The organism is Rhodococcus sp. YL-1 (assembly GCF_001942025.1).
Taxonomy (GTDB): Bacteria; Actinomycetota; Actinomycetes; order Mycobacteriales; family Mycobacteriaceae; genus Rhodococcus_F; species Rhodococcus_F qingshengii.
The window spans coordinates 880,858-937,992 of the sequence record NZ_CP017299.1 but is presented as its reverse complement, the minus strand read 5'-3'; the positions used below and the strand labels follow the sequence as shown (position 1 = coordinate 937,992).

The 57,135-nt window shown below is 61.3% G+C and carries 56 protein-coding genes and 1 pseudogene (2 of these 57 cut by a window edge); 37 read left to right on the top strand and 20 right to left on the bottom strand.

The features are described from left to right. Nucleotides 1-704, top strand: partial view of an SDR family NAD(P)-dependent oxidoreductase gene (locus tag BH682_RS04420; RefSeq protein ID WP_075832218.1) — the 3' portion only. The gene continues 61 nt to the left of window position 1, outside the view; the window shows 704 of its 765 coding nt (coding positions 62-765); its start codon lies off the left edge, out of view; the stop codon is at nt 702-704. 83 nt (nt 705-787) lie between these two features. Next, nucleotides 788-1,942, top strand: coding sequence for a Rieske 2Fe-2S domain-containing protein (locus BH682_RS04415; RefSeq protein WP_075832216.1), 1,155 nt, complete (start codon nt 788-790; stop codon nt 1,940-1,942). A 245-nt stretch (nt 1,943-2,187) separates the two neighbouring features. On the opposite strand, the gene BH682_RS04405 is transcribed toward BH682_RS04415, so the two are convergent. Both BH682_RS04405 and BH682_RS04400 read right to left on the bottom strand, forming a co-directional pair. Beyond that, entirely contained in the window at nt 2,188-3,393 is a 1,206-nt protein-coding gene (locus BH682_RS04405) for a winged helix-turn-helix domain-containing protein (protein WP_050655742.1), read from the bottom strand. Nucleotides 3,394-3,427: 34 nt separating this feature from the next. Further along, entirely contained in the window at nt 3,428-4,687 is a 1,260-nt protein-coding gene (locus tag BH682_RS04400) for a TetR/AcrR family transcriptional regulator (RefSeq protein WP_223304659.1), read from the bottom strand. A gap of 541 nt (nt 4,688-5,228) precedes the next feature. Here BH682_RS04400 and BH682_RS04395 point away from each other — a divergent pair. From BH682_RS04395 to BH682_RS04345, 11 genes and pseudogenes are all read left to right on the top strand, one after another. Further along, on the top strand, nt 5,229-6,038 hold the full coding sequence (locus BH682_RS04395) for an MlaE family ABC transporter permease (protein ID WP_003945485.1): 810 nt from the start codon (nt 5,229-5,231) through the stop codon (nt 6,036-6,038). Next, nucleotides 6,038-6,895: an ABC transporter permease gene (locus BH682_RS04390; RefSeq protein ID WP_075832212.1), complete on the top strand. Its 858-nt coding sequence runs from the start codon at nt 6,038-6,040 to the stop codon at nt 6,893-6,895. Before BH682_RS04395 ends, BH682_RS04390 begins: the two co-directional genes overlap by 1 nt. 3 nt (nt 6,896-6,898) lie before the next feature. Next, on the top strand, nt 6,899-8,122 hold the full coding sequence (locus BH682_RS04385) for an MCE family protein (protein ID WP_007734237.1): 1,224 nt from the start codon (nt 6,899-6,901) through the stop codon (nt 8,120-8,122). Then, nucleotides 8,119-9,150, top strand: coding sequence for an MCE family protein (locus BH682_RS04380; protein ID WP_042449469.1), 1,032 nt, complete (start codon nt 8,119-8,121; stop codon nt 9,148-9,150). The genes BH682_RS04385 and BH682_RS04380 overlap by 4 nt, the downstream gene beginning before the upstream one ends. Continuing rightward, entirely contained in the window at nt 9,150-10,205 is a 1,056-nt protein-coding gene (locus tag BH682_RS04375; RefSeq protein WP_075835148.1) for an MCE family protein, read from the top strand. The genes BH682_RS04380 and BH682_RS04375 overlap by 1 nt, the downstream gene beginning before the upstream one ends. Then, entirely contained in the window at nt 10,202-11,299 is a 1,098-nt protein-coding gene (locus BH682_RS04370; protein ID WP_003945762.1) for an MCE family protein, read from the top strand. The genes BH682_RS04375 and BH682_RS04370 overlap by 4 nt, the downstream gene beginning before the upstream one ends. After that, on the top strand, nt 11,296-12,360 hold the full coding sequence (locus BH682_RS04365) for an MCE family protein (protein ID WP_075832210.1): 1,065 nt from the start codon (nt 11,296-11,298) through the stop codon (nt 12,358-12,360). The genes BH682_RS04370 and BH682_RS04365 overlap by 4 nt, the downstream gene beginning before the upstream one ends. Beyond that, complete coding sequence (locus tag BH682_RS04360) at nt 12,357-13,577, top strand: MlaD family protein (RefSeq protein ID WP_075832208.1); 1,221 nt, start codon at nt 12,357-12,359, stop codon at nt 13,575-13,577. Before BH682_RS04365 ends, BH682_RS04360 begins: the two co-directional genes overlap by 4 nt. Further along, complete coding sequence (locus BH682_RS04355; protein WP_075832206.1) at nt 13,564-14,121, top strand: mce associated protein mas1a; 558 nt, start codon at nt 13,564-13,566, stop codon at nt 14,119-14,121. Before BH682_RS04360 ends, BH682_RS04355 begins: the two co-directional genes overlap by 14 nt. Before the next feature lie 24 nt (nt 14,122-14,145). After that, nucleotides 14,146-15,051, top strand: coding sequence for an oxygenase MpaB family protein (locus BH682_RS04350; protein WP_003945519.1), 906 nt, complete (start codon nt 14,146-14,148; stop codon nt 15,049-15,051). 484 nt (nt 15,052-15,535) lie between these two features. After that, nucleotides 15,536-15,862 (top strand): annotated as a pseudogene (locus BH682_RS04345) (transglycosylase family protein); the annotation flags it as partial. 384 nt (nt 15,863-16,246) lie between these two features. Here BH682_RS04345 and BH682_RS04340 read toward each other — a convergent pair. From BH682_RS04340 to BH682_RS04330, 3 genes are read right to left on the bottom strand one after another with little or no spacing between them, the layout of a single operon-like run. Further along, on the bottom strand, nt 16,247-16,738 hold the full coding sequence (locus BH682_RS04340; RefSeq protein ID WP_075835146.1) for an NUDIX domain-containing protein: 492 nt from the start codon (nt 16,736-16,738) through the stop codon (nt 16,247-16,249). Nucleotides 16,739-16,761: 23 nt separating this feature from the next. Further along, complete coding sequence (locus tag BH682_RS04335; RefSeq protein WP_042449462.1) at nt 16,762-18,183, bottom strand: alpha/beta hydrolase; 1,422 nt, start codon at nt 18,181-18,183, stop codon at nt 16,762-16,764. A gap of 5 nt (nt 18,184-18,188) precedes the next feature. After that, nucleotides 18,189-18,461 carry a DUF2277 domain-containing protein gene (locus BH682_RS04330; protein WP_075832204.1) on the bottom strand — a complete coding sequence of 91 codons (273 nt, stop codon included), beginning with the start codon at nt 18,459-18,461 and terminating at the stop codon, nt 18,189-18,191. A 132-nt stretch (nt 18,462-18,593) separates the two neighbouring features. Here BH682_RS04330 and BH682_RS04325 point away from each other — a divergent pair, with 132 nt between their 5' ends. Next, nucleotides 18,594-19,472: a bile acid:sodium symporter family protein gene (locus BH682_RS04325; RefSeq protein ID WP_003945620.1), complete on the top strand. Its 879-nt coding sequence runs from the start codon at nt 18,594-18,596 to the stop codon at nt 19,470-19,472. 82 nt (nt 19,473-19,554) lie between these two features. Further along, nucleotides 19,555-20,565 carry an ABC transporter substrate-binding protein gene (locus tag BH682_RS04320; protein WP_075835144.1) on the top strand — a complete coding sequence of 337 codons (1,011 nt, stop codon included), beginning with the start codon at nt 19,555-19,557 and terminating at the stop codon, nt 20,563-20,565. A gap of 47 nt (nt 20,566-20,612) precedes the next feature. Here BH682_RS04320 and BH682_RS04315 read toward each other — a convergent pair whose 3' ends face one another. Further along, on the bottom strand, nt 20,613-21,200 hold the full coding sequence (locus BH682_RS04315; RefSeq protein WP_042449458.1) for a TetR/AcrR family transcriptional regulator: 588 nt from the start codon (nt 21,198-21,200) through the stop codon (nt 20,613-20,615). Nucleotides 21,201-21,296: 96 nt separating this feature from the next. On the opposite strand from BH682_RS04315, the gene BH682_RS04310 reads away from it, so the two are divergent. Both BH682_RS04310 and BH682_RS04305 read left to right on the top strand, forming a co-directional pair. Continuing rightward, nucleotides 21,297-22,697, top strand: a complete 1,401-nt coding sequence (locus tag BH682_RS04310) for a cytochrome P450 (protein WP_050655739.1) — start codon at nt 21,297-21,299, stop codon at nt 22,695-22,697. Between the two features lie 97 nt (nt 22,698-22,794). Further along, the gene (locus BH682_RS04305; protein WP_020906277.1) at nt 22,795-23,112 is read left to right on the top strand and encodes a DUF4333 domain-containing protein; all 318 of its coding nucleotides are present in this window, start codon (nt 22,795-22,797) and stop codon (nt 23,110-23,112) included. Between the two features lie 54 nt (nt 23,113-23,166). Here BH682_RS04305 and BH682_RS04300 read toward each other — a convergent pair whose 3' ends face one another. The 4 genes from BH682_RS04300 to BH682_RS04285 all read right to left on the bottom strand — a co-directional run bounded on the left by BH682_RS04300 (nt 23,167) and on the right by BH682_RS04285 (nt 27,116). Then, nucleotides 23,167-24,315 (bottom strand): acetyl-CoA C-acetyltransferase, encoded by a 1,149-nt coding sequence (locus BH682_RS04300; RefSeq protein ID WP_075832202.1) that lies wholly within the window; start codon nt 24,313-24,315, stop codon nt 23,167-23,169. Nucleotides 24,316-24,326: 11 nt separating this feature from the next. Further along, nucleotides 24,327-24,998, bottom strand: a complete 672-nt coding sequence (locus BH682_RS04295; protein WP_003945807.1) for a TetR/AcrR family transcriptional regulator — start codon at nt 24,996-24,998, stop codon at nt 24,327-24,329. Between the two features lie 76 nt (nt 24,999-25,074). Next, on the bottom strand, nt 25,075-25,887 hold the full coding sequence (locus BH682_RS04290; RefSeq protein ID WP_003945582.1) for an SDR family oxidoreductase: 813 nt from the start codon (nt 25,885-25,887) through the stop codon (nt 25,075-25,077). Beyond that, entirely contained in the window at nt 25,887-27,116 is a 1,230-nt protein-coding gene (locus BH682_RS04285) for an acyl-CoA dehydrogenase family protein (RefSeq protein WP_007734188.1), read from the bottom strand. The genes BH682_RS04290 and BH682_RS04285 overlap by 1 nt, the downstream gene beginning before the upstream one ends. Nucleotides 27,117-27,171: 55 nt before the next feature. Here BH682_RS04285 and BH682_RS04280 point away from each other — a divergent pair, with 55 nt between their 5' ends. The 8 genes from BH682_RS04280 to BH682_RS04245 all read left to right on the top strand — a co-directional run bounded on the left by BH682_RS04280 (nt 27,172) and on the right by BH682_RS04245 (nt 35,565). Next, on the top strand, nt 27,172-28,713 hold the full coding sequence (locus tag BH682_RS04280; protein WP_075832200.1) for a FadD3 family acyl-CoA ligase: 1,542 nt from the start codon (nt 27,172-27,174) through the stop codon (nt 28,711-28,713). Next, nucleotides 28,710-29,582, top strand: coding sequence for an enoyl-CoA hydratase (locus BH682_RS04275; RefSeq protein ID WP_054188068.1), 873 nt, complete (start codon nt 28,710-28,712; stop codon nt 29,580-29,582). Before BH682_RS04280 ends, BH682_RS04275 begins: the two co-directional genes overlap by 4 nt. Beyond that, nucleotides 29,582-30,742, top strand: a complete 1,161-nt coding sequence (locus BH682_RS04270; protein ID WP_007734181.1) for an acyl-CoA dehydrogenase family protein — start codon at nt 29,582-29,584, stop codon at nt 30,740-30,742. Before BH682_RS04275 ends, BH682_RS04270 begins: the two co-directional genes overlap by 1 nt. Then, nucleotides 30,739-31,704: an acyl-CoA dehydrogenase family protein gene (locus BH682_RS04265; RefSeq protein ID WP_075832198.1), complete on the top strand. Its 966-nt coding sequence runs from the start codon at nt 30,739-30,741 to the stop codon at nt 31,702-31,704. Before BH682_RS04270 ends, BH682_RS04265 begins: the two co-directional genes overlap by 4 nt. Further along, a complete protein-coding gene (locus tag BH682_RS04260) occupies nt 31,701-32,753 on the top strand; it encodes an acyl-CoA dehydrogenase family protein (RefSeq protein WP_075832196.1) in 1,053 nt (350 codons plus the stop codon). The genes BH682_RS04265 and BH682_RS04260 overlap by 4 nt, the downstream gene beginning before the upstream one ends. Before the next feature lie 146 nt (nt 32,754-32,899). Continuing rightward, on the top strand, nt 32,900-33,664 hold the full coding sequence (locus BH682_RS04255) for an SDR family NAD(P)-dependent oxidoreductase (protein WP_075832194.1): 765 nt from the start codon (nt 32,900-32,902) through the stop codon (nt 33,662-33,664). 122 nt (nt 33,665-33,786) lie between these two features. Continuing rightward, a complete protein-coding gene (locus BH682_RS04250) occupies nt 33,787-34,452 on the top strand; it encodes a hypothetical protein (RefSeq protein WP_075832192.1) in 666 nt (221 codons plus the stop codon). Between the two features lie 225 nt (nt 34,453-34,677). Then, nucleotides 34,678-35,565: an alpha/beta fold hydrolase gene (locus BH682_RS04245; RefSeq protein ID WP_003945464.1), complete on the top strand. Its 888-nt coding sequence runs from the start codon at nt 34,678-34,680 to the stop codon at nt 35,563-35,565. Nucleotide 35,566: 1 nt separating this feature from the next. On the opposite strand, the gene BH682_RS04240 is transcribed toward BH682_RS04245, so the two are convergent. Both BH682_RS04240 and BH682_RS04235 read right to left on the bottom strand, forming a co-directional pair. Further along, nucleotides 35,567-36,385: a Cof-type HAD-IIB family hydrolase gene (locus tag BH682_RS04240; protein ID WP_075832190.1), complete on the bottom strand. Its 819-nt coding sequence runs from the start codon at nt 36,383-36,385 to the stop codon at nt 35,567-35,569. Between the two features lie 62 nt (nt 36,386-36,447). Then, complete coding sequence (locus BH682_RS04235; RefSeq protein WP_003945828.1) at nt 36,448-36,918, bottom strand: MarR family winged helix-turn-helix transcriptional regulator; 471 nt, start codon at nt 36,916-36,918, stop codon at nt 36,448-36,450. 111 nt (nt 36,919-37,029) lie between these two features. Here BH682_RS04235 and BH682_RS04230 point away from each other — a divergent pair, with 111 nt between their 5' ends. Genes BH682_RS04230 through BH682_RS04220 form a run of 3 tightly spaced genes read left to right on the top strand, consistent with a single transcriptional unit; the run spans nt 37,030 to nt 39,419 of the window. Then, entirely contained in the window at nt 37,030-37,527 is a 498-nt protein-coding gene (locus BH682_RS04230) for a VOC family protein (RefSeq protein ID WP_007734170.1), read from the top strand. A gap of 37 nt (nt 37,528-37,564) precedes the next feature. Next, nucleotides 37,565-38,353, top strand: a complete 789-nt coding sequence (locus BH682_RS04225; protein WP_075832188.1) for a pirin family protein — start codon at nt 37,565-37,567, stop codon at nt 38,351-38,353. A 1-nt stretch (nt 38,354) separates the two neighbouring features. Next, entirely contained in the window at nt 38,355-39,419 is a 1,065-nt protein-coding gene (locus BH682_RS04220) for a maleylacetate reductase (protein WP_075832186.1), read from the top strand. A 7-nt stretch (nt 39,420-39,426) separates the two neighbouring features. Here BH682_RS04220 and BH682_RS04215 read toward each other — a convergent pair whose 3' ends face one another. After that, the gene (locus BH682_RS04215; RefSeq protein WP_075835142.1) at nt 39,427-39,948 is read right to left on the bottom strand and encodes an Lrp/AsnC family transcriptional regulator; all 522 of its coding nucleotides are present in this window, start codon (nt 39,946-39,948) and stop codon (nt 39,427-39,429) included. 109 nt (nt 39,949-40,057) lie between these two features. Here BH682_RS04215 and ald point away from each other — a divergent pair, with 109 nt between their 5' ends. Then, the gene (gene ald / locus BH682_RS04210) at nt 40,058-41,158 is read left to right on the top strand and encodes an alanine dehydrogenase (RefSeq protein WP_075832184.1); all 1,101 of its coding nucleotides are present in this window, start codon (nt 40,058-40,060) and stop codon (nt 41,156-41,158) included. A 68-nt stretch (nt 41,159-41,226) separates the two neighbouring features. Next, nucleotides 41,227-42,102, top strand: coding sequence for an aldo/keto reductase (locus BH682_RS04205; RefSeq protein ID WP_075832182.1), 876 nt, complete (start codon nt 41,227-41,229; stop codon nt 42,100-42,102). On the opposite strand, the gene BH682_RS04200 is transcribed toward BH682_RS04205, so the two are convergent. From BH682_RS04200 to BH682_RS04190, 3 genes are all read right to left on the bottom strand, one after another. Further along, the gene (locus BH682_RS04200) at nt 42,103-43,353 is read right to left on the bottom strand and encodes an NADH:flavin oxidoreductase/NADH oxidase family protein (protein WP_075832180.1); all 1,251 of its coding nucleotides are present in this window, start codon (nt 43,351-43,353) and stop codon (nt 42,103-42,105) included. Nucleotides 43,354-43,381: 28 nt separating this feature from the next. Further along, nucleotides 43,382-43,885 (bottom strand): SRPBCC family protein, encoded by a 504-nt coding sequence (locus BH682_RS04195; protein WP_019746932.1) that lies wholly within the window; start codon nt 43,883-43,885, stop codon nt 43,382-43,384. Between the two features lie 72 nt (nt 43,886-43,957). Further along, on the bottom strand, nt 43,958-44,533 hold the full coding sequence (locus tag BH682_RS04190; protein WP_007734151.1) for a TetR/AcrR family transcriptional regulator: 576 nt from the start codon (nt 44,531-44,533) through the stop codon (nt 43,958-43,960). 85 nt (nt 44,534-44,618) lie between these two features. Here BH682_RS04190 and BH682_RS04185 point away from each other — a divergent pair, with 85 nt between their 5' ends. From BH682_RS04185 to BH682_RS04175, 3 genes are all read left to right on the top strand, one after another. Then, nucleotides 44,619-45,077 carry a PaaI family thioesterase gene (locus BH682_RS04185; protein ID WP_003945940.1) on the top strand — a complete coding sequence of 153 codons (459 nt, stop codon included), beginning with the start codon at nt 44,619-44,621 and terminating at the stop codon, nt 45,075-45,077. A gap of 258 nt (nt 45,078-45,335) precedes the next feature. After that, nucleotides 45,336-46,637 carry a TrpB-like pyridoxal phosphate-dependent enzyme gene (locus BH682_RS04180; protein WP_003945451.1) on the top strand — a complete coding sequence of 434 codons (1,302 nt, stop codon included), beginning with the start codon at nt 45,336-45,338 and terminating at the stop codon, nt 46,635-46,637. Between the two features lie 142 nt (nt 46,638-46,779). Continuing rightward, nucleotides 46,780-48,204, top strand: a complete 1,425-nt coding sequence (locus tag BH682_RS04175) for an outer membrane protein assembly factor BamB family protein (protein WP_075832178.1) — start codon at nt 46,780-46,782, stop codon at nt 48,202-48,204. Nucleotides 48,205-48,845: 641 nt separating this feature from the next. On the opposite strand, the gene BH682_RS04170 is transcribed toward BH682_RS04175, so the two are convergent. Then, nucleotides 48,846-50,063 (bottom strand): PucR family transcriptional regulator, encoded by a 1,218-nt coding sequence (locus BH682_RS04170; protein WP_075832176.1) that lies wholly within the window; start codon nt 50,061-50,063, stop codon nt 48,846-48,848. A gap of 401 nt (nt 50,064-50,464) precedes the next feature. Between BH682_RS04170 and BH682_RS04165 the strand changes: the two genes are divergently transcribed. Next, on the top strand, nt 50,465-51,805 hold the full coding sequence (locus BH682_RS04165) for an MFS transporter (RefSeq protein WP_058039219.1): 1,341 nt from the start codon (nt 50,465-50,467) through the stop codon (nt 51,803-51,805). Nucleotides 51,806-52,062: 257 nt separating this feature from the next. After that, nucleotides 52,063-53,373 carry an NAD(P)/FAD-dependent oxidoreductase gene (locus BH682_RS04160; protein ID WP_075832174.1) on the top strand — a complete coding sequence of 437 codons (1,311 nt, stop codon included), beginning with the start codon at nt 52,063-52,065 and terminating at the stop codon, nt 53,371-53,373. Nucleotides 53,374-53,538: 165 nt separating this feature from the next. Here BH682_RS04160 and BH682_RS04155 read toward each other — a convergent pair whose 3' ends face one another. Beyond that, nucleotides 53,539-54,411, bottom strand: a complete 873-nt coding sequence (locus BH682_RS04155; protein ID WP_075832172.1) for an alpha/beta hydrolase — start codon at nt 54,409-54,411, stop codon at nt 53,539-53,541. Next, the gene (locus BH682_RS04150; RefSeq protein WP_223304658.1) at nt 54,408-55,634 is read right to left on the bottom strand and encodes a metal-dependent hydrolase family protein; all 1,227 of its coding nucleotides are present in this window, start codon (nt 55,632-55,634) and stop codon (nt 54,408-54,410) included. The genes BH682_RS04155 and BH682_RS04150 overlap by 4 nt, the downstream gene beginning before the upstream one ends. 98 nt (nt 55,635-55,732) lie before the next feature. On the opposite strand from BH682_RS04150, the gene BH682_RS04145 reads away from it, so the two are divergent. Together BH682_RS04145 and BH682_RS04140 are read left to right on the top strand one after the other, a co-directional pair. After that, entirely contained in the window at nt 55,733-56,296 is a 564-nt protein-coding gene (locus BH682_RS04145) for a TetR/AcrR family transcriptional regulator (RefSeq protein WP_007734140.1), read from the top strand. Between the two features lie 250 nt (nt 56,297-56,546). Beyond that, nucleotides 56,547-56,915: a cupin domain-containing protein gene (locus tag BH682_RS04140; RefSeq protein ID WP_075832168.1), complete on the top strand. Its 369-nt coding sequence runs from the start codon at nt 56,547-56,549 to the stop codon at nt 56,913-56,915. A 26-nt stretch (nt 56,916-56,941) separates the two neighbouring features. On the opposite strand, the gene recD is transcribed toward BH682_RS04140, so the two are convergent. Continuing rightward, on the bottom strand, nt 56,942-57,135 hold the end of the coding sequence (gene recD, locus BH682_RS04135; protein WP_075832166.1) for an exodeoxyribonuclease V subunit alpha. 1,675 nt of this gene lie beyond the right edge of the window; 194 of the gene's 1,869 nt are visible here — the last part of the coding sequence; its start codon lies off the right edge, out of view — the gene reads right to left on this strand; it ends in the stop codon at nt 56,942-56,944.

Genomic DNA, 57,135 nt, shown 5'->3' with positions numbered 1-57,135 from the left:
TGGCCTCCGCCCGCGCGCTCGCGGCGATCCGACGACCAGTCGCTCTCTGGGATATCGACGAGGCAAAAGCGGTCGATCAGGCAGCACTGGTTTCCTCCGAATTCGGCATCGACGCCATCGGAGTGGGAATCGATCTCACGAAAGCGGACGACTACGCGGCCGCATTGGCCACAACCCGTTCCTCACTTCCCTCCATCGGCGGACTTGTTCATTCCGCCGGGGTCGTCGATACCGGATCCCTCGAAGGAGTGACGCTCGACGTGTGGGAGACGGGTATCAACACCCATCTACGTCCGCTCATCCTGTTGGTTCAACAGTTGATGCCTGATTTCACGGCCAATCCCGGTTCGGCAATAGTCGGAATCGCTTCGATCAACGCAACTTTGGGCAATGCAATCAACCCTGTCTACTCCGCTGCAAAGGGTGGGATGTTGTCGATGGTCCGATCGCTGGCGGACCGACTGGGCCCGGACGGCATTCGGATCAACTGCGTCTCTCCCGGACAGATTCTGACCCCTATGCTTCAGCCGACCGTAGACGCATTGGGCGACGGGGCATTCGAACGACGCATCCTCCTCGGCAGGCTCGGCCGCCCGGAGGAAATCGCACACGCTGTCCGCTTCCTGCTGTCCGACGAAGCAAGTTACATCACCTCAACGGAATTGGTTGTCGACGGCGGCAATATCTCGTCGCAACGTATGTGAATGGTCCAAAGATTTTCACCCCTTCGACTGTCCTACAACATCACTCGGTCCAGCCCACCGGGTGTACTCACGAAAGGAAGAACATGACAATTGCGGATGTCAACGAATCGGAAGAGGTTCGCATCATCGACCAGGGAGAACCTCCCACTCGATTTGCCCGCGGATGGCACTGCCTCGGCCTCGCCAAGGACTACAGCGACGGGAACCCCCATCCCATCGAAGCTTTCGGTACCAAACTGGTCGTCTTCTCCGACTCGCATGGCGAACTGAAGATCCTCGACGCGTACTGCCGTCACATGGGCGGTGACCTGAGTCAGGGCACGGTAAAGGGCGATTCGATCGCGTGCCCTTTCCACGACTGGAGATGGGGAGGCAACGGTAAATGCACCGCAATTCCCTATGCTCGACGTGTCCCCCCGCTTGCCAAGACCCGCGCTTGGACTGCGCTCGAACAAGACGGCCTGCTCTTCGTCTGGCACGACCCCGAAGGCAATCCGCCTCCTGCCGAAGTCGCCATACCGATCATCAAGTCTGCGCAGCACGACTGGACCGATTGGGTGTGGAAGTCGATAGTCATCGATACGAACTGCCGAGAAATCGTCGACAACGTCGTTGACATGGCGCACTTCTTCTACGTGCACTTCTCGTTCCCCACCTATTTCAAGAACGTCTTCGAAGGACACGTCGCCATCCAAGAGCAGAGCGGCATCAACCGCGACGACATCGTGACCTGGACCGACCCCGACGTACCGAAGTTGGTGTCGAATCTTTCGACAGCGGCCTACCACGGACCGTCGTTCATGATCGACGACTTGCGCTACGTCTACGAGAACTTCACGACCGATTCGGTGCTGATCAACTGCCACTACCCGGTGAGCCCGAACAAATTCGTACTCATGTACGGCATTACCGTCCAGAAGTCCGCAGAGATGCCCGCCGAGTTCGCCGATCAACTTGTCGATGCGATGATCGGATACATCGGTGTCGGGTTCGAGCAGGACATCGAGATCTGGAAGAACAAGACCCGCATCGACAATCCGCTGCTCTGCACCGAGGACGGTCCGGTATACCAACTGAGGCGGTGGTATGAACAGTTCTACGTGGACGTCGCCGACGTCACGCCCGAGATGGTCGACCGTTTCGAATTCGAGATGGACACAAGCAAACCCATCGAAGTGTGGAAGCAGGAAGTCGCTGACAACATCGCACGCAGGGCCGCCGCAGGAGTAGGGCAATGACCATGGAACCGCTGGACTGCGAGCGGTGCGGAACATACGTCCTCGTGGAGAAGAACAGCTGGCATCACACGTCGACCCAGTGGCGATCAGATTCGCGCACGGCATGTTTGGAGTACCGCGACGATGCTGAACCGCCGAGAATTCGATCCGGAAGTTGTTCCGCATTGAGAAATTCCATCAATCAGGCAGCTACCGACGGACGCATAACAGTTCCCGAATGACAATCGTCCTCGCGACCTTAAGGCTCACGTCATAGCGGCGGCCAACTGCTGAGACAACGTACCTTTGTTCTCCACCTCGACGGTGTCGCAGCCCTGCCAACGCGCAGTTCTCCGAAGGAGTTCCGCCAACCGCGGCGCAGTGTCGGCGTCCGCGGTGGGTTCGGCCCACGCCGCGCGGACAAGCAGTCGACGGTTCTGACGGTCGTTCTTCAGATCGACTCGGGCGCAGATCTTGTCGTCGATCAACACCGGGAGCACGTAGTATCCGTGAACTCGCTTATGCGCCGGAGTGTAGATCTCGATCCGGTAGTGAAAGTCGAAGAGCCGCAACGCTCGATCGCGTGCCCACACTACCGGGTCGAAGGGTGACAACAGCGCATCCGCACGGATGGACCTGGGACGCTTCGCTCGCGGATCGATCCACACCTCCCTTGCCTTGCCTCGACGCTCCCAGCCGTCGACGGACACCCGGCGCACGCTGCCGGCGTCTTCGAGTTCCTGCAAGGCCGTTCGTGCTTCTGCGCTGGGCAGACGAAAGTAGTCGGCGATGTCGTCGAGGGTGCCGAGACCGTGTGCCTTCACACCCCGCAGCACCAGTTCGCGTATCGCCTCCGACCGCTCGACGTGTGCGTCGAGTATCTCGGGTGCAAGCATCTGCTCGGCCAGGCCGTAACGACGCTCGAAACCGGCGCGCCCCGCCGAGACCACCTCGCCCCAACGGAACAGCGTCTCGAGCCCGACCTTCACGTCGGACCACCCCCACCACGGACCGCGCCGCGTGTTCGCCTCGTGTTCGATCTCGCTCGCCGCCATCGGACCGTTGTCGCGCAACTCCTGCCGCAACCAATCGAGGAAGACACTCCGATCGGAAGCCCACCCGTCCTTGTCACTCAACGCTTTGGCGCGAAACTGGTCCATCCGCCAACGGAACAACGGCCACATGTCCACCGGCAAGAACGTTGCTTCGTGGCCCCAGTATTCGAGGTATCCCGAACCGGGGGCGAAGGCAAGCTGATCGAGTCTGGATTTGTCGTATGCGCCCAATCGCGCATAAACGGGTAGGTAGTGACTGCGTTCGAAGACATTGACCGAGTCGATCTGCAGCACCTGCAGCCGGTCCATCACGCCGACCAGATTGCGACGCGTCACCGTCGTGGGATGCGATTTGCCGAATCCCTGAGCGGCAAGCGCTATGCGACGGGCAGCTGCCAGTGACACGACTTCGCTCATAGTGGGCCAGACTACGCACACTCACCGACACGCTTCAGGCGGCCGAAGCCCGACGGCCGAACAGTACTGCCGACATGAACACCTGCAACATGGCCGCGTTCTCTGCGGCAGCGTCGAACTTCATCATACGGCCGACATCCGGGACCAGGTTGAGCGCAGCATGAACTACGAACTTCGCCTCTACTGCCGACAGCTCAGGACGAATCTCGCCGAGCACTCGCGCCCATTCGACCACGTAAAGCTTCTGGCGATTCTTCAGATCGCTTCGATGACTCGGCAGAAGGTTGTTCATCTCGGAGAAGTAGACCGACATCAATTCGTGCTGTGCAAACGACAACTCCACGTACATCGCCGACAGTGACCGGAGCACTTGTTCGTGCGAAGTCGCGGAGTCGAAGACCGCTGCCGTCGCCAAGTCCAAGCGATCTGCAGCTCGATAGAACACGGCGCCGAGAAGCTCTGCCTTGCTGGGAAAGTAGCGGTACATACCGGATGCGTTCAAGCCGGCGGCCGCGGCGATCTCTTCGATGCTGACGTCGTGATACCCGCGAGAGTCGAAGAGGCGCACGGCTTCCTGCAAGAGACGTTCACGTTTGTTCGTGGTCACGGTTCGTGGTAACGAGGACTGCTCCAAGCGGCTAGCGGTGATTGCACCCTCACCTTGATCTATCGCCAGACACGCGTCGAGCAGAACCTTCTCCATCGATCGCTGGGGCAGCAACAGGTTATGGACGGTGATGCTGCCGATGACGCTGAACATCGCTGCCACGACAAGGGTCTCGTCCCTCGCCGTCATCGCGGGTTCGGAACGCGAAAGATACCGGGCTACTCGGCGATTGACCGCACTGGCTTGCGCTCGAACGGATTTCCGATCATCGGCGTCGAGAAACCGGCTCTCCCAACGATAGATTCCGGCCGTACGCCGATTGCGGATCGTCGTTCGTATCACTGCAATCAGATCTTCGCGCAACCGCTGCGCATCGGTTGCCGCAGGCGCAACCGAAACGGCATCGAGGGCACTGGCGAGCGCTCCGGTCAACTCCAGTGCCGCGTGGCGGAACATCGCGTACTTGTTCGGAAAGTGCCGATAGAGCGCCGAACCCGAAATACCGACCGCCGACGCGATGTCGTCGACACTGACAGCAGGATATCCGCGCTCACTGAACGCGATTGCCGCTGCTGCCGCGATCTGCGCCTTGCGGTCCTTCGGTCGCCTCTTGACGGAGTCGGACCTCGGCTGCCGAACAATCCCATTCGACGTCTGCGCGTCGACGAACTGATCGTTCAGGCTCACCGTGTACCCCACTCTCCAGCCCTCACGCACGAAGCACTTCGATCCGCCTGCTCATCAGACGAGAATCAGCATAAGCATGATTCTGAAAACTCGTACACCGATTTCAGCACATCGCGCGTCTAGAGTTTCAGACATGCAGGTAACGCTGCCTTTGATCAGAACACACCACTCGCCCTTCGCCACCTCCCCCGTTGCTTCCACCGAGAATCTTCGTTAACAAAACGTTGCCTGTGGCCACCAGCAGTGGGTAGGGTCACCGCTCGAAGCATCCAGCCCGCATCCACGAAGCAATCCGACTGACAGATTCGGAATATTCGTAAACATACACAGGATGTCGATATGAACAGTTCCGATATCTCCACGTCAATGAAGGAAACTCGGTCAACAGGGCTGACAGTTCGACGAGAATTTCGGTTCACATAATGCTTGCTTGGACACATATATGTGTGAGATGCTTCACAGGCAGTTCGCTCGACCGCCAGCGCTCGAACAGTTCGAACTCCGTGCCGAACACTGTTGATCTGCAAAGGAATTCAATTAGATGACGTACGAGCTGCCAGCCGCGAAGGGCCCGGTGCGAGACGTAGCGTTACAGGGGGGCTATCTGATCGGATTCTCGGTTCAGGCACTCTTCGGCCTGTTCACGGCAATCCTGCGCAGACGACTCTCATTGCACGAGACGGTTACTCAGACCCTGTTCATCGGTCGCGTCAGCACCGGCCCGTCGCTGCTTCTCATGATTCCGATCGGTGTATTCATCGCCGTCTCGGTCGGTGAACTGGCCGGCCGGATCGGAGCCGGTGGATATTCCGGAGCTGTCGTAGCTTTCATCATCGTCGGTCAGGCCGCGGCGCTGGTGTGCGCGTTGATGATGGCCGGTGTCGCAGGATCGGCGATCTGCACGGATTTGGGTTCACGAAAGATCCGGGAAGAGATCGACGCGATGGAAGTGATGGGCATCGACGTGATCGAGCGCCTCGTCGCACCGAGATTGGTTGCGGCAGTGATCGTCTCCCTTGCACTGTGTTCGATGGTCACCTTCGGCGGTGTGATCGCGTGCTACCTGTACCACATCTACGTCCAGCATCTTCCGGCCGGAACGTTCATGGCAACGTTCAGTCAGTACGGGCGATCTTCCGACTTCGTCATGGCTTTGGTGAAGGCTGCGGTCTTCGGCATCGCTTCGACTTTGGTCGCCACCTTCAAAGGTCTACATGCAAAAGGTGGCCCACGCGGCGTTGCCGACGCAGTCAACGAAGCCGTGGTCATCGCGTTCGCGCTCGTCTTCATCGTGAACACAGTGTTGTCCGCGCTCTACACCGTAATCGTCCCGGCAGTCGGTGAATTCTGATGTCGCTCGTCGATCTCCGTGTTCGAGCACGTCAAGCGAGCAGACCCCTGCGAACCGCGGGCGACGGCCTCGTCTCCCTCGGTCAGCACGTCACTTTCTACGTCCGCACTATCGCATCGATCCCCTTTGCGCTCACCAAGTACCGCAAGCATGCACTCGGTCAGATCAGCGAGGTCAGCTTCGGCACGAATTCCTTGTTGTCCGGCGGCGGCACCATCGGGATCGTCTTCGCGATGTCGCTGGCCGCGGCGATGATGTTGGGCGTCGAGACCCACCGGGGCCTCGAGCTTGTCGGGATGACCTCGCTCTCCGGCATGCTGTCCGCGGTTGCCAACACCCGTGAACTGGCCCCTGTTGTCGTCGCGATCGCGTTGGCCGCCAAGGTCGGAACGGGTTTCACCGCCCAGATCGGGGCCATGCGTATCTCCGACGAAATCGACGCGCTGGACTCGATGGCGATCCGATCGATCCCCTTCCTCGCGGGTACCCGGGTGATCGCTGCCATGATCTGTGTCATCCCGATCTACATGATCGGACTCCTGGCCAGTTACCTCTCGACCCGACTGGTCGTCGTGTTCTTCAACGGCGCATCGGCAGGTACTTACGACTACTTCTTCCATCTGGCGATCTCTCCGCAGGATCTCCTGTACTCGGGTCTCAAGGCCGTGGTGTTCGCCGCTGTTGTCGCGCTGGTTCACTGCGCGTACGGCTACTATGCCTCCGGTGGTCCGGCCGGCGTCGGGCAAGCGGCCGGGCGCGCGCTCCGGACTGCGATCCTCGCGATCGGAATCCTCGACGTACTGATGACTTTCGCGCTGTGGGGCCTCGTGCCCCAGATCCCGGGAATGGGGGTCTGAGCCGTGGACAGACTCACTACACGCACGAAGATCGTGTACGCCCTTCGCGGCGCGATCGCCATAGTCGTAGCCGTCGCCGCCGCCGTGACAATGGTTCTACGCGGTTCGGGAAATCTCGAGCAGAGCACCGACATCTTCGTCGCTGTTCCAGCCACAGCCGGTCTCATCAGCGGTGAAGCTCCGGTTCGGTACCACGGCGTCAACGTCGGCCGAATCGGCGAAATCGAATCAGGAACCGCCGAATCCGTTGTGCAGTTGCAGATTCAGACCGATGACGCGTCGAAGATTCCCGCTGACGTGGTGGCTCGCGTTGTTCCACGCACGTTCTTCGGCGACATCTACATGCAGCTCGTGGACAGTCCGAATGAGCAGGGCCAGACGACTCTGGCGGACGGAGACGAGATCCACATGGACGACGGTCCCGAAGCCGTTGCGCTCTACGACGTGTACACCAAGTTGGTGGGCGTCCTCACTGCGATGCAGCCCGAGAAGTTGCAGACAGCCCTGACTGCGCTGGGCCAGGCGCTCGACGGAAACGGAGCCGAGATCGGTACCACGATAGACAATCTCAGTGCCGCGTCCGGCGTACTGACACCCGCCGCACACCAATTCCTCGAATCGACACCCGAATTCAAGTCGGTCGTCGACGCGTTGGACCGTGCGACCCCCGACATTCTCGATACCTTGGCAGCCGCCACAACCGTCTCGAACGACATGGTCGCCAACAGAGCGAATCTCGAGTCCTCGATCGGCGCGGCCGCAGTCTTCGCCGCTACCGTCGACGATTTTGTCGGGGCGAACAACCGAAACATCATCACTGTGATCGATTCCGCCGGAAAGATACTCGCAACCACCGCGGCCAATCCCGGAGGACTGCGTTCCACCCTCGCCAATGCCAGTACGTTCGGCGCCGCGGGCGCTCGAGTCTTCGCCACCGGAAAGTTCGACATCACAGCAGTTGCCACGTTCGCCGAACCGCTCCCATACACGGGTGATGATTGCCCGCAGTACGGTGACTCGCGCGGAGCACAGTGTTCGGGCTCCAACCTGACGCCTGAACAACCCGTCAGTGCCCCGGTCGTGGGCGGCGTAGCCGAAGCGGCCCCCCTGCGGTACCTCGAAGATCAACTACTGGGCGGATCGCCGGAACCCTCGGATACCCCCAACCCGGCAACAACACTGATGTTGGGGCCGATGGTCAGAGGTAACGAGGTGACCGTCCCGTGAAGGTCCGTCCTGGCCAGGTAATTCGGTTGTCACTCTTCTGTCTCACCGGCGTCGCCTGCGCGTCGTTCGTGGCGAACACGTTGTCGGTCCCGGTTCGCGGAAGCACCGATTCGTACTCGTTCGAGTTCACCGACGTCGAAGGACTCAACCCGGGCAACCCGGTCACCATGTCGGGTGTGCGTATCGGCCGCGTGGACTCGGTTGCGTTCGCCGACAACGGAGGCGGGACGAGCAAGGCGATCGTCGACGTCGAAATCGAGTCGCGATATTCCCTCGAGTCGGATGTCCGTGCCGCCGTGCGCTACGGCGACATGCTCGGTGCTCGATATCTGGCACTGACGCAAGACGACAGCGCAACAACGGTATCCGCACGACAGCTCGAACCAGGTGACACGATACCGCTGGCGCAGACAACACCGCCGATCAACTTGACGGCCCTGATGAACGGGTTCAAACCGTTGTTCGCCGCGCTGCAGCCCGAGCAGGTCAACACGCTCACGCGAAGTTTTGTCGAAACCTTCAACGGCCAGGGCCAGGCAATGACCACCCTGCTCGACCAGATCGCGACCATGAGTTCCGGCCTGGTCGACCGTCAGGACGTCTTCGCGCAACTACTCACGAACATGAACACTCTTCTCACCTCCGTCGACGAGCGTCAACCCGAATTGGTCGGTCTGTTGGACGGTTTGAACGATCTGAGTACTTCCGTCGTCGGGCAGAACGATCAACTGGTCTCGCTCTTGGATCAGGGAAACCGCACTGTCTCGTCGTTGGCTCAGATCATGGCCGGGTCGAACGGCGCATTCGGTCAGACCGTGCAACAACTCGAAAGTGTCACCGGGAGTTGGATTGCGAGCACCGACGAGTTCAACAGACTTCTCGTCAACCTTCCCCAGTTCGCCGACGCCGCCAACCGGATCGGAAGTTACGGAAGTTTCATCAGCCTGTATCTGTGCAATTTCACTCTGAAGGCAGGCGACATGGAAGCCAACATCTTCGGTCCGACACACTCGCCGGTGTGCTCATGATGTTCCTGGTCAAGCTGATCGACGTGTTCGTCGGCATCATGCTCTTCCTGTTCAAAGGGGATCGCCGTCGCAGCGGTAGCGGCACCGCTCTCGCCCTGGGCAGTCTCGGAATCTTCGTTCTGGTGGTGGGACTCGGCGCCGCCTTGGGCATTCCGAAGCTCTGGTACAACGTACGCACGTCGGCATACACAGTCGAGTTAGCCAATGCCAGCGGGCTTTCCGACACCGATCCGGTTTACGTGGCCGGGGTTCCCGCGGGCCGAGTGGATTCGATCGACCTTGCCGGCGACCACGTCGTCGTCAACTTCCGCTTGGACAAGGACCAGCCTTTGGGAAACCAGAGCACGGCGACGGTCAGGCTCAAGACGGTCCTCGGCAAGCGCTACCTGGAGATCGTGCCGGCCGGAGTGGTCGACGACTCCGAGGCGCGGGTCATCCCGCTCTCCCGCACAACCGTGCCGTACAGCCTCGACGACGTCAGCAGTGATGCCACCACTGCGGCAACAGGCGTCGACCTACAGGCGATGGAGTCCATGATGAACACCCTTTCGCAGGTGATTCCCACTGATTCCGATCAGGTGGGCCGGGCTCTGGCCGGAATCAGCGGCGCCTCGGCGGCTTTCGCGCAGAACAGTGAACAGATCGACCAGATTCTCATCATGTCTCGTGAGCTGTCGGACATGGCTGCGGCACAAACCGATTCGATCCTCGGTACTGCGGCCAATGCTCAGACGATCGTTCGAACTCTTGCGATGCGCAAGGACGCACTGACTCAGCTGGTCGACAACCTGACAATCATCATCTCGAAGCTCTCCACCACTTTCGTCGATCGTCAGGACGAGTTCGGAGCCATGACCGACAACCTCGTCGCGGTCACCACCACGCTGAAGAACAACGCAGATCAGATCGACCTGCTGTTGACTCGTCTTCCTTCCGCGCTGCGTTCGGTCACCGATTCAACCGGCACCGGCAATTGGACCGACGTCAACGCGCCGGCGGCCGTGATCCCGGACAATCTGCTCTGCGCGCTCGGCATCATGGAGGGCTGCAAGTGAATACACGAAAAGCCGTCACGGCCATGCTGGTAGTGACCTTGGCGATCGCCCTGCCCGGTTGGTACATATTCGGACGAACAGATCAGTCCAAGACCGTCTACGCCGATTTCAGCTACGTCGGCGGAATCTACGAGGGAAGCAAGGTCACCGTCCTCGGAGTCGGCGTCGGGACGGTCACGTCGGTGGAACCTCGCGGAACTTCTGTTCGAGTAGCGATGTCGATGCCCGACTCCGTGGACCTGCCCGCCGACGCCTCGGCCTATGTCCTCAATCCATCGGTGATCAGCGATCGACACATCGAACTCGGCCCGGCGTACACCGGCGGAGAGACACTGAAAGACGGCGACCAGATTCCGATCGAACGTGCCCACTCCCCCATAGATTTCGACGGCTTGATGGGAAGCGTCAGCACTTTGGCCGACGCATTTGCCGGGGATGGGGGCAATCTCGGCGATCTCGTGAGCCGCGGCGCCGCCGGCTGGCAGGGCCAGGGCGATCAATTCAACACCGCAATTCGCAACCTCAGCACGGCAACCGGAGTTGTCGGCGCTCGGTCGGAAGACATCGGTGCCCTTGTCGACAATCTCAACACTTTGATGAATGCTCTGGACGCACGGCAGGTCAGCCTCGACGAACTTGTCGGCGACCTCGGCGTCCTGGGTGATCAATGGGCGAGCCAGAACATGGACATCTCACAGCCTCTGCAGGATCTGCAGGTGGTCTTCGACCAGTTGAACAGTTTCATGACAACTCACGGCGATGATGTCGGTGCCATAGCCGACAACGTGCGAGTTCTCGGTGACACTCTGGCTGCCAAAGAACCCGGCCTCGCCGAGTTCATGGACCTGGTGCCGTTGATGATGCAGAACCTCTCCCAGACAATCGGTCCTGATCAGCGCGGGCGCATTCGGCTCAACGTCTCGACTGCATTGACTCAGTTCGCGGTGGCGAAACCGCTGTGCGACACCTACAAGTTGCCGATCTGCACCGGAGCCGGGTTCACGAATCCGATTTCCTTCCCCCTCAGCACTTCTGATCCGCTCGGCATCGCCTCCGCGATTTCCGGCGGAGCCGTCCCCGGAGGTGGCAATTGACGCGGCAATCGATTCGAATAATCGCCGGTATCGTGATCATCGGTGTGGGTTCTGCGGCCGTGCTCGCCTTCGGCGGCTGTAGCGCAGGCATTCAAGACCTACCCCTGGGTCGTTCGGCCGACGGTGACGCGTACAACGTGGCGCTGCAGCTGGCCGGCGCCGACGGCCTGGTGTTGGGAGCAGACGTCCGCAGCGGCCAGAAAGTCATCGGTCGAGTATCCGCGCTATCAGCCGATGTCGTCGGAGCCGATGTGACTCTGAGTCTGGACGCCGCGACGCCATTGCCCGACAACGTCGAAGCTTCCGTCGAACTCCCGTCCGCACTTGGCAATCCGTTCATCAGACTCTTGGTGCCGGAAGTTCCGTCCGGCTCCACGCTCAGCGACGGAGACACAATTCCGGAGTCTCGCACCGAGATCGGTCCGCAGGTCGAAAGTGCGCTTGCCACCCTCGGCACGGTTCTGACCGGAAGCGGCATCGACCAACTCGATACCGTGGTGCGCGAGCTGAACACCGCGATTTCCGGGCGCTCCGGTGAAGTTCGTTCTCTGACCGAGACCCTCACCTCGCTCATGGCAGAGGCAAGCAGTCACCGCAGCGAGTTCGACGAGGCCGTCGACCTCGCTGCCCGGGTCTCCTCCCAACTGGCCGGCCAACGCGTAGTTGTCGACAACTACCTCGATTCCGTTCCACAGGTGGTGTCGATTCTCGTGGGACAGAAGGATCAGATTGCGAGCCTGTTGAACTCGACCGTTCAGCTCGCCACCAACGCAAACACCATTCTCGACTCGTCTCCCAACGGCCTCGACGCGATGCTGCACGATGCGTCGACCGTTGTCGGGACTCTGGATTCGTTCAACTCGGAGATCGGCCAGACGCTGACGAACATGAACGGGTTGCTCGAAAACTTCACCGGTGCAGTGCAGGGTGACTACCTCGTTTTCGACGGCGCCCTGGATATTCCGGGAACGATCGACAAGCTCTGGAGCGGCGGTATGGCCGGTCAATCGATCGCACCAGCGGGAACTCTCACCGATCTACTTCAGGGAGGTCCGCGTTGAGTCGCCTTGCGCTTGTTCAACTTGTCCTGTTCGCTCTGATCGCTGCTGTGGTCATCCCTTTCGGGATCGTCTACGTGGTCGGCCCTCAGGGTTTCGGGGGTCAAATCCGGCTGCACGCCAACATGTCCGACGCCTTCGGACTGACCAAGGGCACGGTCGTCACGTATCGCGGCGTACAGGTGGGGAAAGTGAGTGAAGTCGAACTCGACGCAGGCACCCGCACGGCTCGGGTGGAACTCTCACTCAACGACAACACCGAGATACCTACCGACAGCGTCGCCAAGGTGACGATGGGGACCGCAGCCGGAATTCAGAATGTCGACATCTACCCCAACACAGACCACGGCCCGTATCTTAGGGACGGCGACGAGATCGCCATGCCCGCGGATCAGCAACCGGTCCAGATGAGCCAGTTGATGCTTCAGGCGTCCGGTGTCCTGGAAGGGATTGATCCACAAGCGATCAGCGACATCGGGACCGAGCTGGGGAATTCGTTCAACGGGCTCGGCCCGAGCTTGGCGACGATGATCGACAACGGTGGGACCATGTCGGCGCAGTTGAACGACCAGTCGGCCGAACTCGCTGCGCTGCTGTCGCGAACCTCCACGTTGGTGGACTCCATGGCGACACAATCGGATTCGTTCGTCCGGGGAATGGCAGCTGCCAAGAACTTCACCGAACAACTCGAATCCAACGCGCCGGTGCTGATCTACCTCACCGATCATTCGCCCGCCGCCCTGAACAGCGCTCAACAGTTGTTCGACAAGTACCACAACACTTTCGGAGCGGTCCTGGCCAACCTCGCCACTGTCGCACCGATCATCTCCGACCGCACAGACGCCCTGGAAACCGGACTTGTCACGATTCCTGAAGGTCTCGCCAAACTGGCATCCATCGTCAAAGGCGATCGAGCCGACTTTGCCTTGGTTGCGACCCAGGGGCCGGTCTGCAACTACGACACCCCTCGGCGTGAGGTCGGCGATCTGTCTCCCACCAGTCCGAGTCTGGCGATGTACTGTCCCCCCGCCGACGACCTCGTCCAACGCGGAGCGCAGAATGCTCCGCGTCCGAACGACCTCGGTTTGCAGAACTCGACGGTCCCCGGTACGCCGATCGGGCCGCCCGTCGTCGCAGATCCGATTCTCGTCCCGACCGGAGTCGACGCCCTGAACTACTGGAGATTGATGTTGGAAGGACTGGGAAATGGCACACGGTGACAACGCACTACTCGACGAGGCAGAAGCCGAGGTGGCCGAACATCCGACTTCTCCGTCGCTACTTCGCCGCCTGAAGGAGCCACGCAACGCACTGATCTCACTAATAGCGGCGGCGCTGGTCGCCGCGTTGGTGGTGCTCGGATTCCAGATGTACTCGGCGAATCAGGAAGACACGCTGCGGCAGGAGGCTTTGGACACCGCGCGGGATTACTCGACCATCATGTCCTCCTTCGACTATCAGAACCTCGATGCCAACAAAGACAGCATTGCCTCGATGTCGACCGACGAGTTTGCCGGCACCTACCGAACAATGGTCGATTCACTTCGCGAAGTCGTTGCCGGGGGCCAAGGCCAGGCGAGCGCGACGGCGACAGACGTCGGTATCGAATCGCTGGACAATTCGTCGGCCAAGATGCTCGTGTTCGTCGACCAACAAGCCAAGAATGTCGCAGCGCCAGAGGGAAACACACAGAAGTACCGCATGGTCGTGTCCCTGGTCCGCTCGGGCGACCGGTGGCTCGTGAGCAACGTCGAGACCAAGTAACTCACCACACGCGGAGGAAGATCCATGCCCACTCACTACCTGGATTCGGAAAAGTCCGAGTCGTCGCTTCGCACCGATCAGACACGCATCACCATCACGGCCGAGCGTAGACGGTGGGCACGTAAGCCCGCACACATCACCGACGCACTCGATTTCTGGTCGTTCGCCGGAGCCGCTGCCAACGTCATCCTGCAACTCGGTTGGCCCGAGGTGGCGTACGGCGTCATGGAGAGCAAGGTCGAATCGGGTGCTCTGACAGCGCATCCGTGGAAGCGTGCACGAACCACGACGCAGTACCTGACGGTCGCGATCCTGGGTGACGAGGAAGAGCGAAAGGCTTACCGCGAGGCCGTGAACTCGGTGCACCGACATGTGAAGTCGGATTCAAACAGCCCGGTCAAGTACAACGCCTTCAATCGCGAACTCCAATTATGGGTTGCTGCATGCCTGTTCATCGGTTTCGAGGACAGTCATCAGTTGCTGCACGGCAAGATGTCCGAAGAACAGGCGGAGTCGTTCTACAAGTCCGCGTCAACTTTGGGAACGACGCTGCAGGTCACCGAAGAGATGTGGCCGGCCACACGTGCCGACTTCGAGCGCTACTGGAACCTCGGTTGCGAACGCGTCGTCATCGACGAACGCACCAAGCAGTACCTGATCGACTTGGTCAACCTACAGATGATCGCGTGGCCGATACGCCTGGTGTTCCGAAACTTGTTGCGGTTCCTGACGGTCGGATTCCTTCCACCGATCTACCGCGACCAACTCGATCTCGAGTGGACCGAAGACGACCGCCGCCGGTTCGAACACCTCTTCATTTTCGTGTCGTTCGTCAACAGGTTCATCCCACGCTCCGTTCGTCAGGCCGGCAACACCATTCAGATGCGCGACATTCGCCGCCGGATCAAGGCGAGCAAGAATCTCGTCTGAGCCAGCGGCGCGTTATTCGTTGTCAATTCTGCTGCCCTACAGGTAAATCGGGCCGGTCGGTCGACAACAGATCACGACTGGACATGGGTTCCAGCACGACTGAAAACCGGGTCGAAAAGCCGACAAACCGGGCTGATTGAGTGTCACATTCGCCGCATATCGACGCCGTCGAGGCACGTTTCAGGTGACTTACATCACATTTTATCTCGTTTATGTAACGCCGGGAGAGGTGGCGTATCGCCATGCGACCTGGGAAAACACTCTTTGATGCATTTCTGTTGCACAAACATGTGTCGACACGCCGACCCGTGACCAATCCGTAATCATCTCTTATGGTTGGTGACAGCCCGATCAACCGGGCATTACCGAATCGCCACCGCCCGTCCCACCCCGCGGTTCGGACTCGACAACATTCCTAGTGGTGGGAGCGGAGCTGAGACGGTCACCGTCCTCCGTCGGCGGGACTCGAGAGGATTTACCAAAAATGACCAAGACCACCGTTACCCGTGCACTTGCCTCTGTCGCCGCAGCCGGAGCCCTCGCAGCCGGAGCCCTCGGATTGAGCGCAGGCACCGCATCCGCAGCCACCCACGACTGGTCGGGTGTCGCAGAATGCGAATCTTCGGGCAACTGGGCCGCGAACACCGGAAACGGCTACTACGGCGGACTCCAGTTCAGCCAGAGCACGTGGGAGGCCTACGGCGGAGCGGGCAGCGCCGCCAACGCCAGCCAGGCAGAACAGGTCCGCGTTGCTGAAAACGTCCTTGCCGGTCAGGGCGCCGGCGCGTGGCCGGTGTGCGGACAGTACCTCCGCTGACCCCAGTTCGAGTAGTGCGTCACTGCCCGGTGTTCGTCGAGAATTCGACGGGCCCCGGGCAGCGTCGCACTAGCGACCTTCATGCCCCGCCTGATCCGGCCCCTCCGCCGCTGCTGTTGAAAGACATTACGGCGGTACGTGATCCGTCGGGATGACGCGGAGCGAGCGAGGTGTACTGACTCGCCTTCCGATCACGCATCAGCCCTCGGAGAGCCATCCACAATTTTTGGGCCGCCCTCGCCAACCGGTTGTGAGAACTGACCGGCGCAGCCGTAGAAGCGTACGGGATGGGGTCCTTACGCACGTAGTGCTCCATAACCCCAGCGTAGCCGTGTTTCGATGCCGAAATGTTCGTTTTCAATCGCTACCTCGCATCCCTCACGGCGACCGAACAAATCGATCCGGCGCACTCGATGGCCCATCCTTGACCAGGCGTGCAAACCGGTCGGGTAAATCGCGTGGCCCGAACACTTCTCGACCACTGTGTGACAAGAGGCGGTCAACACTCCACCACTCGAAGTGCTCGACCAGCTCGGCGGCCAGCGCTTCGCGCCCCAACGACCCACAGGGCTCGAATGCAGTCGCCATCGGCACGAGGAAGTAGTCGTTGATCGCACCGCCCCAACCCGGCAATATCGCCGGGTCACGGATCTCCTCATGCCACACATGGGTGGCTGCGCCGTAGTCGCGCAAGCCGATCTCCTCGTCCAATTCGCGCGCGAGCGCCTCGGACGGGGTTTCGTCTCCTTCCAAGCCTCCGCCCGGAGGACACCAGACCGTCAGCCCTCCCCCGGGCGCGATGAATCGGTAAAGCAGAAGACGGGACTGGTCGTCAACGACCAACCCCCTGGCCGAATGCCTCAGACGCATGAGTGCCACTGTAAGCCAGCAGGTCAGGCCATAACGGCCAACTCCGGCAGTCCGGCAACCACAACCGCGAGGTTGTATCCCGACATCCGCAGTTCTCCGTTGTCTCCGGTCCTCGCGTACTCCGCATGCCCGAACGCCCGCTCGTGTTTCACTCCATCCGGGGTGATCCCCTCGGCCGTGGACAACCGATGGAACTCGGTGCGCGTCGGATCTCCACCGAAACGGCCGAACCCCGCGATACTGTCGCCTTCCGCTTTCATGACGTAGACGTGCCGGTCGGCGATACCGAGGTCCGACTCCACCTTGGCTCGCACCCCGGGTGAACCGTAGAACACCACGTCGTCGACCGCTGCGCTTGCCCCGCGTTGCAGCGCAAGAGAAGTCGCGAGGGATCCGTAGGAGTGGCCCAACGCGGTGATATGGACTCCGTCGTTGACCGACGCGGCACGAAGACCGTGAAAGAAGCTACCCAATGCGTCGGCGGCTATGCCTGCTTTGGACGATCGACTGACGTCGAAGCTGGCCCGACCGATGTCGAACTTTCCCGGCCCGATCACCTGTGGCGCGTCATATCCGATCCAGGCGATGGTGGCCACGCTTTCCTTTCGGCCGGCCAGTTCGAGTTGCCGCATCGCCTCGGCTCGTAATCGCGTTGCCTCTCCGACCATTCCGCGCATCGAGTCCTTGACGTTGGTGTTCAGTCCGGGAATCGTCACGGAGATGTGATCCGCTGTGTCCGGATCACCGATCGCAATTGCAGCGAAGCCTCGTTCGCCCGAGCGCATGTCCATGAGCAGTAACCGTCGATCAGGTTCGGCGCGAAACAACTCGTCGAGCGCGTCCAGATCCTCGAGTTTGCGTTCGGCGTACCACTGGCCCGCCCCGGTGTTACTCAGTCTGCCGCCGAAGAACTCGCGGTGAAGTTCTTGCGAGATTCGGACTGAATCATCTTGCAGCCGTGCTCGTTCCGATTGAATTCGATCGAGATTGGCCGGGCTGCGAATCGCAGCAGGAATGCCGTCGAGGTTGGCGATCAGGCCTGGTGCATGACGCAACATCTGACGCTGCCGATCAGGGCTGAACGCTCGCCACTCCTCCCCCACACGCACAGCTTTGTCACGGAGGTCGGTGCCGACCTGAGACCGCAGAGACAACGCATGATGAAGATCCGCGCTGACCAGCAGTGCCTCACCGATCAGTTCTCGAACTGCGACCTCGAGCAACTGGGCGTGCACGTGGAGCGGGTGACCGTCGGCGATGGGCGCAACGGCAGAGACGGTTCCATCCTGACGAATATGCAAGTCGTCGGCGACGGCCTCTTTGCGCAGCGTATCCAGCCGTCGACGGATGTCGCGAACGCGGTGAGCGACCAGAACGCCTTCCAACCCAGCAGACAGTTGATCCAAGGCTTCGACGTCCCATACGTCGATATCTGTGAGATCCACTCGGGTCAGGACGAACGAGCAGCGATCCGAGCCTGTACTTCCGGGCGACGCAACGGAGGGACGGTCTGAGGTGGCTGTCTGCGAGGCGGCAACGCACTGAGCAGGCGCGTCGTCGTTTGGGTCACCTCACGCACCGCCTGTTCGAAGGCGTCTCGGTTCGCGTCGGACACCTTGGCTATTCCGCTCACCTTACGTACGTATTGGCGAGAGGCCGCCTCGATCTCCTCTGGCGTAGCAGCGGGCTCGAGTCCACGAAGTTCAGTGATGTTTCGGCACATAATTCGACGATAACCCTGCTCACCGACGCCGTCACGGTTCGATACATCAATGTATCCAAACTGCCACGCAGATCCGGGCATCACGGTAGTTTCAGTGAAATTCCCCCAGTGACTGGAAGTAGCCACTAACTCATGGACTCTGCACTCACCTCCGTCGGCCTACCCGCCGCACTCGCCATCATCATGTTCGGCCTCGGGCTTTCCTTGACGGTCGGAGATTTTGCCCGCGTGGCAAAAGCGCCGAAAGCCGTCTCGATTGCCCTGATCTGTCAGTTGTTGTTGCTCCCGGCCGCGGCCTTCGGTCTGGTCACGTTGTTCGACCTCGACCCACTGCTCGCTGTCGGCATGATGCTCCTCGCCGCATCACCGGGCGGCACCACGGCAAACCTGTTCAGCCATCTGTTCCGCGGCGATGTCGCTCTCAATGTGACACTCACTGCGGTCAATTCGGTGATAGCGGTGGTCACCCTTCCGCTCATCACCAACTTCGCGTTGGGCTACTTCGAACCCGAGGACGCGGACGGCACCCTCGGACTGCAGTTCACGAAGGTACTTCAGGTCTTTGCCGTCGTACTGATTCCTGTCGCCCTCGGAATGTGGGTTCGATTGCGCTCGAGCGCCTTTGCCGAGCGCATGGACAAGCCCGTCCGCATCGGATCCGCGGTGGTTCTGGCACTGGTGATCGTCGGAACGGTTGTTTCCGAGCGCGAGAACATCGCGGACTATCTCGTCGACATCGGCGTCGTCGCTGCCTTGTTCTGCCTACTGAGCCTCTCGATCGGTTACGTCGTTCCCCGGATATTCGGCATCGAGGATCGTCAGGCCATCGCCAGTTCCATGGAAATCGGCATCCACAACAGCACGTTGGCGATCACCATCGCCGTCAGTCTCCTCGACAACGTGCAATTGGCAGTACCGGCCGCGGTGTACGGCGTTCTGATGTTCCCGCTCGCTGCAGCCTTCGGCGCCGCCATCACCCGAAAGTCACGGACCATGGCCGAAATCGACTAATATCAGGTGGTTTTCGATATAGGTGATCTGGTATCGCCAACCCTACGATCGATACGGACTCAGACCGAAGGGTATCGAAAAAATGCTGACCAACACACCTACCGTGCCGGACGAACGCGTCTGGCAAGAGCTAGTCGACGCACTTACCCGTCGCCAATTCGGCATCGGAGCCGGGATGGCAGCAGTCGCAACTATTCTGTCGTCCTGCAGTTCCAGCGACGGTTCAGGTACCGATGATGACGCTCAAATGCGCACCGTCACCACGCCGTTGGGGACCTACGACATACCTACCAACCCGAAGCGGGTCTTGGCCGTCGACGCCCGAACCGACCTCGAGCTCGCCATTGCCCTGGAACTACCGGTGTTCGGATACAACATCTCGCCCGTCACCAAGTGGGTTCCCGTCGACGGCTCGGCCGAATACCTCAGCGACAAACCCAATCTGGAGCAGATCCTCGGACTCGCACCCGATCTCATCATCTGCGTCAACGCCGACAACGAGTACTGGCCCGCTGCAAAGCTCCAAGCCATCGCTCCTGTCCTGACGACCGAATCGAAGCAGACGTGGCGGGAGAACCTGACCCGGCTCTCCGATTGGCTGGGCCGAACACCCACCATGGATCGCCTGATCACCGATTACGACGCTCTGATCACCGACATTCGCACTCGACACGCTTCGGCGATCGCGGGCAAAACCGTCGCAAGCTTGTCCTACAGTCCGGACAAGGCCACGATCTACATCGACAGCCTGCCCGTGTCGGAGGAAACGGGAAAGAAGAATCGTCAACCCACCGACATGACGCTCGCCGATATCGGCGGAAGAACATTGAACACAGCCGGTTTCGACAATCAGGGACGACTGAGCATCGAAGAGATGGATCGTCTGCAAGGCTGCGACGCGTTCATGGTTTCTGTCACCGACAGCAGTGACACCACCTTCGATCAACTCTCGGACAACAAGTTGTGGCAAAGACTTCCGGCTGTGCAGGCCGGGAACGTCACCGTTCTGCAAGGAAGTATGTACTACGGGTCCATCTACACCAACATGTACGTGGCCAAGGGCTGGGACGATCTCTATTCGACGCTCGACTGATCAGACTTGTCCGTGGAAATGCCGGCCGCTCCCGCGCGGTCGGCTTTTCACATTTCGAGGTCGATGCCCAACGCTCCGGAGAGGGTCCGCAGACAGATCACTCTCAACTCTTCCTGCGGTATGGAAGGTTGATCGAGCCAGTCGAGGCAGACAGCTCGGACGAACGCGATCCATCCCCGAACTGCAACGGCAGCGAGCTGTCTTCTTTCGCCCTCGAATCCCAGTGCATCGAGGATTCGAATCTGCTGCTGTTCGAGTTCGCGCTCGACAATCGCCCGGATACCGGCCTCGGCCGAGAGCGTCCCGACGTTGATGGCGCGCACTCCCCTGCTGTGCGACTTCACGTACGCGAAGTAGGCGTCCAACCCGGCTGCCACCTGTTCGCGCACCGGTAGCGTCGCGTCGGGTGCGGTCACCTCGAGCAGGTGCTGCGATTCGCGCTCGACGATTGCGGCGAAGAAGTCTCGCTTGGTCGGAAAATAGTGGTACATCAACCCGCGCGAGACGCCCGCAATCTCGGCGACCTCTTCGATCCACACATCCTCGTACGAGCGATCGGCAAAAAGTTGCGCGCCGATGTCGAGCAACTGCGTGCGCCGCTGCTCTCGGTCCAGGCGTTTTCGTGGTGCGACCATAGGCAAGTCAGATTACTACTTGACACCGATTCAGTAAGGCGTACTTTGCGTACTAGACATCAATTCAGTAAGCGATCTCACCCCGGGGGACACACAATGAGCGTCGACACCACTCCAGAGGCGACGTCCGATGCTCGGATCCCGCATCCGGCGTGGCGCCTGCCGGTCCTCGGGGACGTTCTCGGGATCAATATCCGGACACCGCTGCAGAACTCCGTGAGCATCGGCCGCGAACTCGGCCCGATCTTCGAGAGAAATGTCCTGGGAAATCGCTTCGTCTTCGCCTCGGGCGCGGACATGGTGGCAGAACTGTCCGACGAGTCCCGGTTCGCGAAGCACCTTGCACCTGGAGTCAAAGCACTCCGCGGAATCGGCGGCGACGGCCTGTTCACGGCGTACAACCACGAACCCAACTGGGGCAAGGCGCACAATCTCCTGGCACCGGCGTTCAGCCAGACTGCGATGCGCTCGTACCACCGCACCATGCTCGACGTGGCCGGCGAGTTGGTCGACCATTGGGACAGTCGTGAAAGTGACTCCCCCATCGACGTCTCCGCAGACATGACCAAGCTGACGCTGGAGACCATCGGACGCACTGGATTCAGCTACTCGTTCGACTCCTTCGAACGTGAAGAACAGCATCCGTTCGTCAAGGCAATGGTCGGCGCACTCTCCCATTCGCAGCGCACGACGTTCCTGAAGTCGACCGCCCTCGGGCGAGTGCTCGCACGTCGCGCCGATCAACGTGACGAGGTCCGCAAGGCGTACATGGCCGAGGTTGTGGACGAAGTGATCCGTGCCCGGCGGACAAGTACCGAACCGGGGCCCGAAGATCTTCTCGAACTGATGCTGCGGGCGGCACGCGAGAACGATCCCAACCGTATCGACGAACTGAACATCCGCCATCAGGTCGTGACCTTCCTCGTCGCCGGACACGAAACGACCTCCGGCGCATTGTCGTTCGCGCTGTACTACCTGTCACGAAACCCTGACGTGCTGGCCAAGGCGCAAGCCGAGGTCGACAAGGTATGGGAGGGCGAGGAGCCCGCCTTCGAGAAGATCGCGAAACTTCGATACGTACGACGCGTCCTCGACGAATCATTGCGTCTGTGGCCGACCGCTCCCGCCTACGGGCGCGCGGCGCTCGAAGACACGACGCTCGTCGGCAAGTATCCGATGAAGAAGGGCGATTGGATGCTCGTGCTCATCCCGTCACTTCATCGTGATCCGGTGTGGGGCAACGATCCCGAGGCGTTCGATCCGGATCGCTTCCTGCCTGCCAACATCAAAGCCAGGCCGGCGCACGTGTACAAGCCATTCGGAACGGGTGAACGCGCCTGCATCGGAAGACAATTCGCCATTCACGAAGCGGTCCTCGTGTTGGGCACCATCTTGCAGAAATACACGATCGAGGCCGATCCGGACTACGAGTTGAAGGTAGCCGAACGGCTCACCCTGATGCCCGAAGGCTTCAACTTGACGGTCCGCCGACGCTGACCTCGCAAAACTGCGTCGCGCAACTCGGTTGAACAGTCCCGAATGCGGTAATCCCTGAGGTGGCAGCAGCGAGCACCGGCGCACCCTGGGAGTTCACATGACAAAGAGGCCTGCAGTGGGAATCGTCTTACTCTCGGCGGCATTGGCCACGGGAGCTTGCTCGGCAAGCGTCGGGACGCCGCAAGTGGACAAGTCCGAAGTCGCAAGTCAGATCTCCACTCAACTAGCCGAGAAGATCGGCGAGCCACCCGACGACGTGACGTGTCCGGAGAACCTCGACGCCGAAGTCGGCGCATCGATCACGTGCATCCTGACCGAGCAGGGCACCGAATACGACGTCACAGCTACCGTGACCAGCGTTGACGGTGAAAGTGCGAACTTCGACATCAAGGTTGCGGATGTGCCGAACAACTAACTGCTGTGCGCCTTTATTAACCGCCGGCGGTTAATAAAGGCGCACAGCAAGGCGTCAGAGACGCTCGATAATCGTCGCGTTCGCGGTGCCGCCACCTTCACAGATGGTCAGCAGGCCGTAACGACCGCCGGTGCGCTCGAGTTCGTTGAGCAGGGTTGCCATCAGCTTGGTGCCGGTCGCGCCGAGCGGGTGACCGAGTGCGATCGCGCCGCCGTTGACGTTGACCTTGGCCGGATCTGCGCCGATTTCCTTGATCCAGGCCAGGACGACCGGGGCGAAAGCTTCGTTGATCTCGACGATGTCGATGTCGTCGATGCTCAGGCCGGCCTTCGCGAGAGCGTGCTTCGTGGCCGGGATCGGCGCACTGAGCATGAAGATCGGGTCGTCGCCGCGTGCGCTGAGGTGATGAATCCGGGCGCGGGGCATGAGGTTGTACTTCTCCACCGCTTCCGCCGACGCCAGCAGCAGCGCACTCGCACCGTCGGAGATCTGGCTGGCCACTGCCGCGGTCATGCGTCCGTCTTCGACGAGAACCTTGAGCGTCGCCATCTTCTCGAGGCTGGTCTCGCGGGGTCCTTCGTCGACGGTCGCGTCGCCCATGGCGACGATCTCGTTGTCGAAACGACCCGCGGCGATTGCAGCCTTGGCGCGCTCATGGCTCTGCAGGGCCCACTTCTCGAGCTCTTCGCGGCTGATGTCCCACTTCTCGGCGATCATTTCGGCGCCCTTGAACTGCGAGACCTCTTGGTCACCGTAGCGCTCGGTCCAACCGACCGAACCCGAAGTCGGCGTGTCGAATCCGTACTGCTGACCGACGATCATCGCTGCCGAGATCGGAATCTGGCTCATGTTCTGAACGCCGCCGGCAACGATCAGATCCGCGGTGCCCGACAGGATGGCCTGAGCGCCGAAGTGCACTGCCTGCTGGCTCGAACCACACTGACGGTCGACGGTCACCCCGGGAACGTGCTCCGGGAATCCCGCTGCGAGCCAGGACATACGGGCGATGTTGCCGGCCTGGCCGCCGATGGCGTCGACGCAACCGAAGATCACGTCATCGACGTCACTGGGGTCGATACCGGTGCGCTCGACCAGTGCCTTGACGACGTGCGCACCGAGATCGATGGGGTGCACGCCGGACAGCGCGCCGCCCCTCTTGCCGATCGGTGTGCGAATGGCGTCGACGATGTAAACCTCGGACATAGCGTTAGCTCCTAGTTTCGTTGTGCAGCAATAGTTCTTGAAGTTGATTCAGCAATAGCGTCTGAAGTTGTGGCCGGATCGGAGAGCCCGTCGAGCACGATCGCGAGATATTGAGCCGCGACGGCGTGCGCCGAGAGGGATCCACCCGGGCGGTACCAGCGAACCGCGACCCACACGGTGTCGCGCATGAAGCGGAAGACCAATTCGACGTCGATGTCGGAGCGGAAGGTCCCGTCCGCGACGCCGGCTTCGAGGACGCCGACCCACAGGTCCCGGAATTCGGTGTTGCGCTCGGCCAGGTAAGCGAAGCGCTCGTTCCCGACGAGGTGCTTGACCTCGTCCTGGTAGATCGCCACAGCCGAATGTGAGGCGTCGATGGCCTCGTACGACGTCACGACCAGTGCTTCGAGCGTCGCGCGACTGTCCAACCCCGCCGCGACGATCTCGCGGTATTTTCCGAAGAGTTCGTCGAGGAACTGGTGCAGGATTTCGTCGACCATCGACTCCTTGGAATCGAAATGGTGATACAGGCTGCCGGACAGGATCCCGGCGGCGTCGGCGATGTCGCGGACGGTCGTCGCGCGCACTCCGCGATCGGCGAAGAGCCCCGCCGCGATCTCGAGCAGCTCGTCGCGGCGCCCGGACTTGCCGTTTGATTCGTCGGAATTTCGAGGTGGCGTCATGTATTCAATCCTATCCAGGGCCTTCCCCTGTGCGCGGTCAGCGAGTCCAGGGACTCCTTAACCGCGCACGGGGACGCTAGGCCCTCTGCGAAGAAACGGAGACGATCTCGCCGGTCATGTAGGTGGAGTAATCGCTGGCGAGCATCGCGATGACCGTTGCGATCTCCCAGACCTCCGCGGCGCGGCCGTAGGCCTCACCGGAAGCCAACTGGTCGAGCAGTTCCTCACTGGTGACCTTCGCCAGGAACGCGTGACGCGCAATGGAAGGCGAGACCGCGTTGATACGGACTCCGTACTCCGCTGCTTCGATGGCGCTGCACCGAGTCAGCGCCATGACGCCGGCCTTGGCTGCGGCGTAGTGCGCCTGGGAATGCTGCGCGCGCCAACCGAGAACGGACGCGTTGTTCACCAGAACACCGCCGTGGGGAACGCTCTTGAAGTACCGCAGGGCGGCGCGCGTCGAACGGAAGGTGCTGTTGAGGGTGATGTCGAGAACGCGATCCCACTGATCGTCCGTCATGTCGACGACGGGAGTTTCACCGCCAAGGCCCGCGTTGTTGACGACGATGTCGATACGTCCCAACTTCTCGGCGGCGCCGACGAACAACGCGTCGACCTGCTCGGTGCTCGAGACGTCACAGATGATCGATTCGACCTGCTGACCGGGGAATTCGGCCTTCAGCTTCTCCACCGTCTCGCCGAGTCGACGCTCGTGGAAGTCGGAGACGAGAACGTCGCCGCCCTCGAGAAGCACCCTGCGCGCAGTGGAGAAACCGATGCCGGTTCCGGCTGCGGCGGTGATGATCGCCTTCTTGCCCGCGAGCAGTCCGTGGCCCGGGGTTTCCTCCGGCGCAACGGAAAGCGGGGACGCGGCTTTGGTGTCAGACATTAACGGGCCTCTCGGGGAAGACCGAGCACGCGCTCGGAAATGATGTTGCGCTGAATTTCGTTGGAGCCGCCGTAAATCGTGTCGGCGCGGGTGAAGAGGAAGAGGCGTTGCCATTCGTCGAGCTCGAGGTGCTCGGGATCGGTGATGTCCGAGGCATTGCCTTCGGAATCCGCCCACGGTGCAACCAACGACGACGCACCCTGCACGTCCATCGCCAGCTGTCCCAGATCACGATGCCAGTTGGCCCACAACAGTTTTGCGACGGACGCTTCTCCGCCACCGGTTCCGGCGTCGACCGCGTCGAGAGTACGCATCGCGTGGGCGCGCATCACGCGCAGTCCGACCCACGCGCGGGCGATCTTTTCACGAATGTGCGGATCCTGGTCACTGCCATTGGCTTTCGCCAGGTCGACGACGCCTTGGAGCTCGCGGGCAAATCCGATCTGCTGTCCGAGCGTCGATACACCGCGCTCGAAGGTGAGCAGCCCCATCGCGATCTTCCAGCCCTCGCCGGGTTCCCCGACCACCAGATCGGCATCGGTGACGGCGTCGTCGAAGAAGACCTCGTTGAACTCCGATGTGCCGGTGAGCTGCTGAATGGGCCGAACTGTCACACCGGGCTGATCCAACGGGACAAGCAGGAAGCTCAACCCCTGGTGACGCTTGGAGCCCACCTCGGTGCGGCAGACCACGAAGCACCACTGCGCGACGTGAGCCAGTGAGGTCCACACCTTCTGGCCGTTGATGATCCACTTGCCGTCTTCGAGGCGTGCGGTCGTGGAGACGTTCGCGAGGTCGGAACCGGCGCCGGGCTCGGAGTAGCCCTGCGACCACAGTTCACTGACCGTGTTGATGCCAGGAAGGAATCGGCGCTTCTGCTCGTCGGTGCCGTACGCGATCAGCGTCGGGCCGAGCAGCTCTTCACCGATGTGGCTGACGCGAGCGGGCGCACCGGCCTTCGCGTACTCCTGATGGAAGATGACCTGCTGGGAGATGCTTGCTCCCCGCCCGCCGAACTCCTTCGGCCACCCGAGGCACGTCCACCCCGACGCTGCGAGGTGCTTGTCCCACTCGAGTCGTTGCTCGAAAAACTCGTGCTCACTGCCGGGGCCGCCCTTACCCTTGAGCTGGGCGAATTTGCCCGTCAAGTTCTCGGCCAACCACTGCGCGACCGTGGCCGCAAACTCGTCGTCCGTCATCTGCCCGTCCGGGCTCTCGCTCTGGTCCACATATGTAAGATAACCTACCAAGCACTTGCTAGGTAGCGTGTCAGGTAGGAGTCCAGTGACCGAACAACCGAGAACCATCCCATCAGCCCTCATCCGGGCCGCCGAGGAGTTCGGTGAGCGCGCGGCTATCGCCGATGGCGACACCCGACTGACCTTCGCACAGCTACATCAGCGCGTCCGCGATTTCGCCGGCGCACTGATCAACCGTGGGGTGAAGGCAGGCGACCGCGTCGTCATCTGGGCGCCCAACACGTACCACTGGGTGATCGCCCTGCTCGGCGCTCAGTACGCCGGCGCAGCCATCATCCCGATCAACACGCGCTACACCGGCACCGAAGCACTCGACATCATCGAGCGCGTCGACGCAGCTGCCCTGGTGGTCGTCGGCACGTTCCTCAAGGCCGACCGGTACCAGCAGTTGCTCCACGCCAATCCGGACCTGAGGATCCCCACCGTCATCCAGGTACCGATCGACGGGGACGACGACCGTGACGGCGTCATCGAGTTCGAGGACTTCCTCGCGCTCGCCACCGACGCCGCCCGCACCGAAGCCGACGCGCGTGCTGCGAAGGTGCAGCCAGACGACGTCAGCGACATCCTCTTCACCTCCGGCACCACGGGGCGCAGCAAGGGCGCGATCACCGCGCATCGTCAGTCCATCGCTGTCGCCAAGTCGTGGGGTGAATGCGCCGAGGTCACCGCCGACGACAACTTCCTCATCATCAGCCCGTTCTTCCACACCTTCGGGTACAAGGCCGGAATCCTGGTCTGCCTGTTGAACGGTGCGACGATCGTGCCGGTGTCCGTCTTCAACATCGACGACACCCTCGCATTGGTCAGCAGCGAGAAGATCAGCATCCTGCCTGGCGCCCCGACGATCTACCAGACCATCCTCGATCATCCCCGCCGCAGCGAATACGACCTGTCCTCGCTCCGCATCGCGATCACGGGCGCAGCACCCGTGCCGGTTGCTCTCGTCGAGCGCATGCAAGCAGAGCTTTTCGACGCCGTCCTCACGGCATACGGTCTGACCGAGGCAGTGGTCGCGACCATGTGCCGCACCGACGACGACCCGGTCACCGTCTCCACCAGTTCCGGCCGCGCGACAGCCGATTTCGAGGTCAAGATCGGCGACCAGGGTGAGATCCTGCTTCGTGGACCGAACGTCATGCTCGGATACCTCGACGACCCCGAATCCACCGCCAAGGCAATCGACGCCGACGGCTGGCTGCACACCGGAGACGTCGGAACCCTCGACGAGCGTGGCTATCTCGACATCACCGACCGTCTGAAAGACATGTACGTCAGCGGCGGATTCAACGTCTACCCCGCCGAGATCGAGGGCATGTTGGCTCGCCTGCCCGGCGTCCACGAGTCTGCTGCCATCGGCATCCCCGATCACCGGATGGGAGAGGTGGGCCGCGTCTACATCGCCCAACTCGACGGTGCCGGCCTCACCGAAGAGTCGGTGATCGCTTTCCTCAAGGAGAAGATCGCAGGCTTCAAGGTGCCCCGCGAGGTGCGCTTCGTAGATCATCTGCCCCGTAACCCTTCGGGCAAGGTCCTCAAAACGGTTCTGCGCGAGGAACAATCATGACCGTTCCCTTCGAAGCCGACGTCGTGACCTACGAGGTTCGTGACTCGGTCGCCGTCGTGACCTTGAATCGACCCGACTACCGCAACGCCCAGAACTCGGTGGTCACGTACGCCCTCGACGCGGCATTCCAGCGCGCCGTCGAGGACGACGACGTGAAGGTGATCGTCCTGGCAGGCAACGGACCTCACTTCAGCGCCGGACACGACCTGGGAACTCCGGGACGCGACCATCACGTCGAGTACGAGAACAAGGCCACCATGTGGTGGGATCACGTCGACAAGCCAGGCGGTGACCAGCGTTTCGCCCGCGAGATGGAGGTCTACCTGGGCATGTGCCGCCGTTGGCGGGAGATCCCCAAGCCCACCATCGCGATGGTCCAAGGCGCCTGCATTGCCGGTGGGCTCATGCTCGCCTGGGTCTGCGACATGATCGTCGCGGCCGACGACGCCTTCTTCTCCGATCCCGTTGTCCGCATGGGCATCCCCGGCGTCGAATACTTCGCGCACCCGTGGATGGTCGGTTCACGATTCGCCAAGGAAATGCTCTTCACCGGCGATCGGTTCACCGCGCAACGTGCATACGAAATCGGCATGGTGAACCGCGTCGTCGCCCGCAAGCATCTCGAGAAGGAGACGTTCGAGCTCGCCGGACGTATCGCCGAGATGCCGCGCTTCGGACTGGCTTTGACCAAGAAGGCCGTCAATCAGTGCGAGGATCAGATGGGGATGCGCAACGGCATCGACTCCGTCTTCGGTCTGCATCACTTCGCTCACGCTCACAACGCCGAAGTCGGCAAAGACTCGCTTGGTGGTCTCGACGCCAAAGCTATGGCTGCCAGTGCTCGCGCACCGCAGGAAGGAACAAACTAGTGGATCTCGTATTCGACGACGCCACAACCGCATTCCGTGACGAGGTTCGCTCGTTCCTGGAAGCGAATGTGCCCGCGACTCCCCTGAAGTCGATGGATACCGCCGAAGGCTTCGAAGAGCACCGTCAGTGGGAGCACACTCTCGCCGACGCCGGCTACGCCGTCGTCTCCTGGCCCAAGGAACTCGGTGGACGCGATGCATCCCTGCTCGAGTGGGTCATCTTCGAGGAGGAGTACTACCGCTCGGGCGCGCCCGGCCGCGTAAGCCAGAACGGCATCTTCTTGTTGGCTCCCACACTGTTCGAGCATGCAAATGCCGAGCAGTTGGCTCGCATCATGCCGCGCATGGCTCGTGCCGACGACATCTGGGCCCAGGCTTGGTCGGAGCCCGAGTCCGGTTCCGACCTCGCAAGCCTGCGTTCGAGTGCGAAGAAGGTCGACGGCGGCTGGCTGCTCAACGGTCAGAAGACGTGGAGCTCGCGCGCCAGCTACGCCGACTGGGGCTTCGGCTTGTTCCGTTCCGATCCGGATGCGCAGCGCCACAAGGGCATCACGTATTTCATGTTCGACCTCCGGTCGAAGGGTGTCACCGTTCGCCCGATCGATCAGCTCGACGGTGAGCCCGGCTTCGCCGAGATCTTCCTCGAAGACGTCTTCGTTCCGGACGACCCGGCCAACCCAGGTGAGTCGGGTGTGATCGGAAACGTCAACGAAGGTTGGCGGGTCGCGATGAGCACCGCGAGCAACGAGCGTGGTCTCTCGCTGCGCAGCCCCGGCCGCTTTCTCGCCACCGTCGACCGCCTGCTCGAGCTGTACAAGTCCAGCGGACGCACCGACGACAGCGCTCTGCGCAACCAGGTCGCCGACGCCTGGATCGGCGCTCGCGCTTACCAACTCAACACATTCGGCACCGTCACCCGTCTGGCCGACGGTGGACAGCTCGGCGCCGAGTCCTCGATCAACAAGGTCTTCTGGTCCGAGTGGGATATCGCCACCCACGAGACTGCTCTCGAACTTCAGGGCCCTGAAGCCGAGTTGGCCGACAACTGGATGGACGGATACCTGTTCTCCCTGTCCGGCCCGATCTACGCAGGCACCAACGAGATTCAGAAAAACGTCATCGCTGAGCGTCTGCTCGGCCTACCGAAGGCGGACCGATGAGATTCGCGCTCGACTCCTCCCACCAGGACTTCGCTGCAAGCATCGATGCACTGCTGACCAAGTCCGACATGCCCGCCGTCATCCGTTCGTGGAACGACGGTGACACCGAGCCGGGCAAGAAGCTCTGGCAGCGCCTCGCCGAGACCGGCGTCAACGGTCTCGTCATCTCCGAAGAGCACGACGGACTCGGCGCCGACGCCGTCGACCTGGTCGTTGCGCTCGAACAGCTCGGTCGGCACGCAGTACCCGGACCGGTCGTCGAAACGATCGCCGTGGCGCCGACGCTCCTGGCTTCCGTTGCACCGGAACGTCTCTCTGCTCTCGCCGAGGGTTCGCTGGCAACTGTCGCAGCTCCCCCGCGCACACCGTTCGCGCTCGACGCCGATGCGGTGGATCTGGTTCTGCTCGCGCAGGACGGTGCCGTATCGCTCGGCGTCCCTGGCGAAGCCAAGGCATCGGTGGATCTCTCCCGCAAGCTCTACGAGGTTTCCGCCGGCGAATCGCTGGGCTCCGCCGACTTCTCGGCCGCCTTCGACATGGGCGCTCTTGCCACTGCCGCGCAGTTGCAGGGCCTGGGCCAGACACTGCTCGAGGTCACAACCGAATACGCGAAGCAGCGCAAGCAGTTCGGCAAGGTCATCGGACAGTTCCAGGCAATGAAGCACCACCTGGCCGAAGTTGCCGTCTCCCTCGAAATGGCTCGCCCCCTGCTCCACGGTGCCGCACTGTCGGTTCGCGATCAGTCGGCCGACGCCTCGCGTGACGTTTCTGCCGCCAAGGTCGCGTGCGGGGATGCTGCGTACAAGGCCGCCCGCGTCGGACTCCAGGTTCACGGCGCCATCGGCTACACGATGGAACACGATCTCTCCTTGTGGCTCACCAAGGTACGGGCGCTGCTCACCGCGTGGGGCACACCGTCCGAGCATCGCGCACGCGTCGTCGAAGCGCTGGTTGCATCATGAGCATCGAGACCGAAGACCAGGCAGCACTGCGCGCATCGGTACGCGATCTCCTGAGCAAGCATTCCGACTCCGCTGCCGTCCGCGCCGCCATCACCACAGAGATCGGCTACGACGCCGCTTTGTGGAGCAAGCTGTGCGAGCAGATCGGCATCGCCGCGTTGGCGATTCCGGAGGAGTTCGACGGCGTCGGAGCAGGTTTGGGCGAAGTACACGTGGTCCAGGAGGAATTGGGCCGCACGCTGACCCCGTCACCGATGCTGGGTTCGGCGATTCTTGCCGCACAGGCACTGCTGCTTTCCGGTGACAACGACGCATGCTCACGACTGCTGCCCGGTGTCGCGTCCGGCGAGAGCACGCTGGCCCTGTGCTGGGCAGGTGCCGCGGGTTGGAGCACCTTCGGCGTCGAGGCAACCGAAGACGCGTTGACCGGCACGGCGTCGTACGTCCTCGACGGACACGTCGCAGACACCCTGCTCGTTCTCACGGCCGACGGGTTCTACGAAGTGGATCCAGCGGCCGAGGGCGTCTCCCGCCGACGCGTCCCCACCATGGATCCGACGCGAACGCTGGCGGAGGTCACGTTCTCCGGTGTTCGTGGTCGGCCACTGGAGTGGTCCGAAGATCTGGTCGATCGGATCCGAACCGTCGTTCTGATCGCGTTGTCTGCTGAACAGGTCGGAGCGGCAGCAGCGATCGTCGAACAGACCGTGGAATACACCAAGTCGCGCAAGCAGTTCGGTCGCGCGATCGGTTCTTTCCAGGCCCTCAAGCATCGGATGGCCGACATGTACACGTTGGTCGAGACGGCGCGGTCGATGACGTACGCCGCCGTGGCGACGCAGTCGGCGGACGACGCGGCAGTGGCGAAGGTCTACTGCTCGGAAGCCTTGCAGCAGATCACCTCCGAAGCGGTTCAGTTGCACGGCGGAATCGCGATCACCTGGGAGCACGACGCTCAGCTGTACTTCAAGCGCGCACACGGCAGCGCTCAGCTTTTCGGTCAGCCGAGCACCTACCTGCCGAGCCTCGCGCAGGCAGCGGGCCTCTAGGAGACGTCGGTGCTTGTTCGCTCGGGATTGCGAGCGAACAAGCACCACTGGTGCCCAGTCAGTGGAATGCCCAGCAGATTAATAGCTCTGGATCGCGCAGAATCGGTCACCAGACAGCTGTCCATCCCACAGACCGGAGTTTTCTCGTGAATCGATTCGACGACAAGCGCGTCCTCATCAGCGGCGCAGGATCCGGAATCGGCCAGGCCACCGTTGCCCGCATCCTGGCAGAAGGTGGCACCGTCGTCGCCGCCGACATTTCCGAGACCGGCCTCGAACAGACGTTGAACGCCGCGAAGGACGCAGGCCACTCCGATCGCCTGACCACGGTGAAGGTCGACATCTCCAGCGAAGAGTCTGTTCGCGAACAGGTCGGCGCTGCGATCAAGGCACTGGGCGGCCTCGACGTGCTGGTCAACGCGGCGGGCATTCTGCGCTCCGCACACACCCACGAGATGACACTCGATTTCTGGAACACCGTCATCGGGGTCAATCTGACCGGAACTTTCCTCATGACGAGGGAGTCCCTGCCGTCACTGCTCGAAAGCGGGGCAGGCGTCGTGGTCAACTTCAGTTCCACGTCGGCCACCTTCGCCCACCCGTATATGACGGCATATGCAGCGTCGAAGGGCGGAATCCAATCCTTCACGCACGCTCTTGCACTCGAGTACAGCAAGCAGGGCCTGCGCGCCGTGGCCGTCGCACCCGGCAGCATCGCTTCGGGCATGACCTCCGATCCTGGATTCCCGGCCGACATCGACTTCACGCTGCTCGGCAAGCTGGCGCCGGCAATCGGTGAGGGTTTCGCTCCCCCGTCCGCGGTCGCCGGTGTGATCGCGATGCTCGCTTCCGAGGACGGCTCGTTTGTCACCGGAACGGAAATCCGCATCGACGGCGGCACGCATATGTGACCACTTGCTGTGCGCCTTTATTAACCCCCGGCGGTTAATAAAGGCGCACAGCAGCGAGGCGGCATACTTATCTCGTCGTCCGGAACCGGTCCGGCGGTACGACGTGCGGTGGGGAGCCAGCGGTGAGCGAGTCAACAGGCACTACGAACCTCGAGCCCGTGCTGATCAGTCCCGTCGTCGGCGGAATGATTCGCACGTGGTCCGAGGACGAGACCCGCTTGTGGAGCGTCGACGATCTCGCGGCGCTCGGCGCACTGTTGGGACGCGGTCTCGTAGCCCGTACGACCCTGCCGGACAACAAGTTCCGAGAGGTTGCGTTTCTGGATACCCAGACCCAGGCCCTCACTGTGCAGCCGCGCTTCGCTTCCCCGGACAGCACTGCACTTGCCGCACCGTTCAAGCTCACCGAGGCATCGGCCCCGACGGCCGACGCTTGGGAAGATCTCGAGTCGACCCTCGCGTCCATCGCGATCTCCGCTGCTGGACGCGGCGAATTCTGGCTCGCGGAACTCGGCGGGTGGGATTCCCCCCACGAGCCGAACTGCCTCTTCACGACCGTCGACGAATCGGGACTGGCCAACGCGGTCATGGAGGCCACCCCCGCGCCCGCCGGAACCGGCGTCTGGCCGGAGGTTCCGAGCGGACAAACCGGCGTTTCCGTTTCGGCACCAGCCTCACAGGACACCATCGAGGCTGCCGGAATCTTCGCGGTATCAGCGATCGAGACGTGGGGCGTCACACCGTGGGACATCAACCTCACTTTCGGCAAACTGGTCGATTTCGCCTGATCAGCGGCGCCGACACGCGGCGGTGAGTTGTACGTCTCCCCTCAGCCGACGGCTCACGGTTCGTCACAACACGCCCGATGGCGACGACATCGGGCCCCTCGGTGGGCATACTGAGGGAACTGGGGTTACTCCCGGTCACAAATACCCGTGGATCCGCGTCGGGGCGGGTGCGGTCCGACAACACGCGAGCAGCCACAGACACTGGCGGCTCCGAAAGGTTCAATCATGGCAACCGACCAATTACAGACGGTTGTATTGCACGGCGACCAGCTCAAGTACGTCGACCAAGGCAGTGGCCCCGTTGTGGTGCTCATTCACGGCCTACTGGGCGCGCACTCCAATTGGGAGCCGCAGATCGAGACGCTCTCGCGTCATTACCGCGTGATCGCCCCTGATCTCTTCGGACATGGTGCGTCGGACAAGCCTGCCGGCGACTATTCACTCAGTGCTCACGCCGCCACCGTTCGCGACCTCCTCGAAGCCCTCGATATTCCGTCGGCCACCCTCGTCGGTCACTCCCTCGGTGGTGGGATCGCGATGCAGACGCTGTACCTGTTCCCCGACCGGGTGGAGCGGCTGTGCCTGGTGGCCAGCGGCGGACTCGGCCCCGAGGTGAGCCCACTCCTGCGCGCGGCGACTCTGCCCGGCAGCGAACTGGTACTTCCCGTTCTCGCGTCCAGGACGCTGACCGACGTGACGGACAAAGCGCTCGGACTTTTCAACAAGATCGGCCTGTTCAAGCTCGGTGCCAGCGCGAGTGAGGCCCGTAAGAGCTTTGCTTCGGTATCGGACGCGTCGACACGTCAGGCATTTCTGGCGACCGCGCGATCGGTCATCAACTACAACGGCCAAACCGTCAATGCCACTCCGCATTTCGCCAACTTCAAGAACCTGCAGGCACTACTGGTGTGGGGCGAGGAAGACACCATCATCCCCAACGCCCACACCGAGAATGCTCGCGCCGAACTACCGCTGGGGCGGGTGGAGATCTTCAAGCGCGCCGGGCATTTCCCGCACCTTGACTATCCGGATCGCTTCGACCGCGTCTTCTCCGAATTCATGACGGACTGCGGAGTCGGTATCGGCACCGGACCCAAGGCCGTCAGCAGCTGAACTAGCTCCCCGCAACCAGCTCTTCGAGGTAGCTCGCCACCCCGTCCTCGTCGTTCGTGGGCAAAATTCGGTCGGCGAGCTCGATGACCTCGGCTCTGGCGTTGGCGGGCGCCAGAGCCGTTCCGGCCCAGGTCAGCATCGCAACGTCGTTGAAGGCGTCACCGGCCGCGGCAACTTCCGACGCGTCGATGCCGTCGATCGCGCACAACTGCGCGAGAGCGCTGGCCTTCGAGACGCCCGCTGCAGCCATTTCCATGTACGGAGCCCCGGAGTGGGTCAACTCCACACCCTCGATGCCCGCAGCGACCGCAGTTCGGTACAGGTCGGCGCTGGGAACCTCGGCATGCCGGGCCACGATCTTGACCATCGGCTCCACGTCCAGCGGCAGCGTATCGGCGAGCACCATCTCGTGCAGGTGCCGGTGATGGTCCGCGAACTCGCACAGAGCGGCATACTCCGGCTCGGCAAAGAACTGCGTGGGTCCGACGTTCGCGAACACGACGCCAGGAATCAGAGCACGAACCTGCTCCATAGCTGTTGCAGCCAAGGATATTTCGATCGAGACGGTATCGACGATCTCCGGCGTCCCGTCCGCCAGGTCGAGAATGACAGCTCCGTTGGCACATACAGCTTTACCGCGAAATCCGCACGAGCCTGCCAACGTGTGTACCGAATGCCGGGCGCGAGCCGTCGCCCACACAACTTCGATCCCCGCGAGCCGCGCGCTCTCCATGGCCTGCGCAGTGCGCGCCGAAATCGTTCGGTCGGAGCGCAGCAGGGTGCCGTCGAGGTCGGTTGCGAACATACGAATGCGGGTCACCAGACCATGATGGCAGTCCGTTCGCAGCCCTCACCAACTACATGACATGGACAGTTACTCTGTCAATTACCTGACTGGGTATCGAGAAGGTGCCGACGCATCTCGCCGAAGACCACACCCAACCGCTCGACATCCCGCGGGCTCAGCAGATCGAACATGCTCTCCCGTACTGCGGCTACATGCGCCGGGCTTGCCGACGCCAATTTCTCGGCACCCTGGTCGGTCAGCTCCGCATTAGCGCCCCTCTTGTCGTCGACACACTCGACCCTGCGCACCCAACCGGAACCGACCAGGCGATTGACGGCCCTGGTCACACCACTTCGGGTCGCCATCACAGCATCGGCGAGCTCACTCATGCGCAGCTGCCGGCCGGGCGCTTCGGATAGAGCAACCAACAGTTCGAAGTCCGTGAACGAAATGTCGGAGTCTCGCATCAATTGTTGGTCGAGCACACGCTGCAGCAGTCGCGTCGAGTCCAGATACGCCCGCCAGGCCGATTGCTCCGAGTCGGTCAACCACCGAACTGATTCCATGACACCAGCATATCCGAAGTAGTTGACAACGAAATCAAATGATCTATTCTCAATGTAGTTGATCAGTCAACTACCTGTTCGAAGAGAAGGTTCAACCGAGAGGCGGGCGCTATGAGCGACAACAACGCAGTGCAGTTCGAGGAACGCCGGGCCGAGATCAGGGATCGACATCTGCTCCCCGCCGACAAACGACCCGCATCGACCGCACGCGGCCTGCACCATACGGCCCTGATCAGCAGTGACGTCGAACGAACCGTGAAGTTCTACCAGGATCTCCTCGGATTCCCACTCACCGAGTTGATCGAGAACCGTGACTATCCCGGGTCGTCGCACTTCTTCTTCGACATCGGCAATGGCAACCTTCTGGCGTTCTTCGACTTCCCGGGTCTCGACGTGGGCCCGTACCAAGAAGTACTCGGCGGCCTCCACCACATCGCGATCAGCGTCGAACCCGCCAAGTGGGCGAAGCTACGTACCAGACTGACCGAGGCCGGCGTCGAACTGATCGAGCACAGTGAGGTTTCGCTGTACTTCCGCGATCCCGACGGCGCTCGACTCGAACTGATCGCAGACCCACTCGGTGAGATGTACGGCAATCACGTCCTCTGAAAACTTGCTCTCCCCCATACCATTCGGAAGGCACACCATGACCTCCACTCTGTCGCAGCCGAACCTCGATATCCGTCGATCCGGGGATCGTTTCAAGTCCAATGCCGGCTGGCTGGACTCGAAGCACTCGTTCTCGTTCAGCAATCACTACGACCCGAAGAACACTCACCACGGTCTTCTTCTGGTGAACAACGACGACATCGTCACGCCGGGAATGGGATTCGACACCCACCCGCACCAGGACATGGAGATCGTCACCTGGGTACTGAGAGGTTCTCTCGTACATCAGGATTCGATGGGGCATTCGGGCGTCATCTACCCCGGTCTCGCCCAGCGGATGAGCGCTGGAACGGGAATCCTGCATTCGGAGAAGAACGATTCGTGGCGACTCGGTGACGTGGCGGGTGCGCATTCCGACAAGCACAGCGACCCGGTTCACTTCATCCAGATGTGGGTCGTCCCCGACGAGGCCGGAATCACGCCCGGATACGAGCAGTTGGAGATCGACGCCGAATTGCTTGCCGGTGGACTGGTTCCCGTCGCGTCGGGCATGGACGCGTACGCCGATCACTCGGCAATCCGGATCAAGAACAAGTACGCCGCGATGCACGTTGCGCGTCTGCAACCCGGACAGCCCGTGACCCTGCCCGACGCACCGTTCCTGCACGTTTTTGTCGCCGACGGTCAGGCGGCCATGGAAGGCGTCGGAGTGCTCGAGCAAGGTGATGCGGTGCGCGTATCCGGCGGCGGAGGCCAGCAGGTCAGTTCCGATACCGGCGCCGAGGTCATCGTCTGGGAAATGCACGCCACCGTTTCGCAGGGATGACATGAAGTCTTTCTCGTACGACGCTTCACCGGCTCGAATTATGTTCGGCCAAGGGATGATCGGCTCAATTGCCGAAGAAGTCAGACGGCTCGGCCATAGCCGCGTGATGGTGCTGGCAAGCCGTCGGCTGGACGCAGTTGCCGCCGCTGTCACCGAATCTCTCGGCGACATGGCCGTCGCCCGCTTCGACGGCGCTGTGATGCATACTCCGATCGAAGTCACGACGGCCGCGCTGAAACTTGCCGAGAATCATCACGTCGACGCCGTCGTCGCGATCGGCGGCGGTTCGGCAACCGGGTTGTCCAAGGCACTGGCACTACGAGCGGGAGTCGATCAGATCATCGTTCCGACGACGTATGCGGGTTCAGAAGTCACTCCGGTGTTGGGTGAAACAGACAACGGACGCAAGACAACTCGCTCGTCGCCCGACATCAGACCCGAAACCGTCGTATACGATGTCGACCTCACTCTCGATCTGCCGCTGGACACCACGGTCACCAGTGCCGTCAACGCGATGGCGCATGCGGTTGAAGCGTTGTACTCCACCGAGTCCAACCCGATCACGGACTTGATGGCGATCGAGGCGATCTCCGGGATCGCCCGTGCGCTGCCGAGCATTGTCGATGATCCGAAAAATCTGGAAGGTAGGGCCGAACTACTGCAAGCAGCCTGGTTGGCCGGAACCTGCTTGGGCACGGTCGGTATGGGGCTTCATCACAAGTTGTGCCACACCCTCGGTGGCAGCTTCGGTTTGCCGCACGCTCCCACCCACGCCGTTGTCCTTCCCCAGGCAATGGCGTTCAACGCGCCTGGCGTCCCGGAAGTCATGTCGCGAATAGCGACTGCCTTGGGTGTATCCGACGCCGCCACCGGCGTTTTCGACCTCGTCACCTCGTGCGGCGGACCGACCTCCCTGAGAGAGGTGGGAATGAGTCACGATCAGATCGGCCGTGCAGTCGAACTCGCGAACGCCGCCGCTTATCCGAACCCGCGTGAGATCACCCCGGCAGGCCTGAGCGAACTCCTCGAGAACGCCTGGTCCGGGCGTCGACCCGCCATCAGGTGAGAACGAATCAGGCCGTACCGCCTCGCGGCCTGACATGTTCGAAGATCAGAATCGTCTCGGTCGCAGCAACCGCCGGATGCGCCGAGAGATTGTTGACGACGAAGTCACGCAACTGCGCCGAATCCGTCGTTGCGACGTGCAGCATGTAGTCGTCGACACCGGCCACGAAATACACGTTGAGCACGGAGTCCAGCTTGGCGAAGTCGTCACCGAGCCGGTTGAGATGCGACCGCGCGTTGGCCTGCAGTCGAACTGCGATCATCGCCTGCAGATCCATTCCGAGAGCGGCGGGGTCGATGTCCGCATGGAATCCCCTGATCACACCGTTGTCCACCAATGCGCGCACACGTCCGAGGCATGTCGACGGCGCAATTCCCGCGATCGCAGCCAGCCCATTGTTCGGAATCCTCGCGTCCTTCGCCAGCTCTTCGAGCAGAACCCGGTCGATCTCGTCCAACTTCATTGCTGCCCGAACATGCTTCGGCGAGGCAGCCGTCTGAATACCGATTTTTGAACTTTCACGCACCATGCATACAGCGTAGAGAATTATCTTCACTTCTCTTCACTATCTGGCGACGAAACTTCATGCTTGGCACCTGCCATTCGAAGAAACAACAGACTCAGTTCGGAGCCGTGTCATGAAGGTCGGAATCCCCCGCGAGATCAAAAACCACGAGTACCGCGTGGCCATCAGCCCAGCAGGCGTCCACGAACTGGTCGGCCGAGGGCACGAGGTCGTCATCGAAACGGGTGCAGGCGTCGGCTCCTCGTTTAGTGACGAGGATTTCAAGGCCGCGGGCGCGCAGATCCTCGGATCTGCCGAACAGGTCTGGACGGACGCAGATCTACTACTGAAGGTCAAAGAACCTATTGCAGAAGAGTATTCGCGACTCCGTAAGGATCAGGTGCTCTTCACCTACCTGCACCTGGCGGCGTCGAAGGAATGCACCGACGCGCTCCTGACGTCGAAGACCACCTCCATCGCCTACGAAACAGTTGTCGGTTCCGACGGTTCACTGCCCCTCCTCGCCCCGATGAGTGAAGTAGCCGGACGCCTGGCACCGCAGGCGGGCGCCTATCACTTGATGCGTCACGGCGGCGGACGCGGAGTTCTGATGGGCGGCGTCCCCGGAGTGCGCCCCGCCAAGGTCGTGGTGATCGGTGCGGGAGTCTCCGGCAAGAACGCCATCGCCGTGGCCTACGGCATGCAGGCCGACGTCACCGTTCTCGATCTGTCGATCGCGCGCCTGCGGGAAATCGACGAGCTCTACCACGGCCAGGTCAAGACCATCACGTCCAACAGCCTCGAACTCGAACAGGCAGTACTCGACGCCGACCTGGTCATCGGCGCAGTGCTGGTCCCCGGGGCGAAGGCGCCGACTCTCGTCTCCAACAGCCTGGTGGCGCGTATGAAGCCGGGTTCTGTCCTGGTCGACATCGCCATCGACCAGGGCGGCTGCTTCGAGGATTCACACGCGACCACGCACGCTGATCCGACGTACCAGGTTCACGGTTCGGTCTTCTACTGCGTTGCGAACATGCCCGGAGCGGTCCCCCGTACGTCCACCTACGCACTCACCAACGCGACGCTTCCGTACGTCGTCGCCTTGGCCGACAAGGGGTGGAAGGACGCGGTCGCGACAGTTCCCGGCCTGGGGTCAGGTCTGAGCACACACGACGGCCTGCTCCTGTCCGACAGTGTTGCAGCGGCGCATGGGTACTCGGCTACCACTCTCTGACCCAGGCAGCTCTGACCCAGGCAGCTCTGACCCAGGCAAGGACAGCTCGAGATCGCTAGCCTTGATACATGAGCATTCCTGACATCACGCTGAATTCCGGAACCACGATCCCGCAACTCGGCCTCGGAGTCTGGCAGGCCACCAACGACGAAACCGAGCATGCAGTACGGTTCGCACTCGACGAGGCCGGCTACCGGCACATCGACACCGCTGCCGCCTACGGAAACGAAGAGGGCGTCGGACGAGGTATCGCCAACTCGTCCGTCGCGCGAGAGGACATCTTCCTCACCACGAAGCTGTGGAATGCGGATCAGGGCTACGAGCCGACGTTGAAGGCTTTCGACACCAGCATCGACAAGCTGGGCGTCGACTACGTCGATCTCTACCTCATCCACTGGCCTCTGCAGGACAACGACCGACTCCTCCGCACGTGGGACGCACTCGAAAAGATCGCGGAATCGGGCCGCGCCAAGGCAATCGGGGTGTGCAACTTCGAGCCGCATCATCTGCAGCTTCTCGTCGAACGCGGTGGATTGTTGCCCGCAGTCGATCAGGTGGAACTGCACCCGCACCTCACGCAGCACGCCATTCGCGACAAGGCCGCCGAGCACGGGATCAAGGTCGAATCGTGGAGCCCACTCGGCGGTACCAGTAACGCAGGTTGGGGTAAGGCGTCCAAGCCCAACACCCTGCTCACCGACCCGATCATCACTCGAATCGGTGACCGCCACAGCAAGACTGCCGCGCAGGTCCTGATCCGTTGGCACCTTCAGAACGGCCTGATCGTCATCCCGAAATCCGTACACGATGCTCGAATCGCTCAGAATATCGACGTATTCGACTTCGAACTCACCGATCTCGACCTGAGCGAAATCGATACGCTCGACGACGGTACCCGCGTCGGCGCGCATCCCGATGAACTCAACATCGGTGCACCGAACTGATCAAGCCGCTCGTTTGGTGGGGCGAAGCGCATCGAATCCGTTTCGCCTCACCATCGTTCCGAGGGTCTTCCACCACGGCCGAGCCGGATCCGGCTCGCTTCCGTCGCCCATCCGGTGCAGCTGATCGGTATGCCACTGCAGGTCGAGTGCACCGTCGAGTATCGAGATGTCGGCAACCTTCCCCAACAACTTCCGCGCTCCGAACTCAACAGTCGGCACGGTCAATCGTTCCCGATCCGATTCCAGGAGAACGGTTGCCGCGTCGGGGATCGTGATCGTCGGCCGGCCGAGGCCGATCACGTCGCACGCGCCGGAAGCCAGTGCCTCGACCATCGCCGATCGCGAGCGGAAGCCGCCGGTGACCGCCAAGGGAATGTCGCCGGCAATCGCTCGGACTGTCTCGGCGTACTCGAGGAAATATGCCTCTCGATCGCGAGTGCTCTGCTTCTGCGCTTTACCCATCATGGCCGGCGATTCATAACTGCCACCGCTGATCTCGATGAGATCCACCGACTCTTCGGTCAACGCGCGCACTACTTCTCGCGACTCGTCTTCCGAGAATCCACCTCGTTGGAAATCAGCCGAGTTGAGCTTGACCGAGACCGCGAATCCCGGAGCAACGGCAGAGCGTATGCGCCGAACGATCTCGATCAGAAAGCGTCGTCGACGCTCAGGATCTCCACCCCACTCGTCCGTCCGCTGATTGGACAAGGGCGAAAGGAACTGCGCAACAAGATAACCGTGCGCTGCGTGTATCTGCACGCCCCCGAAGCCGGAGGACTCGGCGACGCGAGCGGTTTCCGCGAACTTGTCGATGATCTCGTCGATCTCAGCGGTCGAGAGTTCTCGCGGCGTCGCCATTCCCGGAATCTTCAGCGCGATCGCGCTCGGGGCGACCGGTCTACCTCTGCTGGCAATCGGGTTGGATTGCCGCCCTGGGTGGTTCAGCTGCATCCAGATCTCGGCGCCGCCGTTCTTGGCGGTCTTGGCCCAGGCAGTCAGTGCTTCGGCATCACGATCGTCGTCGACGACGACATTGCCCGGTTCGGCGATCTGCGATCGATCGACCATGACATTGCCGGTGATCAGCAAACCGAACCCGCCACTGCCCCAACGACCGTACAGCGTTTCCAAGCGAGTGGACGGTCCATGAGTGCGGTCACCCAGAGCCTCGCTGAGCGCAGCTTTCATCGTGCGATTCCGCAGGATCTGCCCGCAGGGCAAAGTCAATGATTCTCCGAGTGTGGTCATGGATGCCTCTCGTATGAAGGGAAGAAAGTCAATGGCGTGGCGCAGAACCGAAGTGCCGCTTGGTATCGCGCACGAAGCTCGAGAAGATCAGCGAGTTGACCGGTAGCCCGCCGCGCACCGCGAGCGACAGCTTCGGACGCGGCGAGAATGCAAAATTCCACTGCAGTCTCGAACCCACTGCGAGCTCGTCGACGCGGTAGTCCTCCGCGAAGGATTGGAACAGCGGAACATTGGACTGTTCGACGTAAAACGAGTGCCGACGCGTTTCGTCGTCCCAGGTGATGAACTTTTCGCGCATCTGCATCGCACCGCCGCCCACCTCCGCGATTCGGCGCGTGCCGACGCCGTAGGGGCGCGGCGAGGTGTAGTGCACTTTTGTGAGCAGTCGGCACCACGACAAAGGCTCGTCGGCGGTCAGACCGGCCCAGACGGCGTCAGGTTCGGCGGCGAGATCGATCGAGTACGTGAAGATATGCGGTGCCGTGTCGAAGAAATCGACACCGACCGGTTCGAGGTCGAACCAATGTGTCATCGCCTACTCCTGCCCAATTAGCCGTTACATGAAGTTACAGATACTTGACGATCGAAGTCAACCCCCGAAGGCTCAGCGGGACCAAGCCTCAGAACGAGAGAGCCCCTGCAGTGAAGCGATGACCTGTTCGAGCGGCTCGATACTTCGAGTCGTCTGGCACACCGCCACTGCACCTTCGACCGACGTGATCGTCAGGTTTGCCATCGATTTTGCCTGCACTGCAGGATAACCCGCAGTTTCGAGTTGCGATTCGATCAACTTCTGCCATCCCAGCATGACCTCAGCCGACACTTCCGCGACTTCTGGCTCACTGGCACGCGCCAACCCGCCGGCAATCACCGGGCAGCCGATCGCGAAGTCCGAGCGTGTGAGATTGAGTCGCCAGATGTCTCCGACCGCTTCGATCACGTCGGCCGTGGAACCGGTAGCCGCAGCCGAGCTGATCCGTCTGGTGATGATCGCACCGGCCGCGCGCACGGCTTCGACCATCAACTCGGTCTTACCGCCAGGAAAGTGGTGGTAGATCGACCCACGGGGTGCGCCGCTGTGCTTGATGACGTCGCTGAAGGACGTCGCGTCGACACCGTTGCGGCTGATCAGTTCAACCGCACTGCGAATCATGCGATCACGTGAGCTCAGCTCTGCCATGTCACAGATCCTTCGGCCGTCGGTACACCTGTCGACTCATACGCTACGTTATGTATGACGACCTACATAGTGATGGGATGAAACAATGAGTGACGAGACAACCGCGACCGTCGATCCGGCGCAGATGACAGGCCTCGAACTTCTCCGCTGGATGGGAACGCAGGTCAACGACCGACCCAGCATCGGACGCCTCCTCGGCATGGAGATGCGCGAGGTCAACGAAGGATCCGTGAGCTTCGCCCTGACCCCGCGCGCCGATTTCAGCAACCCGCTCGGCACTGTGCACGGCGGCATCTGCGCAACGCTGCTCGACTCGGTCATGGGCTGCGCGGTACACACGATGCTTCCGGCCGGCGTCGGCTACACGACCCTCGAACTCAAGCTCAACTACATCCGCACGGTGCCTCTCGACGGTGACGAACTGACAGCCCACGGCAGCGTCATTCACGTGGGCGGGCGTACCGCGACGGCAGAGGGCAAGGTCTTGGACAAGAACGGCAAGTTGGTGGCGCACGGAACTACGACGTGCATGATTTTCCGCTGAGCCGACGGAGGATGGCGAGAATGTAGTCGCGCCCGACGTGAGCAGGGTGCGAGTACCGATGTACGATCGGCTCGTGACCCTGCTCACTGCGCACCTCTGGTGGCCCGACCGCTGACGGTCAGCCGCAACTGCGTGCTGCCCGGACCGACATCGGGTGGTCCAGCAGGCTCCTCTCCAGGATCCCCGATCCGGCAAATGCCGTACGCGTCGTCGCTACGACCGCCAAGATCAGGTACCGAATCCACGAAGGAGAGTTAGTTGACCACCACCCCACTCAACCGTTCGCTCGAGCCTTTGGGCGTCTCCATCCCGTCAAAAGTGCCGACGCACTGGTACAACCTGGCGGCTGACCTCCCCGAGCCCGTTCCCCCGCACCTGCATCCGGGCACTCGTGAGCCGCTCGGCCCCGAGGACTTGGCGCCGCTGTTCCCGATGAACCTCATCGCGCAGGAAGTCGCAACCGAGCGCTACATCGAGATCCCGGAGACGGTTCGCGAGATCTACGGCATGTGGAGGCCCTCTCCCCTGTTCCGCGCGCATCGACTCGAGCGCGCTCTCGGCACACCTGCCCGCATCTACTACAAGTACGAAGGCGTGAGCCCGGTCGGTTCACACAAGCCGAATACTGCTGTCGCGCAGGCTTACTACAACGCAATCGAGGGAACCACCAAGCTCACCACCGAAACCGGTGCGGGACAGTGGGGTGCGTCGCTGTCGTTCGCGGGCGCGCTGCTCGGACTCGACGTCGAGGTATGGCAGGTTCGCTCGTCCTTCGATTCGAAGCCGTACCGACGCATCCAGATGGAGGCGTACGGCGGAATCTGTCACCCGTCGCCTTCGGACCTGACGGAAGCCGGACGCGCACTGTTGAAGTCGCATCCCGACACCACCGGCTCGCTCGGTATGGCCATCAGTGAGGCCGTCGAGGTCGCTGCGCAGGATCCGAACACGCACTACTCACTCGGTAGCGTGCTGAACCACGTCATGCTGCACCAGACCGTGATCGGTCAGGAAGCAATGGTCCAGCTCGAAGAAGCCGGCGACGCCGTCCCCGACACCGTGTTCGGTTGCGCCGGCGGCGGTTCCAACCTCGCCGGACTCACCTTCCCGTTCCTGGGACGAAACCTTCGCGAAGGCACCAAGACTCGTCTGGTCGCCTGCGAGCCGTCGGCATGCCCGTCCCTCACCCAGGGCGAGTACCGCTACGACTTCGGTGACGTCGCCGGCCTGACACCGCTGCTCAAGATGCACACTCTGGGTAAGGATTTCGTACCGCCGGCCATCCATGCCGGTGGCCTCCGCTACCACGGCATGTCGCCGATGGTCTCGCACGCGGTCAACCTCGGACTCATGGATGCAATTGCCGTCGATCAGGACGACGCACTCCAGGCAGGTCTGATTTTCGCCCGCGCCGAAGGAATCATCCCGGCTCCGGAATCAACCCACGCGGTTGCCGGCGCTATCGCTCACGCCCGTGCCGTCACCGAACCCGAGGTGATCGTGATCGGGCTGTCCGGCAACGGTCAGTTGGATCTTCCGGCGTACTCGCCTTACGTCTGACGCCGTCGGTGTGGTGGTCTCGTGCGTACGAGGCCACCACACTTCGTCACACCGAGCACGTGGGCTCGATCTCGCGATCGACATCGTGCCGGCCGTCCGCGAAACGAACCGATCAGTTTGATCGATCGGTTACGGTCTTTCGATGCAGCTTCGGTTGAAGGAACATCGGAAACTGGTCGCACTCGGACTGGCATTGCTCGTGGCGATCGCGTTCATCGTCGTATCGGTAATCTCCGACTCCAGTGATGCGGCATGGCCGAAGCAGAAGACAGGCGGTCCGATCGTCGAGCAAGGCGTTGTCGACGTAGACCTCTCCGATCCTCCGCAACAAGCCTGGGAACTCGATGTCCGAGCGCTCACGGACAACCCCGGGGACGTGCTGCTGTCGATGCCTTCCACGCTCGATAGCTACTACGGCTACGGCAACACGTACCAAGTCGGTGACGTGCTGGTGGCCGCGACTGCTTATCCGCTTCCCAAGACCGACGAGTCTTCGTCGAGTCAGGGAGTCGGTGCCGTCACACTCGTCGGGGTGAATCCCGACGACGGAAGTCCGCTGTGGAAAACGCGAATCGGCGGAGTCATCGGCCAGTGCAGTCAGCAGAACGAATCCACGATCATCGCGTGCTGGGGCGATCGACGGATGATCTTTGTCGATACCGCGACCGGAACTCTGATGTCCGACCTCGGAACCGACTTCGATCTCAATGGCGCCACCATCGCCGGAGACACCGTGTACACGTCCGGCGAAAGGATGGACGGAACGGTTCGAACACGAATTCTTGCCAGCGGCACCACAACCAATTTGACGGCCAACTTCGTGCGTACCTTCGAACCAAGTGAGAAGTTCGGGGCCGTCTACACGGTCCCTCACACCGACACTGTCATTGCGATGGAACAGGGCGATGGCGGGGACCCACAGTACCGCTATCGAATCTACGATCTGGATTCCGGCGCCGAACGATTCCGATTCGAGGGTGATTCGCTTGTCCCGGCCGGGAATGGATTGTTCCTCACCAGTGTCGGCGGCCGGTCAGGTTATGTAGGAACCCAAAACCTCTTGGCTTCAGATGGATCCACGATTCGTGCGATACCGATTCCCTCGTACTCATCGTCGTCCTACCCGAGTAAGCCCTCGACGGCGGTGCCGATGTTTCTCGGCGACGGCGCCTACGATCCGGAGTCGGGTGACGAACTTTGGCGCAGTTCACAAATCGTCAACACCGCGACGGCCGGGACGGGAAGCGCCATCGCCGCGGTGGTAGGAAAAACAATCCTGGTCACGTCTCCCGAGACTCGCACAATCTCGGGTCTCGACATCGAGAGTGGCCGACAGTTGTGGCAAACGCCCTGGCAAGACGCGTACTGGGTTCGCAGCGGGGTAACCGATGGCGACCACTTCGTCTTCAGCGACTACACCGGCATGCACGCGATCCGGGCTCGCGACGGAAAGATGACGTGGTCGGTTCCCCTTCCCCCAGAAGTTGATCCACGCGGAGTCGTCGTCTCGAATGCCGGCAAAAACGTGTCGTTCTCCTGGCAGAACCATTTCACCGTTTGGCGTTAGGCCGGCAACATCACCGATACCGTGTCGTACTGACCAGCCAGTTCAGCAGCAAGCAAATGGCTAGACGTGCAGCATCAATGGCCACAATCCAGTCTGGCGCGTTTGTTCAATTTCGGGGGAACGATCTCGAACAACTGCATGTATCTCCGCGACTCCAATTTCGGAAAGATCAGACCAGACCTGCAGTGAAGGGGTGCGTAAAAATCGCACCGACTCAGGTATCTGATCCAATCCAACCATAAAGGGAGCCAACGGGATGGTCGCGAAATCCCCAATTTGCAGTCGGCAACAAATAGTCCAGTTTGCGCGCAAACATCTGCGTACCGGGGGACCGAACTCAGACCAAATTCGTCGTCATTTCGGTTTGCAAAAACGCGCGTTCTTCACGCAGCTCGACACCCATCTGGACGATTCTGCACTTTCAATGCCCGAAAAAGTTGCGCTCCGCCGCATCTGCCGACAGGAGGATAGAAGGTGCCCGATCAAACGTATGTACGTCTCAGCAGGTCAAGCCAACCCACCCCGGCCGATGTACGACGCGCTTCCTTTCCCACCCCAGAACCATCATGCTTGACGATCGAAAGCCGCCGACTACGTTGAGCCGCTGGATTCTTCCGCAGTCCCCTCTTCTCGGATCGGGATCATCGGAGATCCAACAACCGCGCGACTTTCAGGCTCAAATGCAAGGCCAACCGGTCGTCGCCGTTTGCCAAGTCTGCTCGTGTTATCTCCTGAATTCGCCGCAAACGATAGTACAAGCTCCCTCGATGCACACAGAGCGCCTCTGACGTTCGCTTTACGTCACCGGCATTGTCCAAAAAGCTCTCCAGCGTCGCGAGAAGAGCCTCACTTTTCGAGTCCTCATGGCTGAGCAAGGACTGCAAACCTGAGTGAATACTGTTCTCGAGTCGATCCTCCGACAGTTCGGCCAGAAGTCCGTAGACGCCGAGATCCCGATAACGCACAACATTTCCGAGCACCTTGACGACCTGGGCCACATCTGCGGAACGTCTGGACTCTTCGTAGGATTCGCGCACATCTGCAACCGAGGTTCGCGGTTCACCGATACCGACCCAACATTCGATGTTCTGGCGCCCACTTTCAGACAAGACTCGCTCCCGGGCTGCCACGATCAGCGAGTCCAGATGGGTTTGAGTCGAGCGTTCGGCCACCGATACGATCAACAGACTGTGGTCGGGGCGGTCGAGTTGGATTGCACTGTTCCGCGGGAGCCTCCGTCGAAGCTGATCGACGCCGACGGCAACACTCAGACGATCTCTTTCGGTCAATGTCGACCGGTCCACGGGACGAAGCAACATAGTGACCGCGACTGCTGGACCCGCAGCCATCAAGCCCTCCTCGGCCAATCTGTTTGCCGCGTCCTCGCGCAGCGACCGCTCGCCCGACAGGACGTCTCGAGTAAGTTCCCGCTCCCGACTTCGGGACAACTCGTCCAGCAACTGTTCGCGGTGGAGGATCATCGCTGCCGCATCAGCCGTGCGCCTCAAGACCTCGGCTTGATCCTCGTCAACTTCGCCCTCTGAAGTCAACAGCCAGACGAAGCCCAGCAGCGCATTACGGTACCGGATCGGCATCCCGACCCGGCCAAGGGTCAGCCCTAGTTCTTCGTTGACGGGAACAGTGAAGAGATCGAGGGCTTCACGGCCTCCACTCGCGTAGATGAAGTCTACGATCTCGCGTGAAACATTCCGCTGTAGAACGGAATTCATTCTGACTGAATCGACGGCACTGTCATGCGAGTTGTACGCGAGCAGACGAATCTGTGCATCATCGATCGCAACGGAACGGTCCAGTCGGCGCCCGGTAGTGTCCACCAAATGCTGTAGTTCTCCGACCATGGTCGAACTGTACGAGCCCCCTCTCCGGTTTGCAACATATGCCCAAATTTCTACGTAGAAAACTGAACACATGACAGTGATGCAACTAACTTTTGCACCATAGGCTCGCTTCATGCCAAGCACCCGAGACCCGTGACATCTTCACTCGGTCCGCAAACCGGCAGACGTGGCAGCGACGAGATCTGTTGCAGCCGTGGGATTTGCGTAATGGGGAGCGAGGCCGGCCGGCACGATCTCCCTCAGACGAAGTCGCCTCCGACCCGAAATCGACAAACGACCTTCGGTCGCCAGTTCAACATCGAATCCCACCGACCTCTTTCAATGTCGAATACCTCGAATGACATCGGTGACCGTGATATCGCAAAGCCGTTGCCATTCAGCATATCCCGAGAGGAATCATCATGACCGGCACAGCAAACGCTCCTGCAGGGCATCAAACCGAGACTCCACCTGGACGTCGATCGGCGCGCCGTAGGGCCCTGATCGCCGGGGCGACAGGCAACATCGTCGAATGGTTCGATTTCACGATCTACGGCTTCACTGCCGCAGTTCTCGCGACAGTGTTCTTCCCTCCGGAGTTCGGCAGTGGCGCACTGCTTGCCACCTTCGCTCTTTACGGAGTCGCCTTCTTGGCCAGACCTGCCGGCGGCATATTCTTCGGACGGCTTGGTGACCGCCTCGGCCGACGGAGGTCACTGTCCCTGGCAATTACGCTCATGGGCTGCTCGACGGCGGCAATCGGTCTCCTACCGACGTACGCTTCGATCGGTGTTGCCGCACCGCTGTTGCTGCTGCTGTGCCGATTGGTTCAAGGATTCTCGGCCGGGGGCGAATACACCGGAGCTGCCACCTTCGTCGTCGAGCATGCGCCGTCCCACCGCCGAGGCTTGTACGCAGGGATAATCAGCTCTTCGTCATTTGTCGGCAGCATCTTGGCCACGGTCACAGTCTTGTCATTCAGCTCGGTCGGCGCTGAGCACTTCGCCGACGGAGGATGGCGTTGGCCGTTCATCATCGGAGGCGTTGTCGCCATGGTGGGCCTGTTCATGAGGCTTGCCGTCGAGGAGACTCCGGCGTTCAAGGAAATGCAAGAAAACGATTCCCTTCCAACCCGCCCACTCGCAGATCTGTTCCGCAATCACTGGCGGACTCTGCTCACGTCCTTCGTGTACTTCGCCTCGCTCGGTGTCGTTACTCATATGCTGCTCGGCTACATGCCGACATTTCTGGTTCTCTCAGCCGATGTTCCGAGCACGGTTGCACTGCTGATGACAACCGGCGCTTTGGTTCTCGCAGTACCGCTGTTCATCTTCTTCGGCGCCACAGTCGACCGAATCGGCCGGAGGCCACTCGTCAGAATCGGCATGGTGATGTCAGTTTTCGTCTCGGTGCCCAGCTACATGCTCATCGGTACCGGAAACATTTTCGCGATTGCCGTTGCACTGGCTTCTCTGGTCCTCGCGCTTTCCTTACTCGCGTCCGCTTTGCTCGTAATTCTCGAAATGATGCCGACGCATGCGCGATTCACCGGCACGGCAATCCCCTACAACATCGCATATGCACTTTTTGCAGGGACCGCTCCTCTGGTGTGCGCAGCACTGGTCAACGCCACTGGAAGCGATCTGTCGCCTGCCTTCTATGCGACCGCCATCGCTTTGATCGCGCTTCCCATTCTGTGGCGAGGGATTCCGGAAACGAAAAACTGGTCTGCCACGCAGGGCAGCCCGACGAAACATTTCTGACAACGGACGCGCCACGGCTGTAATTTTTTGCGCAGCTGTCGATAGCGTTCCGATGGCCGCCACGAGAGAGTTGAGGACGACGAACACCTCTGGACTTTCAGGTGCCAAATTCATTAAGACAGAGCCGAATCCGAGAAGTCGGGATGAAGCTCTCCAGAGGAAGTCGACGGCGTCGGAATTACCAGAACCCAAGCTTGCCGGATCGAACAGCTGTGCTTTCGATCCGGCGAAGCCATCAGTAGAAAGAGAGGCCGAAAGTGCCTACCGACAAGACCGATGCAGTTGTGGTCGGAGCTGGAGTGATCGGCAGCTCCATCGCCTACGAACTGGCCGCTCGAGGTTACGAAGTCCTGGTCATCGACAAGTCTGGTGGTCCGGGCTACGGCTCGACCAGTGCATCCAGTGCGGTTATCCGGTTCAACTACTCCACATTCGACGGTATGGCTGCGGCTTGGGAGTCGCTGCATTGCTGGCAAAACTGGAACGAGCATCTCAACGCGACAGTCGACGGCGCGCTTGCGAAGTTTCGGCAATGCGGAATGGCACTGCTCGACGTCGACGTCGCACCCCACGCGCGCACGATCGGATTATTCGAGAAGATAGGAATCGATTACCAGCTCTGGGACGCAACGACACTCGTCGAGAAGATTCCCGGTATCGACGCCGGCAAATACTATCCTCCGAAGCCAGTCGACTCGGAGTCCTTCTTCGCAGATGCCGAAACCACGCTCGGCGCGCTGTACACACCTCAGGCGGGGTTCGTCGACGACCCGCAACTGGCTGCCGCGAATCTTGCTGCGGCAGCACGTTCGCACGGTGCGGTTTTCGCATACAACACGCGTGTAGTGGCAGTCGAGCAGTTGCCTGACGGCATCTGGCAGCTAGGGCTCGACGACGGGGAAAGTGTGAAATCCAAGATTGTCGTCAATGCCGCCGGCCCCTGGTCAGGAGCGTTCAACAAGCTGTCGAACGTCGGGGCCGACTTCAAGGTTTCGGTTCGGCCCTTGCGCCAGGAAGTTCATCACGTCACCGCACCCACTGGCTACAACGACGACGAGATCCTCGGCCCGATGATCGCCGATTTGGATCTCGGAACCTACATGCGAGCCGAACCTGGAAACGGTTTCCTTGTCGGCGGAACCGAACCGGATTGCGATCCGCGCGAGTGGATCGACGATCCTGATACCGCCAACCCGAATCGCACTGTTGCCCGGTTCGAAGCGCAGGTTTTCCGCGCCGCCAGGCGTTTCCCCACCCTGGAGGTCCCGTCACAACCGAAAGGTATTGCCGGCGTGTACGACGCAGCATCCGACTGGACCCCGATCTATGACAAGACAGACAGGCAAGGTTTCTACGTCGCCATGGGCACCAGCGGGAACCAATTCAAGAATGCCCCTATCGCTGGGCGCCTCATGTCCAGGATCATCGACCAGGTGGAAGCTGGACACGATCACGACGCTGATCCCCTGACCTATGTCGGGATGCACACCGGGCTCGAAATCGACCTCGGCGCATTCTCCCGCCTTCGGGCACCCAATGCCGAGTCGACCGGGACCGTCATGGGTTAGAAGTGTTGTCCGGCTTGGAGAATCGATAGCCGCGACAACTGAATAGACACGGCTGTGGGTGTCCACCACGTGGTGGACACCCACAGCCGACTTCTCCTTCAACGGCGTCTACGGAAAATCGCCCGTCGAACGTGTCAGCGTGCACATCGTCGCCGGGACGAACAGCTACCGTGCATGGCATTTTTTCAAGTAGCTCAGGAACGATGCCTGCAGCCCGGTGACGTGCGTCTCGTGCAACAACGCGGTCGAAACATCCTGCGACCACCCATTGCCATGCAACTGCTCCACGACAGCAAGAACGTTACGTGCCAGTCCGCGATAGATCGGAATGGGCCCTGTCAGTTCGGCTTCGTTCAGCGTGACGTGCAGCTGCGGAACAACTGAGCCCACGCCACGCTCGGGCAGTGCCTCGACCAGTGTGTGGATCTGGCTGTCGGCGTTCACAACTCCGGGACTACCCGCACCGAAGGTCGCGAATGGGGGCGCGTCGCGCAGCCATGCGTAGAGGGCGAAAAGGCCTCCGTACGAGTACCCGAAGAGTCCGTGCCCGGACTCGCTGACACGTAGCTCCGACGAGTACAGGCGAGGGTGGAGTTCGTTGGTCAGGAAGTCGAGGAAGACGTCCCCGTGGGTGTCTGCCAGCTCCTCGAGGTAGGCGTCCACGTACTCCTGGGTCATTGCACCCGAGTCGCGAGCAGCGGCAAGAGTAGCCGTCATTTCTTCGCCTACCGGTTCCCCAGGCGGCACGAGATCGCGGTTGCGGAGCCGTGCCCAGTTGGCGGCTTCCTCACCGGCATATCCGACACTGACCTGAATGTACGGGGCGATCGTCAGATACGGGTCTGCCTGCGTGACGATGAGCGGGGCGGTAAGACCTACAGCCCAGTTGCCGTCCATCACGTAGATCAGCGGTAAGGGATCCGTGGAGTCCGCGTAGCCGGGGGGTGTGGTCACCCAGATGCCGTAGCTGTGCCCCGACTTCGCCGTTATTTCGAAGTACTCCGTGTCTGCAAAACATCCGTGCAGCATTGCGCTCATCGAACCTCTCCCTTCACTACGTGGCCGGCCTTCACGACGAGAACAGCCATGTCCGGATCGGCGAACACCTTGGCGTCGTGGAGCGGGTCTTGCTGCCAGGCAACCATGTCCGCCTGCATACCGACGCGGATAGTTCCAACGGTGTCCCCGATACCGAGGATGTCGGCGTTGACGCTGGTGGCCGATACGAGAGCATGCATCGGCGACTCCAACTCGGCCCGCAAGCGCAACTCCTCGCCTCGGCGCTGCTGGTGCGGCCCGATGAGGTCCGAGCCCAGGCCGATCCTCAGGCCTGCTGCGCGAGAGACCGCAAGCGCTCTGGCCATGCGTTGACGTACTCCGGCGGCGCGGTCTCGTATTGCAGGTTCCAGGTCCATGCTCTCGGTGTCCGTCAACTGCTCGACCACGGCGAAGGTAGGGACCAGAGCCACGTCATGCTCGCGCATCAGCTGGGCGGTCTCTTCGTCGATGTCGGTGCCGTGTTCCACGCACCGGACACCGGCTCGCACTGCGTTGCGAATGCCCGCATTGTTGTGCGCGTGGACCGTGACGTAGGTGCCGCGCGACGCTGCTTCTTCCACTGCCACGGAGATTTCCTCGACGGTGAACTGTGTGTCGGTGAGGCTGTCATGGCCTCCGACGACACCGCCGGTGACGCACAGTTTCAGAAATGTTGCGCCTCGGCGGAACGATTCGCGCACGTTGCGTCGTAGCTCGTCGGCATTACCCGACATCAAGGACAAGGCGCAGAGCCCGGGAATGTGGTGCATGTTCCACAGCTCGGTCGGCTCCCATGCGGCCCCGTAGTAGCCGTGTCCACCGGTCTGGCACTGCACAGGACCGCACGAGAGGACACGCGGACCACGCACCTTGCCGCTCGCAATAACGTCGACGACTCCGCCGTCGATGCCACCGACGTCTCGCACCGTGGTGAAGCCCGCGTCGAGGGCATCGCCCGCGGTGGCGAAGATGCCCGCAGCCAGTTCGGCTGCCGAGAGCTCAAACCCGAATTGCCTTCGGATCGGACTCGAAATACCCAGGTGCACATGAGCATCGATCAGCCCCGGAGTCAGAAGCATGCCGTCCAAGTCAACTGTCGTCGAACCCGACGGCGCCTGTCCGATCGCGGTGACAATGCCGCCACTCACGCACACGTCGACTTCGACCGGGTCGGTGCCCGATCCATCCGCGACCATGCCGCCGGCAAACCATACGTCAGTCAAAGGGACCTCCCGAGCATTGGAAACCACTCTCCTAAACACTGGTGAATTCGATATGCGGTACCGTACTCAACAGTGGTGAACCCGTCAATGGAGGTAGCGTGAGATCGCCGGTTGGGGAGGGTCGAGAGCGACTGTTGCAGGCACTGTTCGACGAGTTCGGTGAAACCGGCCCAAGCCCGAAGCTGTCGATGCGCCAAGTAGCGGAGCGACTCGGAGTGCACCACACGCTGCTGACCTATCACTTCGGATCACGACCGGGACTCCTCAGCGCCGTGCTGTCGGAAGCTCGCCGCCGTGACAACCTCGTCATCGCCGCGATGGGCAAGGATCTCGGGTTCGCGGCCCTGTGCAGGGCGATCTGGACCTTCTACTCGAACGCCGAGCACGAAGATCGAAGCCGCACCTTTTTTCACCTGGCCGGACTTGCGGTTTACGAGCACAAAGCATTTCAAGATTTCGCCGCCGACCTCGACGATTTGGCGCACCTCCTCGAAGCGGCGGCCCTCCGCGAAGGGTTCACAATGGTGGACGCAAAGCAGCAGAGCATCATCGCAACCGCATGTCTGCGAGGACTGTTGCTACAGAGGTTGCTCACCCCCGACGCCGAGGTCGACGCGGCAGCCGAGCGCTTCATCACCTCGTTGACAGCGTCCACCACGTAAACCCCTCATACACAACCGATCACCCCCGTTCGAGATCACCGGCGCGGGGGCGTTTTCCCTGGGCTCGGGCATGTTTCGGCGTGAGACGGTTCCCTGAGCCCCGGTTGAATGATGGTCGATCACCCTTTCGACATCTGTACGAGCGAAACGCCGAAAGATGCGACAAGTGAATGTATCCCGGCTCAGCAGACACACGACATCATCGACAAGTCCGATGATTCACATGAGTTTCGAAAGTCAGGATTGAATTGTGACCATTACCTTCCGTGCCGCAGAGTTGAACAGCGCAAGTGGGATCTTCCAGCAAGCACTGCTCGGCCAACCCAGTGCAGAGCCACTCGACGGAGACATCATCACTCGTGCAGATGTCGAGTTCACCAGTGACGACGGCCGCATTCAATCCGGAGTCTGGGAGAGCGAACCGGGAAAGTCGCGGTGGGAGTTCCTCACCCGCGGCGAGATCATCACCATCGTCTCCGGCGCCATGACCGTGGAGGAGGACGACGGCGATCCCGTACATCTCGTTGCCGGTACGAGTGCAATCTTCCCAATCGGATGGAAGGGTACGTGGACGGTCACCGAGACCGTACGCAAGGTGTTCGTCGTATACAACGTATGACCGAGAGAAACCGCAACATCCGACCTTCACGGCCCGTCATACGGACGGATCTCACGACGCAGCCCACTTGCCCTGAGCACCTGTCGCTGCACTCCCGCCCTCACGGAATCCTCGGTGCCGATCACTCTCACATGATTTCTGGCGCGAGTGATCGCCGTGTACAACAACTCCCGAGTCAGCAGTGACGACGCCTCGGCCGGCAACATCACCGATACGGTGT

What these genes read in the sequence shown, in the direction of transcription:
- BH682_RS04415 (WP_075832216.1), top strand. Translation starts at nt 788, where the DNA reads ATGACAATTGCGGATGTCAACGAATCGGAAGAGGTTCGCATCATCGAC.
- BH682_RS04405 (WP_050655742.1), bottom strand. Translation starts at nt 3,393, where the DNA reads ATGAGCGAAGTCGTGTCACTGGCAGCTGCCCGTCGCATAGCGCTTGCC.
- BH682_RS04395 (WP_003945485.1), top strand. Translation starts at nt 5,229, where the DNA reads ATGACGTACGAGCTGCCAGCCGCGAAGGGCCCGGTGCGAGACGTAGCG.
- BH682_RS04390 (WP_075832212.1), top strand. Translation starts at nt 6,038, where the DNA reads ATGTCGCTCGTCGATCTCCGTGTTCGAGCACGTCAAGCGAGCAGACCC.
- BH682_RS04375 (WP_075835148.1), top strand. Translation starts at nt 9,150, where the DNA reads ATGTTCCTGGTCAAGCTGATCGACGTGTTCGTCGGCATCATGCTCTTC.
- BH682_RS04355 (WP_075832206.1), top strand. Translation starts at nt 13,564, where the DNA reads ATGGCACACGGTGACAACGCACTACTCGACGAGGCAGAAGCCGAGGTG.
- BH682_RS04350 (WP_003945519.1), top strand. Translation starts at nt 14,146, where the DNA reads ATGCCCACTCACTACCTGGATTCGGAAAAGTCCGAGTCGTCGCTTCGC.
- BH682_RS04340 (WP_075835146.1), bottom strand. Translation starts at nt 16,738, where the DNA reads ATGCGTCTGAGGCATTCGGCCAGGGGGTTGGTCGTTGACGACCAGTCC.
- BH682_RS04330 (WP_075832204.1), bottom strand. Translation starts at nt 18,461, where the DNA reads ATGTGCCGAAACATCACTGAACTTCGTGGACTCGAGCCCGCTGCTACG.
- BH682_RS04325 (WP_003945620.1), top strand. Translation starts at nt 18,594, where the DNA reads ATGGACTCTGCACTCACCTCCGTCGGCCTACCCGCCGCACTCGCCATC.
- BH682_RS04320 (WP_075835144.1), top strand. Translation starts at nt 19,555, where the DNA reads ATGCTGACCAACACACCTACCGTGCCGGACGAACGCGTCTGGCAAGAG.
- BH682_RS04315 (WP_042449458.1), bottom strand. Translation starts at nt 21,200, where the DNA reads ATGGTCGCACCACGAAAACGCCTGGACCGAGAGCAGCGGCGCACGCAG.
- BH682_RS04310 (WP_050655739.1), top strand. Translation starts at nt 21,297, where the DNA reads ATGAGCGTCGACACCACTCCAGAGGCGACGTCCGATGCTCGGATCCCG.
- BH682_RS04305 (WP_020906277.1), top strand. Translation starts at nt 22,795, where the DNA reads ATGACAAAGAGGCCTGCAGTGGGAATCGTCTTACTCTCGGCGGCATTG.
- BH682_RS04300 (WP_075832202.1), bottom strand. Translation starts at nt 24,315, where the DNA reads ATGTCCGAGGTTTACATCGTCGACGCCATTCGCACACCGATCGGCAAG.
- BH682_RS04295 (WP_003945807.1), bottom strand. Translation starts at nt 24,998, where the DNA reads ATGACGCCACCTCGAAATTCCGACGAATCAAACGGCAAGTCCGGGCGC.
- BH682_RS04290 (WP_003945582.1), bottom strand. Translation starts at nt 25,887, where the DNA reads ATGTCTGACACCAAAGCCGCGTCCCCGCTTTCCGTTGCGCCGGAGGAA.
- BH682_RS04275 (WP_054188068.1), top strand. Translation starts at nt 28,710, where the DNA reads ATGACCGTTCCCTTCGAAGCCGACGTCGTGACCTACGAGGTTCGTGAC.
- BH682_RS04265 (WP_075832198.1), top strand. Translation starts at nt 30,739, where the DNA reads ATGAGATTCGCGCTCGACTCCTCCCACCAGGACTTCGCTGCAAGCATC.
- BH682_RS04260 (WP_075832196.1), top strand. Translation starts at nt 31,701, where the DNA reads ATGAGCATCGAGACCGAAGACCAGGCAGCACTGCGCGCATCGGTACGC.
- BH682_RS04245 (WP_003945464.1), top strand. Translation starts at nt 34,678, where the DNA reads ATGGCAACCGACCAATTACAGACGGTTGTATTGCACGGCGACCAGCTC.
- BH682_RS04235 (WP_003945828.1), bottom strand. Translation starts at nt 36,918, where the DNA reads ATGGAATCAGTTCGGTGGTTGACCGACTCGGAGCAATCGGCCTGGCGG.
- BH682_RS04230 (WP_007734170.1), top strand. Translation starts at nt 37,030, where the DNA reads ATGAGCGACAACAACGCAGTGCAGTTCGAGGAACGCCGGGCCGAGATC.
- BH682_RS04225 (WP_075832188.1), top strand. Translation starts at nt 37,565, where the DNA reads ATGACCTCCACTCTGTCGCAGCCGAACCTCGATATCCGTCGATCCGGG.
- BH682_RS04220 (WP_075832186.1), top strand. Translation starts at nt 38,355, where the DNA reads ATGAAGTCTTTCTCGTACGACGCTTCACCGGCTCGAATTATGTTCGGC.
- BH682_RS04215 (WP_075835142.1), bottom strand. Translation starts at nt 39,948, where the DNA reads ATGGTGCGTGAAAGTTCAAAAATCGGTATTCAGACGGCTGCCTCGCCG.
- ald (WP_075832184.1), top strand. Translation starts at nt 40,058, where the DNA reads ATGAAGGTCGGAATCCCCCGCGAGATCAAAAACCACGAGTACCGCGTG.
- BH682_RS04205 (WP_075832182.1), top strand. Translation starts at nt 41,227, where the DNA reads ATGAGCATTCCTGACATCACGCTGAATTCCGGAACCACGATCCCGCAA.
- BH682_RS04200 (WP_075832180.1), bottom strand. Translation starts at nt 43,353, where the DNA reads ATGACCACACTCGGAGAATCATTGACTTTGCCCTGCGGGCAGATCCTG.
- BH682_RS04195 (WP_019746932.1), bottom strand. Translation starts at nt 43,885, where the DNA reads ATGACACATTGGTTCGACCTCGAACCGGTCGGTGTCGATTTCTTCGAC.
- BH682_RS04190 (WP_007734151.1), bottom strand. Translation starts at nt 44,533, where the DNA reads ATGGCAGAGCTGAGCTCACGTGATCGCATGATTCGCAGTGCGGTTGAA.
- BH682_RS04185 (WP_003945940.1), top strand. Translation starts at nt 44,619, where the DNA reads ATGAGTGACGAGACAACCGCGACCGTCGATCCGGCGCAGATGACAGGC.
- BH682_RS04175 (WP_075832178.1), top strand. Translation starts at nt 46,780, where the DNA reads ATGCAGCTTCGGTTGAAGGAACATCGGAAACTGGTCGCACTCGGACTG.
- BH682_RS04170 (WP_075832176.1), bottom strand. Translation starts at nt 50,063, where the DNA reads ATGGTCGGAGAACTACAGCATTTGGTGGACACTACCGGGCGCCGACTG.
- BH682_RS04165 (WP_058039219.1), top strand. Translation starts at nt 50,465, where the DNA reads ATGACCGGCACAGCAAACGCTCCTGCAGGGCATCAAACCGAGACTCCA.
- BH682_RS04155 (WP_075832172.1), bottom strand. Translation starts at nt 54,411, where the DNA reads ATGAGCGCAATGCTGCACGGATGTTTTGCAGACACGGAGTACTTCGAA.